Annotated in this window: 50 protein-coding genes and 2 riboswitches (2 of these 52 cut by a window edge); of the genes, 6 read left to right on the forward strand and 44 right to left on the reverse strand. The window is 52.0% G+C overall.

Going from position 1 to position 57671, the window contains the following annotated elements; all coding sequences use genetic code 11:
- The 37 genes from AAIG11_RS10080 to AAIG11_RS10260 all read right to left on the reverse strand — a co-directional run.
- Nucleotides 1–1677, reverse strand: partial view of a motility associated factor glycosyltransferase family protein gene (locus tag AAIG11_RS10080; protein ID WP_343186125.1) — the 5' portion only. 189 nt of this gene lie to the left of the window's left edge; the window shows 1677 of its 1866 coding nt (coding positions 1–1677); its start codon is at nt 1675–1677; the stop codon falls past the left edge of the window.
- The gene (locus AAIG11_RS10085; protein ID WP_343186126.1) at nt 1664–2290 is read right to left on the reverse strand and encodes a hypothetical protein; all 627 of its coding nucleotides are present in this window, start codon (nt 2288–2290) and stop codon (nt 1664–1666) included. Before AAIG11_RS10085 ends, AAIG11_RS10080 begins: the two co-directional genes overlap by 14 nt.
- 2 nt (nt 2291–2292) lie before the next feature.
- On the reverse strand, nt 2293–3732 hold the full coding sequence (locus AAIG11_RS10090; protein ID WP_343186127.1) for a motility associated factor glycosyltransferase family protein: 1440 nt from the start codon (nt 3730–3732) through the stop codon (nt 2293–2295).
- 182 nt (nt 3733–3914) lie between these two features.
- Entirely contained in the window at nt 3915–4769 is an 855-nt protein-coding gene (locus AAIG11_RS10095) for a flagellin N-terminal helical domain-containing protein (RefSeq protein ID WP_343186128.1), read from the reverse strand.
- 250 nt (nt 4770–5019) lie between these two features.
- A complete protein-coding gene (csrA, locus tag AAIG11_RS10100; RefSeq protein ID WP_343186129.1) occupies nt 5020–5247 on the reverse strand; it encodes a carbon storage regulator CsrA in 228 nt (75 codons plus the stop codon).
- Between the two features lie 2 nt (nt 5248–5249).
- Nucleotides 5250–5780, reverse strand: a complete 531-nt coding sequence (gene fliW / locus AAIG11_RS10105; RefSeq protein WP_343186130.1) for a flagellar assembly protein FliW — start codon at nt 5778–5780, stop codon at nt 5250–5252.
- 183 nt (nt 5781–5963) lie between these two features.
- Entirely contained in the window at nt 5964–7691 is a 1728-nt protein-coding gene (gene flgL, locus AAIG11_RS10110) for a flagellar hook-associated protein FlgL (RefSeq protein WP_343186131.1), read from the reverse strand.
- A 12-nt stretch (nt 7692–7703) separates the two neighbouring features.
- Nucleotides 7704–9278, reverse strand: coding sequence for a flagellar hook-associated protein FlgK (gene flgK / locus AAIG11_RS10115; protein ID WP_343186132.1), 1575 nt, complete (start codon nt 9276–9278; stop codon nt 7704–7706).
- A 30-nt stretch (nt 9279–9308) separates the two neighbouring features.
- Nucleotides 9309–9806: a flagellar protein FlgN gene (locus AAIG11_RS10120; protein WP_343186133.1), complete on the reverse strand. Its 498-nt coding sequence runs from the start codon at nt 9804–9806 to the stop codon at nt 9309–9311.
- Nucleotides 9807–9837: 31 nt separating this feature from the next.
- Nucleotides 9838–10128 carry a flagellar biosynthesis anti-sigma factor FlgM gene (locus AAIG11_RS10125; RefSeq protein WP_343186134.1) on the reverse strand — a complete coding sequence of 97 codons (291 nt, stop codon included), beginning with the start codon at nt 10126–10128 and terminating at the stop codon, nt 9838–9840.
- Nucleotides 10129–10248: 120 nt separating this feature from the next.
- Nucleotides 10249–10671, reverse strand: a complete 423-nt coding sequence (locus AAIG11_RS10130; protein ID WP_343186135.1) for a TIGR03826 family flagellar region protein — start codon at nt 10669–10671, stop codon at nt 10249–10251.
- Nucleotides 10672–10725: 54 nt separating this feature from the next.
- A complete protein-coding gene (locus AAIG11_RS10135) occupies nt 10726–11487 on the reverse strand; it encodes a ComF family protein (RefSeq protein ID WP_343186136.1) in 762 nt (253 codons plus the stop codon).
- Between the two features lie 29 nt (nt 11488–11516).
- Nucleotides 11517–13778 (reverse strand): SF1B family DNA helicase RecD2, encoded by a 2262-nt coding sequence (gene recD2, locus AAIG11_RS10140; RefSeq protein ID WP_343186137.1) that lies wholly within the window; start codon nt 13776–13778, stop codon nt 11517–11519.
- 180 nt (nt 13779–13958) lie between these two features.
- A complete protein-coding gene (locus AAIG11_RS10145; RefSeq protein WP_343186138.1) occupies nt 13959–16355 on the reverse strand; it encodes a methyl-accepting chemotaxis protein in 2397 nt (798 codons plus the stop codon).
- A 198-nt stretch (nt 16356–16553) separates the two neighbouring features.
- Complete coding sequence (metK, locus tag AAIG11_RS10150) at nt 16554–17744, reverse strand: methionine adenosyltransferase (protein WP_343186139.1); 1191 nt, start codon at nt 17742–17744, stop codon at nt 16554–16556.
- Between the two features lie 154 nt (nt 17745–17898).
- Nucleotides 17899–18003: riboswitch (SAM riboswitch) on the reverse strand.
- A 110-nt stretch (nt 18004–18113) separates the two neighbouring features.
- A complete protein-coding gene (locus AAIG11_RS10155; RefSeq protein ID WP_343186140.1) occupies nt 18114–19847 on the reverse strand; it encodes an S-layer homology domain-containing protein in 1734 nt (577 codons plus the stop codon).
- A gap of 127 nt (nt 19848–19974) precedes the next feature.
- Entirely contained in the window at nt 19975–20907 is a 933-nt protein-coding gene (locus AAIG11_RS10160) for an AEC family transporter (RefSeq protein WP_343186141.1), read from the reverse strand.
- Nucleotides 20908–21256: 349 nt separating this feature from the next.
- The gene (locus tag AAIG11_RS10165) at nt 21257–22954 is read right to left on the reverse strand and encodes a phospho-sugar mutase (protein WP_343186142.1); all 1698 of its coding nucleotides are present in this window, start codon (nt 22952–22954) and stop codon (nt 21257–21259) included.
- A gap of 99 nt (nt 22955–23053) precedes the next feature.
- Entirely contained in the window at nt 23054–23410 is a 357-nt protein-coding gene (locus tag AAIG11_RS10170) for a rod-binding protein (protein ID WP_343186143.1), read from the reverse strand.
- A gap of 50 nt (nt 23411–23460) precedes the next feature.
- A complete protein-coding gene (gene flgG, locus AAIG11_RS10175) occupies nt 23461–24255 on the reverse strand; it encodes a flagellar basal-body rod protein FlgG (RefSeq protein ID WP_343186144.1) in 795 nt (264 codons plus the stop codon).
- A 62-nt stretch (nt 24256–24317) separates the two neighbouring features.
- Complete coding sequence (locus tag AAIG11_RS10180) at nt 24318–25403, reverse strand: flagellar hook-basal body protein (RefSeq protein WP_343186145.1); 1086 nt, start codon at nt 25401–25403, stop codon at nt 24318–24320.
- A gap of 214 nt (nt 25404–25617) precedes the next feature.
- Nucleotides 25618–26643 carry a rod shape-determining protein gene (mreB, locus tag AAIG11_RS10185; RefSeq protein ID WP_283408891.1) on the reverse strand — a complete coding sequence of 342 codons (1026 nt, stop codon included), beginning with the start codon at nt 26641–26643 and terminating at the stop codon, nt 25618–25620.
- A 162-nt stretch (nt 26644–26805) separates the two neighbouring features.
- Nucleotides 26806–27243: a NusG domain II-containing protein gene (locus AAIG11_RS10190; protein ID WP_343186146.1), complete on the reverse strand. Its 438-nt coding sequence runs from the start codon at nt 27241–27243 to the stop codon at nt 26806–26808.
- A gap of 110 nt (nt 27244–27353) precedes the next feature.
- Nucleotides 27354–30350 (reverse strand): response regulator, encoded by a 2997-nt coding sequence (locus AAIG11_RS10195; protein WP_343186147.1) that lies wholly within the window; start codon nt 30348–30350, stop codon nt 27354–27356.
- A 185-nt stretch (nt 30351–30535) separates the two neighbouring features.
- Nucleotides 30536–30621: riboswitch (cyclic di-GMP riboswitch) on the reverse strand.
- A gap of 248 nt (nt 30622–30869) precedes the next feature.
- On the reverse strand, nt 30870–31280 hold the full coding sequence (gene atpC / locus AAIG11_RS10200) for an ATP synthase F1 subunit epsilon (protein ID WP_343186148.1): 411 nt from the start codon (nt 31278–31280) through the stop codon (nt 30870–30872).
- Between the two features lie 8 nt (nt 31281–31288).
- A complete protein-coding gene (gene atpD, locus AAIG11_RS10205; RefSeq protein WP_343186149.1) occupies nt 31289–32686 on the reverse strand; it encodes a F0F1 ATP synthase subunit beta in 1398 nt (465 codons plus the stop codon).
- 36 nt (nt 32687–32722) lie between these two features.
- Nucleotides 32723–33643, reverse strand: coding sequence for an ATP synthase F1 subunit gamma (atpG, locus tag AAIG11_RS10210; protein ID WP_343186150.1), 921 nt, complete (start codon nt 33641–33643; stop codon nt 32723–32725).
- Nucleotides 33644–33661: 18 nt separating this feature from the next.
- A complete protein-coding gene (gene atpA / locus AAIG11_RS10215) occupies nt 33662–35179 on the reverse strand; it encodes a F0F1 ATP synthase subunit alpha (RefSeq protein ID WP_343186151.1) in 1518 nt (505 codons plus the stop codon).
- A gap of 20 nt (nt 35180–35199) precedes the next feature.
- Entirely contained in the window at nt 35200–35748 is a 549-nt protein-coding gene (gene atpH, locus AAIG11_RS10220; RefSeq protein WP_343186152.1) for an ATP synthase F1 subunit delta, read from the reverse strand.
- The gene (atpF, locus tag AAIG11_RS10225) at nt 35736–36242 is read right to left on the reverse strand and encodes a F0F1 ATP synthase subunit B (RefSeq protein WP_343186153.1); all 507 of its coding nucleotides are present in this window, start codon (nt 36240–36242) and stop codon (nt 35736–35738) included. The genes atpH and atpF overlap by 13 nt, the downstream gene beginning before the upstream one ends.
- A 56-nt stretch (nt 36243–36298) precedes the next feature.
- Nucleotides 36299–36565 (reverse strand): ATP synthase F0 subunit C, encoded by a 267-nt coding sequence (atpE, locus tag AAIG11_RS10230; RefSeq protein ID WP_283408883.1) that lies wholly within the window; start codon nt 36563–36565, stop codon nt 36299–36301.
- A gap of 147 nt (nt 36566–36712) precedes the next feature.
- Entirely contained in the window at nt 36713–37231 is a 519-nt protein-coding gene (gene atpE, locus AAIG11_RS10235) for an ATP synthase F0 subunit C (protein WP_283408882.1), read from the reverse strand.
- Between the two features lie 26 nt (nt 37232–37257).
- Entirely contained in the window at nt 37258–37968 is a 711-nt protein-coding gene (gene atpB, locus AAIG11_RS10240) for a F0F1 ATP synthase subunit A (protein WP_343186155.1), read from the reverse strand.
- Nucleotides 37969–38385, reverse strand: a complete 417-nt coding sequence (locus AAIG11_RS10245; RefSeq protein WP_343186156.1) for an ATP synthase subunit I — start codon at nt 38383–38385, stop codon at nt 37969–37971.
- A gap of 6 nt (nt 38386–38391) precedes the next feature.
- The gene (locus tag AAIG11_RS10250; RefSeq protein WP_343186157.1) at nt 38392–38631 is read right to left on the reverse strand and encodes an AtpZ/AtpI family protein; all 240 of its coding nucleotides are present in this window, start codon (nt 38629–38631) and stop codon (nt 38392–38394) included.
- Between the two features lie 67 nt (nt 38632–38698).
- Nucleotides 38699–39883: a non-hydrolyzing UDP-N-acetylglucosamine 2-epimerase gene (wecB, locus tag AAIG11_RS10255; protein ID WP_343186158.1), complete on the reverse strand. Its 1185-nt coding sequence runs from the start codon at nt 39881–39883 to the stop codon at nt 38699–38701.
- Nucleotides 39884–40204: 321 nt separating this feature from the next.
- The gene (locus AAIG11_RS10260) at nt 40205–40897 is read right to left on the reverse strand and encodes a cyclic nucleotide-binding domain-containing protein (protein ID WP_343186159.1); all 693 of its coding nucleotides are present in this window, start codon (nt 40895–40897) and stop codon (nt 40205–40207) included.
- A gap of 339 nt (nt 40898–41236) precedes the next feature.
- On the opposite strand from AAIG11_RS10260, the gene AAIG11_RS10265 reads away from it, so the two are divergent.
- The 6 genes from AAIG11_RS10265 (at nt 41237) to AAIG11_RS10290 (ending at nt 47515) form a co-directional block, all read left to right on the forward strand.
- A complete protein-coding gene (locus AAIG11_RS10265) occupies nt 41237–42346 on the forward strand; it encodes a BMP family lipoprotein (RefSeq protein WP_343186160.1) in 1110 nt (369 codons plus the stop codon).
- A gap of 70 nt (nt 42347–42416) precedes the next feature.
- Nucleotides 42417–43940, forward strand: coding sequence for an ABC transporter ATP-binding protein (locus AAIG11_RS10270; protein WP_343186161.1), 1524 nt, complete (start codon nt 42417–42419; stop codon nt 43938–43940).
- The gene (locus AAIG11_RS10275; RefSeq protein WP_343186162.1) at nt 43915–45045 is read left to right on the forward strand and encodes an ABC transporter permease; all 1131 of its coding nucleotides are present in this window, start codon (nt 43915–43917) and stop codon (nt 45043–45045) included. Before AAIG11_RS10270 ends, AAIG11_RS10275 begins: the two co-directional genes overlap by 26 nt.
- Nucleotides 45029–45958 carry an ABC transporter permease gene (locus AAIG11_RS10280; RefSeq protein WP_343186163.1) on the forward strand — a complete coding sequence of 310 codons (930 nt, stop codon included), beginning with the start codon at nt 45029–45031 and terminating at the stop codon, nt 45956–45958. Before AAIG11_RS10275 ends, AAIG11_RS10280 begins: the two co-directional genes overlap by 17 nt.
- On the forward strand, nt 45955–46725 hold the full coding sequence (locus AAIG11_RS10285) for a phosphatase (protein ID WP_343186164.1): 771 nt from the start codon (nt 45955–45957) through the stop codon (nt 46723–46725). The genes AAIG11_RS10280 and AAIG11_RS10285 overlap by 4 nt, the downstream gene beginning before the upstream one ends.
- A complete protein-coding gene (locus AAIG11_RS10290) occupies nt 46703–47515 on the forward strand; it encodes a metallophosphoesterase family protein (protein ID WP_343186165.1) in 813 nt (270 codons plus the stop codon). Before AAIG11_RS10285 ends, AAIG11_RS10290 begins: the two co-directional genes overlap by 23 nt.
- On the opposite strand, the gene AAIG11_RS10295 is transcribed toward AAIG11_RS10290, so the two are convergent.
- From AAIG11_RS10295 to AAIG11_RS10325, 7 genes are all read right to left on the reverse strand, one after another.
- Nucleotides 47512–48732, reverse strand: a complete 1221-nt coding sequence (locus AAIG11_RS10295; RefSeq protein ID WP_343186166.1) for an AfsR/SARP family transcriptional regulator — start codon at nt 48730–48732, stop codon at nt 47512–47514. The two genes, AAIG11_RS10290 and AAIG11_RS10295, sit on opposite strands and share 4 nt — an antisense overlap.
- A 3-nt stretch (nt 48733–48735) precedes the next feature.
- Complete coding sequence (locus tag AAIG11_RS10300) at nt 48736–50343, reverse strand: amidohydrolase (protein ID WP_343186167.1); 1608 nt, start codon at nt 50341–50343, stop codon at nt 48736–48738.
- 34 nt (nt 50344–50377) lie between these two features.
- Nucleotides 50378–51562 (reverse strand): M20 family metallopeptidase, encoded by a 1185-nt coding sequence (locus tag AAIG11_RS10305; RefSeq protein WP_343186168.1) that lies wholly within the window; start codon nt 51560–51562, stop codon nt 50378–50380.
- 258 nt (nt 51563–51820) lie between these two features.
- On the reverse strand, nt 51821–53260 hold the full coding sequence (gene nhaC, locus AAIG11_RS10310) for a Na+/H+ antiporter NhaC (protein WP_343186169.1): 1440 nt from the start codon (nt 53258–53260) through the stop codon (nt 51821–51823).
- 330 nt (nt 53261–53590) lie between these two features.
- Nucleotides 53591–54796: an efflux RND transporter periplasmic adaptor subunit gene (locus AAIG11_RS10315; protein WP_343186170.1), complete on the reverse strand. Its 1206-nt coding sequence runs from the start codon at nt 54794–54796 to the stop codon at nt 53591–53593.
- 26 nt (nt 54797–54822) lie between these two features.
- Nucleotides 54823–57144: an ABC transporter permease gene (locus AAIG11_RS10320; protein ID WP_343186171.1), complete on the reverse strand. Its 2322-nt coding sequence runs from the start codon at nt 57142–57144 to the stop codon at nt 54823–54825.
- A gap of 35 nt (nt 57145–57179) precedes the next feature.
- Nucleotides 57180–57671: the 3' portion of an ABC transporter ATP-binding protein gene (locus tag AAIG11_RS10325; RefSeq protein WP_343186215.1), read on the reverse strand. Its footprint extends 168 nt past the window's final position; the window shows 492 of its 660 coding nt (coding positions 169–660); its start codon lies beyond the right edge, outside the window; it ends in the stop codon at nt 57180–57182.

The raw sequence follows: 57671 nt of genomic DNA on the forward strand, positions 1-57671 counted from the left end.
AAGACCGGCAATGTGATCCAGTCGGCGGGCAAAGGCTTCATGGTGAACTCTTATGGCTGGAAACAGACATATCTCATTATATACATTGGTATCCATTTTATTCAACCACTGGTCAATGCGGGGCAGCAATGCCTGCAGCAACGACATATCTGAAGACGAAGTGGTGATGAGTTCATGTATTCTGGACAGTATGCGCTCCATTTCCTCCAGCGCCTCCTGGAATTTTCGTTTTTCTCGCTTCAGCTTCTCCAGCCGTTCCTGAAAGTGATTGGCAAGGTATGGTTCATGATTATCTGGCAATAGTGGTCTGGTGGCTACTTCTGATTTATATAGTGTGGTTTCAAGCAGTTTTTCCATTGGTTGGTACTGGGTTCCTTTTATGGCCGCTCCCCTTCGGGTGGTGTTGATAAGATCCAGTCCCGGCATACCTTGAATGGCTATTTCAAGGTTTGTTTTCATGGTCAACAAGCCTCTGTTGGTGGTGAGCATTTCACCATCAACACTCTCCACCTCCACGTCACCGATGGCTTGAAGCTCTTTTGACCTCGCCTCACCAATGGCTGTATCTGCATAAACTTTATCGTTGAGATAAGCCAGGTTTTGGCCAGTTAGAATAATCGGCGAAAAACCAAGGTGATATAGAAGTTGCAGCGTCACAATGGTCACCGAAGGCGCATCATTTATCACAGGCATCTTGGCGCGTAATGAGGGCTTTTCAGGCTTGAAAAACCAGGGACTGGTGAAATCCTGATTTACCCAAAAATGAGCCTTGGGGCCGGGAAACAGGTCAGGTGTTTCATAGCCAACGGAGGTGCCAAAGAGTAGCGGAATATCGGTGATGCCTTGCTGACGAACTTGGTTAAAGACATTATAGTTGCTTCCCTGTGGATCGTAACTCACAACAGCATCAGGCCGAATACCGTAATGCAGCAATGTGCGATTGGCCGAACCGGCTGCAAAAATGTATGCCTTCTTTTCGGTTTTGATTTGACGAATGACCTCCAAATCATCCATCAGTGATGGTCCAGCTGCTACGATGAGAGCAGGGATGTTTGGAAAGGCTCCCTGTTGTTCCATGATGTTTGGTGTACTCATAATGTGGGGGATATTTCGAATGCTGTTGATCATCCACCGCGTTCGGTAATGTTGTACCACTTGAACATCTTGGCGTTTACGATTCACTGCCTCTCTCAAGCGGTTTTGCAATGCTTGGTAGGGCTGTGGGAACAGCTTGGGAATGCCGGATGAAGCAAGAAACGAGAAATAGCCATGACTATCTCTAAGTACCGTGTTGACAAATTCGTTCATGGTTAACGCTTCTTGACCACCCTGAATCGCCCGTATTTGCGGGCATTTACGGGGAGAAAATACATGATGTGCAGAAAGCGCCTTTAGCATTCTTTCTTCAGGTTCGAAAAGATAAAGCTTTTTAGTGGGGTATCTCTCCAGGATATGCTTTACAAAATAGCCAATTCCAATGCCAAAAATCACCAAGCAAGGCTGCCCTTCGATCGATGCAGCCTCTTTTTCCAAAAGTGCCAGTGCCTCCCGTTCAGGATCGTATCGGCTGTGCAGGTATTGCCTGCGGCCATTCATTTGAATGCTGGCTGTCATCTGACCATTTCGGGCTTGTTCCACTTGAATTGCGTAATCTTCGGGACTATTAGTGAAGCTCATGGTCCGGCACCTCATTGGGTATTTGCGGAATCATTTCAGGAAGTTTTTGCTGCATTTCTTTAAAGACGGGTTCCACCTCATAAGTAAGCAAGTCACCCACCAACACATGATCTTTGTTCTCAAGGGCTTCTGAGAATTCTCTGATGATTTCATCCAATCGATAAATGTCTTTCAAATATGCCTCCCAAGAATCTGAAGCCATAATAGCGTCTTTTTGTTGGCGCTCGTCCATTACCTGTACCGACTGAATGATCCATTGCAAGCTCTCAAAGAGTTCTGAAAGCTGTGTCCAGGCTTCTTTATCCGGTTCCTGATAAAAGGCTTCTCCCAGCTTTTCCAGAAGCGGAGTCGCGTTGTCCAGGAAATCCTGAGTGGATAACAGCACTTCGGAAATCATCGTCGCCAGTGTTTTTACCTTCACTTCCACCAACTGGATGCGCTCCCATCCATTTTCCATTGACTTTTGCCAGTTTTCAGCAGGTACGCCGTCAATTTCAACATGGCGTACAATGATATCATTTTCATTCATGAAGGACTGGATCTGCTGAATCACTTCTTCCAATGTGGTCTTGTTTGAAATCTGGTGTGTTTGATTTCCCATCTGAAGAATCACGGTTATTCACTCCCCTGATTACGGAATTTAACAGTAAACGTCATTGTTTGAAGGTGAAAAGTCTCCTGAGCAACACGATGAGCGATGACTTCGCCCGCCCATACCGGTAGTTGCTGAATCGATTGCATGCGCGTTGCCAGCGAATGAGGTTTAAGGTGTTTTTGTAAAACTTCTTTCATTGTTAGCTGCCAGGTGCCTTTGATGCGCGCCCCACCTTCAGTGGCATTGATGCATTGAAGTTGAGGTTCCCGGTGGATACGGCTTTCTATCCAGTGTCGATAACTATTGAGGTTGTTCGTAGTATATACCAGATCGCCATGATATCCCGTAATTTTAGTCAGCATCTCCTGATGCTTAATGATTCGTGAAGAAGCTGCGCTGGAATGGGTTTGTCCATTTAACAGGGCTAAATCCTGCCCGGTCAAAATGATTGGATTGCATCCCCAGCGAATGGCTACGTCCAGAGCGGCAGTGGCCACTGACCCGCCTGTTTCATTCAGGGGCAGCCCCAGTTGACTGGCAGTATGCTCTGCAGGTGGGTGCCCTTTTTGAAAGACCATTAATCGACTGCCTTGGTGGCGCAAAAAGGCGTTTTGATCACATGTTGAAAGACCAATGAGAGGTATCTCCAACCCCAGACCCTGCAATTGGTTGCGGTAGACAAATGATTGCCCGTCGGTAATCATAGTGAAATCTGGGGTGATGCCCTCTTTCAGCAGCGCTTTTGTTGCTCTACCCACCGACAATACCAGTGCATAGCGCTTTGCTTCGTGAATCGTATGTATCGTGTGATCAAGGGATGGACCCGCTGATACCAGTATGAGGGGAACATTTTTCAAGATCTGATTCAATTCTGCGGCATATCCGTCACAATGCAGGATATTTTCAGCAAAGTTTCGGTGCAGAAAGGACAGGTCCTGGTTGATGTTGGTGAGCTGATGCTGATACTGGTGCAAGATTTCTTTTAGGGAGTTCAGTGATGGATCCAATATTTTTAGCGCCGGTGGATAAATCAGCAGCTTGGCATTCGCTTCGTTGGCGTAAAGGCTGATGGTTGAGGCAATGGCCGGCAGTTGCGTGACAAGATGGATGGAAATAGAGGGATTTGACAGCAATGCTTCCAGAGATTTTTCATGAAGACACCGCATAAGAAGCCTTGGGTCCGACTCAATGACAATGATTTTTGCACCACGCGCCATCATGGACAGGGCATCAATATGATAGCCGAATCCCATTCCAAAAACAATGTAGGTCTCTACTCCAGGAGTTGCGTGATTTGCAGCCCAGGTGATCCCTTCTTTTTCAGGATCATAGCGACTGTGGTAATAGACGGTGTCGGCGCACTTGATGATGGGTATAGGTGCTCCTGTTTTTTTTGACAACGCCACCTGATAATCACTGGGATGAAGACTGTCACCTAAAGAGGCCTGTGTATTTTTCAAGATTCTGGTGATTTGTCCGTATTCATCGGGATTCAGTCTATCTTTCAGTCGGTGAAGATTTTGAGTGTATTGAGAAGACACAGCGCCTCATCCTTAATGATTCAATTAACCGATGATTGATTGATGGTAAGTGGAAAAGCCAGAGGATAACCTCTGGCTTTTGTTTTTGCAGCTTGGTTAGTTTATCCTAACAGTTGCAGTACGTTTTGTGGTGCCATATTTGCCTGTGCCAGCATGGAAGTAGCGGCTTGTGACAAAATGTTCTGTTTAGTGAACTCCATCATTTCTTTCGCCATGTCGACGTCGCGGATACGGGATTCTGAAGCTTGCAGGTTTTCAGATACGTTATCCAAGTTTTTGATGGTGTGCTCAAGACGGTTCTGGATAGCCCCCAGCTTGGAACGCTCTGCAGATACCTGACGGATACCACTCTCAATTTTAGTGATGGCCATGTCAGCTGCTGTTCGGGTGGAAATATTGATACCAGTACCGGAAACCTGACCAGCTACTGCATTTTCACCTTGAACGCCAAGGCTTTCAGCCGTCATTGACTTGATGTTAAGGCTGATGTTTTGGCCGGAGTTGGCGCCGATGTGGAAGGTCAAGGCTGTTGTTGCTAATCCGCCGCTCAACAGTTTTTGGGTGTTGAACTCAGTATTGTTGGCGATACGTGTCAGTTCTGTAGCCAATTGGTCCATTTCGTTTTGAAGAGCGGTTCTGTCAATGGATACGTTGGTATCATTGGCAGACTGAACAGCCAGTTCACGCATTCTTTGCAGAATGGCATGGGATTCGTTCAGGGCACCTTCAGCAGTTTGAATCAAAGAAATGGAGTCTTGCGCATTTCTGGAAGCCATGTTCAAACCACGGATCTGGCCTCTCATTTTTTCGGAGATGGAAAGACCGGCAGCGTCGTCACCAGCGCGGTTGATTCTGAAACCGGATGCCAGCTTTTCAGTAGCCTTTGCTACAGAGTTGTTGTTCAAGCCCAGTTGACGGTGGGAGTTCATAGCCATCATGTTGTTATTAATTCTCATTGTTTATTCCTCCTTGAATTGTGGTTCCCGCTGCTGCATCCTTGCAGGTTGCGGTAGATGGGTTGATAAGGTATAATGCATGTTTTCCGGCCGGGAAAACGGGTGTTGCAGTACTGCTGATTTGCTTTTCATAACATTTATCGTCTGGCGTGATGGATACTTTAGAGGTTGCATGAAAAAAATTTAGAGAAATTTTCATGGAACACAGAAAACCACCCGTTCCTGCTGGATGGCTTTGTCTGGAAAATAGCTATTTGGTTTTCATCATGTTTTTCAGGGCATCGGTATCGGCTGAATAGCCAGCTGCTTTTTGATTCTCTTCCTGGATTTCCAGGTACACTTCTTTGCGATAGATGTCCACATCCCGGGGGGCTTTGATGCCGATTTTCACCTTGCCGTCTTCAATGCCCAGCACTTTGATTTCGATATTGCCGCCCAGAATAATGCTCTCTTCCGGTTTACGGGTGAGTACCAGCATGGTTATCGGCCCCCTTCTGCAGGGGTTTCAGGTACGGCAGCAACCGCCTCTGGCGTCGAAGTGTCGGCGGCCTTTGCTGCTTCCATGAGTTGTTTGCTGGCTGCCAGTTCTTCTTGCACCAGGTGGCGGGTATGGTAGCGGTCGTCCTCCAGCACCACCTGTTTTCCCATAAGGGTGCGGGTGTTGAGAACAATGGGGGCGGTGAGGTTGATGGTCATTTCCTGCACTTTTTCTGGAATGCGGACAATGCAGAAGATCTGCACGTCTTCCTGCCCCTGAATTGCCAGCTTTTTCACCACATGCTCCGGCAGGTCAAAGTCGTAATTAAAACGGATGAGGAATGGGTTGGTCACTACAAAGGTGAGGCCTTCCTCCTCAACGGACTGGAGCCAGTGGAAAGGCACCTCTGGCTCAGGGTTCTGCACGAGGGCAAAACGTGTCTTTTCCTCGAATCCGGGAATGCCGTCGGGAAAAGTGAGGATTTTCGCTTCATCAATGGTGATGGTGCCAAAATGTTTGGTTTCCAGTTGCATGGGGCGGCCTCCTTTTCTGTACAATTGGAGGTCACAGTGGGGACGGAGGTGCAGTGACCCTGGAAAGCGGGTCACAGGTACCTCCGTCCCCCAGTGACCTCGTCCCCACTGTGACCTCTGTGACTCTCTTTAGGATGTGATTTGGGAGCTATGAATCATATACCCTGTCTTGTCGAACTCTAACTACCGAAGAAAATCCAGCAGTGTGGGTTGAATGATTCTGGCACCAACTGCCAACGCCGAACGATAGACGTTTTCTTCGTTCATCAGTTCAATAACCACCTGGCTCATGTCGGCGTCTTCAATTTTTGACATCAGGTCTTTGTAATTCAGGGTGTCATCTTCGATGCGGTTCACAATCAACTCCACCCGGTTGGTTTTGGCACCCACCTCAGACCGGACTGTCAACATGGCATTAATGTGGGCATCAATCTGATTCAGCATGTTGCTGATATCTTCCTGCTTACCCTCTTTCAGGTTGTCTGACAGTTTATCAAACATCTGGAAAAGGCCTGCTTTCTGCCCCGCTTCGATGTAGTACACTTTTGAGGTGCCCTCGACGACCATTTGATTTTCTCGAGACGTTGTCGGTGACACAGTGCCTGCAAAGTAAGCTTTATTATGGGCACTTCCAGACCGTTCAGGAGCAATGGCTTGAAGGGTGTTTCCCACACGGTTGAACCGGAATCCCTCAACACCTGACCCGCGGATGTCCGACAACGCCCTCAGCGCCGTTTCCACCTCCGGCAGGTAATTCGCCGGCGTCTGATCTGTCAACGGCGCCGCCCCTCCCAGGGTGATGGTGATGCGGTTCTTATCCGTCGGCGGGTCTTGGATGGTGTAGCCGGCAGCAGCAGTTTCGTCCCGGAGAAAAACAACTTCAACGCCATTAAACACAATGGTTGGCGGCGTGTTTCCACCAAAAGATGCTTCTGTGATGTCAGCGGTATAATCGGCTTCCCAAACAGCCGGAGTCGCATATTCATCCACAATGGTAGCATTTAATGGTATGGCTTTCAGGTATTCCACATTAGCGTTGACCGTGGGTGGATCTGTTGATGTATCAAGCTCATTGCGCTGAATCAGTTCAAACCGGTATTCACCCAAAACAGGGCCGGTGATTTCGCCAATTTCTTTCACGGCTGCGGTGATCAGCTCATCAGCAGGGAGTGCTCCCCAGTTGGCACCAACTGTCCAGGTGCCGTCTGCCAGCTTCTCCGGGCCGTCCCCATTGCCGTTGACAACAGTGAGGGAAAGGCTGCCGCTGCCATCCCGATAGGGCAACTCCAGTGGCCAGTCAGCTGCCCCATCTGTTGGAGCATACACCACTTTCCGCTCTTCTGCTTCAAAAATTTCAAAGCCCAGACTGTTCACCTGTATTTTTTCCCGGGTGCTCATTTCAAAATCCCATTTGTCGTCCAACACATTGGGATCCTGAGATTTCATTAGATCCATCAGATAATTTCCATATTGATCCAGCAGTGGCTGGTCGGTTTTTTTGCCGGAAAAAACATTTTTTCCTGAATAGCTGTAGTTGGCCAGATCAACCAGCTGATTTCGGATTTCAGATATTTCAGCCTCAATTTTAATGGTTTCTTCCTGGGTGAGGGTTTCGCTGGAAGCCTGTACCGCCAGTTCCCGAACGCGCTGCATCCCTTCCAGCATGTTGATGAGGGCGGTTTCGGTATTGTCCATGAAAGAGTAGGCATCTTCTGCATTGCGTTTATATTGGTCCATGACGCTGATATCGGTGCGCAGGCGCAGGCTTTTGGAAATGCCCAGGGGATCATCGGAAGGTTTATTGATTCGCTTGCCCGTGGAAAACTGAATTTGCTTGTCGTTGAGTCGGAGCATGTTGCGGTTCAGGTTCCGCATCATGGTCTGCACCATCATGTTGTTGGTAATGCGCATGGCTGTCCCTCCTTATCTACCCACTAAACCCAACCGGTTAATGACCACATCCAGCATTTCATCCATGGTGGTGATCATGCGGGCGGAGGCATTGTAGGCGTGTTGAAAGCGGACCATATTGGCCAGCTCTTCGTCTGTTGAAACACCGGAGTACCGGGTACGCTCATTGTCAATCTGCTCAGTAAGCACCTGCTGGTTCGCCGTATTGCGCATGGCTTCCTGAAGGTCAACCCCCAGGTTGGCCACCAGGGATTTCATGAAGTCCTCCGGCTTTCCTTCGGCAAACATGCTGTTTTTATTGCGCAGCGCCAGCATGTCCATAATGACACTGGCGTCACCAGGTAACAGGTCGATGGTGGCAGACGCAGGAATTTTATTGAGATCCTGCATGTCAAGGGAAACACCGATGTTTTTGGCCGTGATCAGGTGATGCTGGATATTACCGTTTCCATCATACATTTCCTCTGAGGCTCTTCCAAAAGCGCTGAACAGCAGGTACCCGGCCCCATAGGTGCCATCGGGATCGCCGATGCCATCCAGCACTTCACCCTTGAGGCCGTAACCGGTTTTGGCCACTTCATTCATTTCTTTGGCAAAGGTGCGGGCAAACTCGTTGAGCTTGCTAATGTAGTAAGGCAGGCCTTTATTGGTGGCAGTCGCTCCATCCCGGAGATCCAGCAGGCCCCGCAGTTCTCCCTGCAGGCTGTTGGGGTTGATATAACTGCCGTCTGCCCACTGCAGCTTGTTGATTTCCAAATCGACCCCCAGCTCTTCAAAGAAGGGGCTCTTTTCTTTGGTGGAGGCATCCAAATGATAGGAGCGGTCGTGATAGACCATGGGCTGCCCGTTGATTTGCAGCACCATCTTCTTGGGAAGATTCAGTTTTCCGGAAGGGTCGTTGGTATCTGACACTTCGACAATATCCACCTTGACATATTCGGAAAGCTGGTCGATGAGCAGGTTGCGCTGATCGCGAAGGTCATTGGCGTTGCTGCCATCAGCTTCAAACATGTAGATCTGCTTATTCAGGCGGGCAATCTGGTCAGACAGGGCGTTGACAGTGGTAACGGTATTCTGAACATCAAAATTCAGATCCACCACCATTTTCTCCATCTGGTCATACAAATGGGAAATGGTGGTGGTGACACCTACTGCCCGATCCAACACCAGGGCCCGGTGGGTGAGTTCGTCAGCATTTTGTTCTTTGCTCAACTCTTGAAGGGCTGAAAAGAACTGATCGACCACGGTGTTGATGCCTGTTTTGGAGGGTTCGTTGAACATGGCTTCCACAAAGGCCAGCCCGTTTTGACGGGTTTGCCAAAAAGCCAGGCTGTTGGCTTCATCCCGGTATCGAAAATCAAGAAACTCATTGCGCAGCTGTTTCACTGCCACCATATCAACACCGGTTCCCAGCATGCCTCTGCCGCCCATGATGGACAACGGGTTGGACTGGGTCTGCTCCAGCCGCTGCCGGGTATAGCCCGGGGTATTCACATTGGAAATATTATGCCCGGTGATGTCCAGTGCCCGCTGAGCAGCAAAAAGGCCTGAACGGGCTGTGTTGAATCCCAGAAAGGTTGATCGCATGGTTGTCACTCCTTCACTCGTCAGATACCGTTAAAACTTGGCATCAAAAAGCTGTTTCTTTTGCTTCTTCTCTTCATCTGCTTTTCGGTCGTAGGGTGATGTGGTGCTTTCGGAGCGGGTAAAGAGTTCCATATTCAACTGGATAAAATCCAGCCCTTGCTGAATCAGTGTTTGATTCAGCTGGTTTTTCTCCCCCACCTGGGTGATGAGCAGCCCCAGTTGCTCCTGAAGGTCTTGCAGCTCGCGGCGGTCGTTTTCTTCCAAAAAAAGAAGAAGGCCGGAAAGGTTTTGGGGTGCCTCTTCGAGCTCCTTCTCTTGGGCAAAATGGGCCAGCAAAGACTGACGGATCTGTTCAAAGCGACTCATTTCGCGGATGAACTGCCGTTCCTGTTCCGTTAGTTTTTCCAGTTCCTGCACGTTATTCTGAATCACCAGGCGGGATTTTGCCTCAGCCAGGTGAAGGAGTGCCTCATACAGTTTTTGTTCCTGTCTGAGAGCCACTTTCAGCTGTTCAATGGATCGGTTCATTCCATCACCTCTGGTCACCAGTCAACCGTCTTTAGAACAGGCTGCTTCGGTTGGAATCCTGAATCATTTTGGCGGCCACTTCTTCCGGGGTCGCCATTTGGCCCTGGGCCATTTTTGTCTTCACTTCAGCAATGCGGTCTTCCCGCACCTCCGGAAGCTTCTGATACGCCTTCATGGCTGTCTGAAATTCCTTCGCTTTTTCAGAAAGCTCGATTTTATCCTGAACGGAAGAAGCTTCGCCAGTCTGGCGGACAGCACCGGGCCGGTTTTTCTGATAGACCTGCATGGCCTGGATAATGTGTGGGTGATGCTGAATCTTCATAAAGAACACCTCTCCTTTCCGTTTCATCTCTATAAAGACTATCGGAAAAAAGAGGTGTGACTTTAGCATCTTTATGAGGTTTTGCCGTAAGATTTCCTGGCCACTTGCCGCAACTGCCCATTATCTTCTGCGGCGGCTCACATCCACATACATGCGTTGGCTCTTTTCTGTCTTCTTTGCTGCCTCAGGTTCCTTCTTTTTGGGTGTGATGGCCGAACGGAGTTCTGTGGCCATTTCGTGGGCACACTGCTCACAATACTTGCCCGACCGAATGGGCACACTGCAGCGCTGGCAGTCCAGTACAAAATTGTTTTCGTCCACAATTTCCAACCGGCCTTCCCGAAGATAAATCAAAATTTGTTTTTCATTGACTCCCGTGGCCTCATGCACTTCCAAAATGGTTGCTCCCGGGTTGTCATACACATATTCCTTCACAACTTTGTAATCGTCATCGGCATCGGTACGGCAACGTCTGCACAATGGATTCCCGTCTTCCATAAATGCACGGCCGCACTTGGTACAATTGATCAAGCTATTACTCATGGCAATTGGCCCCTTTCCTCTTCGAAATCAGTCCTTGTTCCCACACTCCCACAGCTATACCCGGTGGCTGTCCAGATCAGCCAGGGCAAAGGCTGCCACTGTCACCATTGCCGGATTCGCTGCCTGGAGTGCCTGTTCACAGGCGTTAATGGTGGCCCCGGTGGTATAGATGTCATCCACCAGCAGCAGCTGTTTTCCTCTCAGCTTTGGAACGGCTTCAGGGTTCAGGACCATGCTTCCCGCCAACGCCTGCTGTCGTTCAGCCCGGCTCAGACGGTATAGGGGTGCTGTGGGGCGGCATCGCTTCAGTCCCGCTGATTCATATGAAAATTCTAACACGAATGCCAAGTGTCTGGCAAGTAGGTCTGACTGGTTATATCCACGTTTGCGCTGACGCTGTCGATGAAGGGGCACCGGAAGAATGACCCAGTCTTCTCCCGAAACACCTTCCGTTGCATCAGCTTCTTTCAGCCTTTCCCGGATCTGTGCCGCCATGGCTGCTGCCATGAGGGGCACCAGATACTGCGCATCATGATATTTCAGGCAGGTGACCAGTTTGCGGGCACTGGTTTCATAATGGGCAGGAATCCACACCTTTGGCGGAAGCTGATGGGGTTCTGTCCAGGGAAAAGCAGCATAACAGGCATCGCACAAGCCGATGGTTTCCGGTTTCTGATAAACGTCGGGCAAGCCGCATCCCGGGCAGGGATGCAGGGGCGGATAGATAAAGTCCAGTACTGTTGACATCATTTGCCCGGCTCTGGAAAACCAGCGGGGCTTTTGCAGGGCACCAGACGGTTCAGGCAATGGGACCACTACAGACACCTCCTTCACACCTTTGTTGCTTAATCAGGAGTTTCATGGAACAGGGCCACTTGGGCCAGCCGACTGCCCAGACAACTATGGCGGTATTGAATCCGGTTGTTTTCCACCATGCGGTGGAGTACCGCCCGACTGCCAATGAGCACCACCAACACACGGGCTCTGGTGATGGCGGTATACAGCAGGTTACGGGTCATCAACACCCAGGGGGCAGGAAACAGCGGCAAAATCACCACAGGAAACTCCGATCCCTGGCTTTTGTGCACTGTGATGGCCCAGGCGGGTTCCAGTTCATCCAGCAGGGCGAAAGGATATTCTGCCAGCCGCTGGTCATCAAAGAGAATGGTGAACAACTCTCTTTGAGAATCAATCTGATGGATTCTTCCCAGATCGCCGTTGAAGACGCCCCGGTTTCCTTCTTCCTGACCCATGGTTTTGATACGGCCTGTGGCAGTGTCTTCCACCACCCGCCGCCATTCCAGGCTGTAGTTGTTGCGAATTTGCATCACCCGGTCGCCTTCACGAAAGACCTTGTCTCCATGATTTTTCTCTTTTCGGTGGGGTGCCGGGGGATTCATCACCTGCTGCAGATGCTCATTTAGTTGCCGGGTGCCTGTATACCCTTTCTTGGTGGGTGTGAGCACCTGTATGTCCCGCTGGGGATCAAAGCCCCGGTAATTGGGGAGACGCTCCATCAGCAGCTCACTGATGGTGGCCAGCGCTTCCCGTGGGCTGTGGGAGGCCATGAAGAAAAAGTCCTTTTCCCGGGTGTTGAGCAGGGGCATTTCTCCCTGGTTGATGCGGTGGGCATTGACCACAATGTGGCTTTCCTGCGCCTGCCGGAAGATTTCAGTTAAGTGGATGCGGGGAAGCAGTCCGCTGGCAGCCATGTCTTTCAGTACCGACCCAGGCCCCACTGAGGGGAGCTGGTCTGCATCGCCGGTCATCACCAGGGTGGTGGCGGGTCCGATGGCTTTCAACAGGTGCTGCATCATGTAAATATCCACCATGGAAACTTCATCGACGATGACCACATCTGTCTCCAGTGGATTGTCTTCATCCCGGTTGAAGAAATGCTCCTGGGTTTCCTCTGAATAAGAGACTTCCAGGAGGCGGTGCAGGGTTTTGGCTTCCCGGCGGGAGGTATCTGTCATGCGTTTCGCCGCCCGGCCCGTGGGGGCAGCCAGCAAGTAGCCCAGTTCTTCCTCTTCCAGCAACTGGATCAGGGTGTTGATAAGGGTTGTTTTCCCCGTTCCCGGCCCACCGGTGATCACCAGCACCCGGTGGGAAAACACTTTTTCAATACCAGCCAGTTGAGCGGCAGCCAGCCTGATACCCTGGGTCTGCTGCAATCGCTCCAGTCTGTCTGTCAGCCCCCGGGGTGCCGGGGGTGGTGCAGAAACTGCCAGGGTTGCCAGTCTTTTGGCCACTTCTGTTTCTGCCGTATAAGCGTTCATCAGGTAGATCCTCTCGGCGCCGTCCTCCAGCCGGGTCACCTGAAGTACCTGGTCCAACGCCAGGGACTGAATGGCCTCCAGCACCACGCGTTCCCCCGTCTGCAGGAACTCCCGGCTTTGTTCCACCAGCAGTTCACGGGGCAGGCAGGTGTGGCCTTCGCCCTGAGATGCCTGAAGCACTGCCAGCAGACCACTTTCCACCCGACGGGGATCTTCTGTATCAATTCCCAGGGTGCGAGCCACTGCATCCATTTTCACAAATCCTATTTCTGGCAGGACTTCCAGCAACTGATAGGGATTTTCCTGCAGCATGTCTCTGGCCGGTTCTCCAAAAGCTTGGTATATCTTCATGGACAAGCGGGCGTCGATGCCCCTTTGCCCCATCCAGACCAAAAAGCTTCGCAGTGCATTATGCTCTTTAAAGGCGGCAGCAATCTCCGGCCACCGTCGGGCACCAATGCCCTTGACTTCCTGAAGCCGCTGGGGATGGTGCTCCATCACCTCAAAAACTTCCATTCCAAAGGCTTCTGCCAAACGACGGGCCATTTTTTCTCCGATTCCCGGCAACAAGCCAGAGGCCAGGTATTCCATGATTCCTTCCAGGGTTTGGGGCATCAGGGGTTCCCAAGTGTCTGCCTGAAGCTGTTCCCCATATCGGGGGTGCACTGTCATTTTTCCGGTGATGCGCAGGCGGTCACCGTCATTGATCCCCGGCAGCACCCCCACCACTGTCAGCATTTCTTCGTCGCATTCCAGCAGGCATACCCGGTAGCCATTGGCTTCGTTATGAAAGATGGTTTCCACTAGTTTTCCTTCCCGCTGAATCATGGTATGCCCCCCGAGTGATTACTGCTATCATTATAGCACAGGAGGGCAGGGAATAAGTGATCAGGAAGAGTGAATAGGGGAAGGGCAGGGAATAAGTGATAGGGAAAAAACGGGCAGCGCCGATGATGGCGCTGCCCGAAGGTTTTGGCAAAGTGATGAAATCAGGGAATGAACCCTTCTTTATATTTTAAACTGACTCATAATGTCATTCAGTTCCTGGGCAATGCCTGCCAGGTCTTGGGCTGACTGACTGGTTTCGGTGGCACCCTTGGCGGTATCGGCGGCAGCGCCGTCAATTTCAAAGATGTTATTGCCGATTTCCTGTGCTCCCTGGGCAATTTCGCTGGTGGAGCGTCCCAGATCTGTCATCTGTTCAGAGGCGGCTTCACTGCTTCTGGCCACTTCATCAGAGGCTTCTGAAAGCTCTGAGGAAGAGCGGGCAATTTCGTTGACACCCTTGGATGCCTCTGTGGAGCTGCGGAGCACCTGAGCAGCATTACTGCTGATATTTTCGATGCGGGAAGTGATCTGACTCACCCTTTCCGCTGCCACCACAATGGTGTCGGAAATCTCGCCGGTGGTGGCACTTTGCTGGGTCACCGCCGCTGCAATGGCATTGGTAATTTCCTGCACCTGGGTGATGACATCGGTGATCAGCTTCACCGAGCTGACGGCATTGCCCATATCCTGCTGCATGGAGGCGATCTGCTGTCCTATTTCGTCGGTGGCTTCTGCCGTTTGTTTAGCCAATTCTTTCACTTCGTTGGCCACCACAGCAAATCCCTTGCCGGCTTCACCTGCTCCTGCCGCTTCAATGGCAGCGTTGAGGGCCAGCATGTTGGTTTGATCTGCGATATCGTTGATGACTCCTACTATTTTATTAATGGCCTTGGATGACTGGTTTAATTTTTCGATGACTTTGCTGGTGTCGGCAGCCTTACGTCCGGCATCGTCGCTGATATGCATGGATTTTTCGCAGTTATGACTCACTTCAGATAATGACTGATTGATCTCCTTGACAGCAATGGCCACACTGTTGACAGACTCGTTTACATCCTGGGCTGAACTGCTGACTTCATCAATCTCGACGGTGACGCCTTCGATAAGCTGTGTCACATTATTCACTTCTGCAGAAGTTTCTTCAGAAGCCGATGCCAGATTGCGAATGTTTGCCGACATCTCTTCAACAGCCGAGGCAATGGTTTGAATGCTCTGGCTGGTTTCCATCGTGGCTTCAGTGGTGCTCCCGATGCTGGCATTGATCTGTTCGGTGGCGGCACTCACCACGCCGGTTTTAGCACTCATTTCTTCGCTGCCGGCAGCCATGTCGTTGGCGATATCAAGCAGCTGGCTGGCTGACTGGCCGATGGTCGTGGCCTGTCCGGTGATTTTTCCCATGATGGTGCGCAGGGTCGCCAGGGTGCTTTTTAGTCCGGTTGCCATTTGTCCAACTTCATCTTTGCGCTTTTCATATAAATGGAGGGGGTCATCTTCGGCAATGGTGAAATCGTAACTGGCCACCCGTTGAATCGCCTGGGAAATTTCCCTCATGGGGTCTGCCATGATTTTGGCGGCGTAAAGGGCCAGCAACACACTGATGGCAGCCACCACCGCCGCCAGAATACCCAGCAGGGTTACCAGGCGCTGCAGAGGTGCCATTGCTTCCGCCTGATCGAGTTCAATGATCATCCCCACCTCTGTGGAACCAAGCACAGCCACCTTGTAGCTGCCCAGCACGCCCTGACCCAGGTAGTCATTGTACCTGCCCACTCCGCTGTAACCAGTGTCGCCACCGGCCAGCGCCTCCCCCAGCCGCCTGGTGGCGTCTGTTTGAATCGTCCGCACAAAAGCGGCATTCTGGGCAAACTCTCCCCGCATGGTGTTGGTAACCAGCATTCCCGAAGCGTCAACCAGATAGGAATCTCCCGTTTCACCGATCAAATGAATGTTGCTGTGAAGGATGTCTTCGATGGCCGGCAGGGGGATCAGTGCGTTCACAGCGCCAATGATCCTGTTGGTTTGGGGGTCCTGCAGGGGCGTCGACAACACAATGGTGTAGTCATCAATCACATCGGAGTAAAACAGCTGCGACCAGTTCTGCCGCCCCCCCATGGAGGCCTGTATGTAATCCCGGCTGCTGAGATCAACCCCTTCAAGGGATGCTCTGAAAGGTTCAGTGGCATAAAAGGAATTGCCCTGGGCATCGGTGACAAACAAGCCTCCCAGGCGAAACCGCTGTAGATTATCGGTCATCAGACCGTCCAAACCAATAAAGGCTTCCTGCCAGGCTGCTGCCTGCTCCTCAGGCTCCAGATCGGTGGATTGATGGACCTGCAGGGCATTGATCACCAGTGGCAGGTTCGCCAGCACGTCTCCGTAAACTTCCTTTTCTCTGAAATAATCTTCAAACTGGAGCTCGGTTAGTTCTCCAAACTGTTCCATTTGAAGATAGATTTCTTTCTGAAGGGTACTGCTGGATTGCTGATAGGCCACCGCGGCAATGATGAGCATGGGAATCAGCCCGGTGACGACAAAAATAATCAGCATTTTTGAGCGCATGTTAAAGTTGTTCAGCATTGAAATGCCTCCTTGTGAATGTTCGAATGATATCGATGGAATCATACCCCCGGGACCAGAGACTTAAACCAGCCTTATTCGACAAAAAAGAATCACAGTCTGTCGTCAGGCAAACTGTGATTCAGGTTGACGCATAAAAATATAGCGAAACGCCCAACTCTTGTGATGATCAAAACTGACGTTGATGGAGCTGGTGTGTTACTCAGCAGCAGCATCTTTTTTAAGTGCTGCCACTTTGTCTGTTTTTTCCCAGGAAAGCGCCACATCTGTTCGGCCAAAGTGCCCATAGGCAGCAATTTGCCGGTAAATGGGCTTGCGCAGGTCGAGATCGCGGATAATGGCCGCAGGGCGCAGATCAAAGTGCTTGTTGATGAGATTCACCAGCACATCGTCACCCACAGTGCCGGTACCGAAGGTGTCCACCAGAATGGATACTGGACGGGCCACACCAATGGCGTAGGCCAGGCCCACTTCGCACCGCTTTGCCAGACCTGCAGCCACAATGTTTTTGGCCACATAGCGGGCAGCATAAGCGGCAGATCGATCTACCTTTGTTGGATCTTTACCGGAGAAGGCTCCACCACCATGGCGGGAGTAGCCGCCATAGGTGTCCACAATGATTTTGCGACCGGTGACACCTGCATCACCCTGAGGACCACCCACTACGAAACGACCGGTGGGATTCACCAGATACCGGGTGTTCTCATCGATGAAACCGCCGGGAACGATGGGTTTGATCACATGTTCAATCAAGTCTTTTTCAATGGTTTCCCGCTTTACGTTGGGGCTGTGCTGGGTGGAAATGACAATGGTGTCCACCCGTACCGGTTTGTCGTCCTCATAGGCCACCGTCACCTGGGTTTTGCCATCAGGCCGCAGATAGGTAAGCATGCCGTTTTTGCGCACTTCTGACAGGCGCCGAGACAGCTGGTGAGCCAGTGAAATGGGCAGGGGCATCAACTCAGGGGTTTCGTCGCAGGCAAAGCCAAACATGATTCCCTGGTCACCGGCACCGATGGCTTCCAGCGTATCTTCCATTTCTCCTGATTTATGCTCAAGGGCTTCATCAACCCCCATGGCAATATCGGCTGACTGTTCATCAATCGCTGTCAACACAGCGCAGGTGTCGCAGTCAAAACCGTACTTGGCGCGGGTGTAGCCAATTTCCCGGATGGTCTGCCGGGCAATTTTGGGAATATCCACATAACAGCTGGTGGTGATTTCTCCCGCCACCATCACCATTCCCGTCGTCACCATGGTTTCGCAGGCCACTCGGCCGGCAGGGTCTTTTTCAAGGATTGCGTCCAGAATGGCATCGGAAATCTGATCGCAAATTTTATCAGGATGTCCTTCTGTAACCGATTCCGACGTAAATAGTCGCTTGTTCATGATTGTTCCTCCTCGTGTTTTCTTCTTTTCGTTTCTTTCTTCCGAGTGCGTCACTCCAGCCAATGGATCAGCTGGTACTGGCATTGCCACAACTCAATAAATCAAAAAGCCCCTTCAAAAAGAAGAGGCTTTCACGCTCCGGCCTGCGCCGTTCTCCTCATCTTCCAGAACCTTCGTTCTGCAGGAATTAGCACCATACACCAGCGGTTATGGTTGCCGGACTTCATCGGGCCTGTCCCTCAGTCGCTCTTGATAAGGTCTACATCAAGATTTTCGGTATGCAGTTATGGGCTATAGGCCCTTTTTCCAAGTCGTTGAACGAAAAAAGTATAGCATTGCCCCACAGCTTTGTCAACGATTATTTTCCGGTTATTCCCATAATGCTGCCTGATGTAGGCGGTAGAGCACCACTGCCAGTTCCACCCGGGTCATTTCCTGCTGGGGATGAAAGGCGGTGTGATCCAAGCCTTCAAAAATACCACTTTTCAGTAATGTGTTAACAGAGGGCAATGCCCAGGCATGAATGCTGTTGCCGTCTTCAAAGTAGTCGCTGGCACAACGCTGATCCGACAGCACCTGATCTTCCATGGCCTTTACCACCATCACCACTCCCTGTTCCCGGGTAGCAGCTTCGTGGGGACGAATGGTGCCGTCGGGATACCCGGTGATGATACGCAGTGCCGCAGCCCGAGCCATGGCATCCTGAGCCCAGGCGTCCACAGCCGTCCCGTCTTCATAGGCCGCTAACTGCTGATACAGCGCCTCCTGGTTTAACCCGGCATCACCCAGCCGGAAATATCGATGAAGCATCAGAGCGATTTCCTGGCGGCTGATGGTCTGGTGTGGGCGGAATTCTGCACTGCTGGTGCTCACCACACCAAGCGCAGCCAGTGTTTCCACTGCTTCACGGGCAGGGTGGTCTGTCATGTCGATAAAATGAAACCCATTATCTGACACTGGCGCTTTTTCCTGCTCGGTTTCCGTCAAACTCATCAACGCCGCTTCTGCAACCTCGGGGTCATCCTGTTCTTCAGAAGTTCCATTTTCAGAGGCTCCATTTTCAGTGCTTTGAACAGTATCCGCCGCTTCAACGGCTTGAATTTCCAGTACAGCTTCACCAGCTTCACCAGCTGTATGGTCTGTGTCCGCTTCACCAAATGGATCACTTTCATCATGAAGCGGTTCAGGCATTTCCGGCTCCAGTAACAGGCTCCACAGAGCATCATCTGTCGCCTCTTCATGTACAAAAGCCGGTTTCAGGTAAATGGCCGCCACCCAGCCGACTTGACCGGATGCAGGATGATTCACCCGATACCAGTAAAGCCCGTCTGCCAGTTGTGCTTCACCGGCAATCACCAGTTCTGTACCCCTGGTAACTGTAAACCGCACATCGCCGCCGGGTCCATCCAGCACATACAGTTCCTGACGAGCGTCTGCCAGCGCCCGGTCTTCGGGCTGAAAGAACAGAATGCCGCCTTCATGGGTAACCGCCGGTTCCGGCAAATGAAGGTCTGCCGGGGGTAATCCACTGGCTGGAATATGACTCCAATCCACGGTGGAAACTTCCTGCCCGTAACGGGTGCGTATCAGATCATAGAGGCTGTCCTGATAAGTCTTCTCTCCATGAAGATTGGGATTGTTGCGGGATAACCAGCCGTTGTAAGCCCAGAGAGCAAAGTACCAGTGCTCCAGCACGTTTGGGTCCCGGTTGCCCACCACCGGTGTTCGGGGATCCAGCCATTTTGACAATAAAATGTCTGCACCTGCTTCGATGTTGTATTCCACATCATACAGAATCAGTTCGGCATCAAAGCCTGTATGAATTTGATTAATCTGCATGATTCCCCGGTTTCCCCGGGAGACAAAAGGGGCACCCCCACTTGTAAACTGGGTTTTGCGGCTCTCTTTCCAGGCGATGGCCTTCAGGATTACCGGCGGAATGTTTTTGCGCCGGGCCACTTCTTCAATCACTGTTTCAATGTCATCCTGCGTCATGGTCACATCAGATGCCGCTGCCGTCACCAGGGAAGACAGTACCATCACCAATACCAGCAACCCGGCAAAACAGCGCCTCAGTCTGGAGCTCAACAAGCCTTTTTTCATGGAATCCTCCTCCTTGTTTTTCAACATCAGTTTCATCAAAATAAGTGTCGCAACATCTGTTCCTTCCATCAGTGAAACACCGGCTGATTAGCGGATTTCCGCCTGTCAACCCTCTCTCGCCATCGGTCTAAAGAAACAATGCCCAGAGGGGAATGGTGAGAATGGAGCACAGTGTAGTGAGAAACACTGCCTTTGAGGCAAAGTAGTAGTCGGAATCGTAGAGCCGGGCGAAAGCACCAGCATTGGCTGCCACCGGCATGGCAATGATAATGACCGGAATTCCCAGCATAATTCCCGTGAATCCCAGAAATCGAAGGGGTAGATACATCATCAGGGGCATGAGCAGCAATCGCACCACAGTCGCCTGATAAAGCGCCCGGTCACCAAATACCGACCGAAAGGGAATATCTGCCAGCATTCCGCCAATGATCATCATGGAGAGGGGCGTGGTGGTTCCCCCGATCAACTGTAAACTTTCCAGCAGCGGACCGGGAATACTCACCGGCAGCACAAAAAAAGTGAATCCCAGCAGGACAGCAATGACCCCCGGGCTTCGAAAGGCTTTTTTGAAGTTCATTTGACCGCTGCTCTGGCCGGTACTGCGGGACATAATGGCCACACCAAGGGTCACCAACAACAGATTAAAAGGGATGTTGAACAGGGCGGTGTAAAAAATACCCAGATCGCCATACAACACAGAAACAATGGGGAATCCCATAAAGGCCACATTGGAAAAGACAAGTAAAAACTGAAGCACGTCACCTCTGGGGCCTTCCTCCTTGACCAGGCGTACATACAGCCGCGAAAAAAGAATGATGACCCCATAAGTCACAATGGAAATGCCCACAATTATCAGGCTGGTGTGCAGCAGCTCCATGCTGAAGGGAAACTGCATGGAACTGACAATCAGCGACGGTAGTGTTACTTGTAAAATAAGCAGGCTGATCCCTTTGATGGTTTCCTGGTTCAATACCTGGGCTTTTCTGGCGGCATAACCGGCGGCCATCATGAAAAAGAGTACCAGGATTTGGTTGAGCAGACTGAAAAATGCGTCATTCATCGGGTTTGCGCCTCCAGAATTACTGTGGCACCTGTGCCACAGCCAGTGTGTCATCTCAGATGAGTCTGGCGGGTCTGCCGTCGGTCAACTCACTGGTTGATGGTTGCTATCATAACAAAAAATAACAAAAAAGACAACAGGCCTTCCATTAAGAGAAGGCCCTATTGAAACAAAGGGGGATGATGATCGTCGGTCGATCACTAAACTCAGTATAGCACTTCTTTTTAATAAATGGTGGTTTGTTATGGGTCCTTAACACAACTGTAATAATTGTCACATTCGTGACATTCAATCGTCATATTGATGGTTCGTTTGGTGGATCTGAAGCACTTAAACCTGCTGAATCACCTCATTTGACCAGCTGGTTCATGGCGGCCATCCAGGTGTCCAGCTGCTGTCGGGAAGCTTCCAGACTGCCGGTGCAGACACCAGCATAAATCTTCAGTTTGGGCTCGGTGCCCGAAGGTCGAAGCGCCACCCATCCCGCTTCTCCCAGAATCATTTTAATCACGTTGGCCGAGGGGAACCCTGCCATGTTTTCATAGTCTTCCACCGCTGTCACAGAAGTACCTCCAAGGGAACCCGGGGGATTCTGGCGAAACCGGTTCATGATGGCATCGATTTTTTCCATGCCTTCCTTCCCCTTGAGGGTGATGGAAACCAGGTCTTCCATAAAATAGCCGTAGGTATCATAGAGCCGGAGCAGTCCTTCATAAAGACTGAGCCCTTCCACCGCGTACACCGCCGCCATTTCAGCGATGAGCAGGGCAGCCACCACCGCATCCTTATCCCGGGCATAGGTGCCGGAGAGATACCCGTAACTTTCTTCATATCCAAAAAGAAACTGCTTTTCACCGGTGGTTTCATAATGTTTGATGCGGTCACCGATGTATTTGAACCCTGTCAGGGTGTTTTCCATTGAGGCCCCCTGGGCTTTGGCAATAACAGCTCCCATTTCGCTGGTAACGATGGTTTTCACCACCAGGCTGTTTGCCGGCAGCATGTCCTTTTCCCGGCGGGTGCGGATGATATAATCCACCAGCAGGGCGCCTGTCTGGTTGCCGGTGAGTACCACATAGTTCCCCTCCCGGTCTTTCACCAACGCGCCCACCCGGTCACCGTCAGGGTCGGTACCAATGATCAGATCGGCTCCCTCTTTTTCCGCCAGGCGGATGGCCAGCTGGAAGGCGGCTTTTTCTTCAGGGTTGGGCGATTTCACCGTGGAAAAATCCGGATCAGGCACCGCTTGGGAAGGTTCTACCAACACCCGGCGAAACCCGGCCCGTTTCAAGGCTTCCGGCACCAGTTTGGCGCCTGTGCCATGAAGGGGAGTATACACTACCTGAAAAGTATCTGCCACCTGTTGCACTGCGTCCTGACGAAGACTCTGGCTGAGAACCGCTTCCAAATAAGCTTCATCCATCGAGGCATCCAGCTCCTGAAGCCGACCCGATTGCCGTGCTTCAGCTTGTGGGATTACTTTCACAGCCTCGAAGCCATCGATGGCCTGAATGGCCGCTGTAATGGCATCGGCAATGGCCGTGGACACTTGGGCGCCGTCTTCCCAGTATACCTTGAATCCGTTGTACTCCGGCGGATTATGACTGGCCGTAACCACGATACCGGCAATGGCATCACGGTTTCGAACCGCAAAGGATAACTGAGGCGTGGGGCGCAGGTCGTCAAAAATATAGGCGGTGATATGATTGGCCGCCAAAACGCAGGCTGCCTCCAGGCAGAACTCCCGGGACATGTGCCGGCAGTCGTGGGCGATGACCACCCCGCGCCGGGCGGCGGATTCTCCGTGCTGGAGAATGTAATTGGCCAGTCCCTGGGCAGCCTTGCGTACCATGTAGACATTCATCCGGTTGGTGCCGGCACCCAGAATGCCCCGAAGACCACCGGTGCCAAAGGTGAGCTCTTGAAAAAAACGGTCTTCAATTTCTTTTTCATCACCTTCAATGGCTTCCAGTTCCCGTCGGGTGGCTTGGTCAATGGCGGGGCTGGTTAACCATAACTCGTATCGCTTTCGTGTGGATTGATCCATACTGACGCCTCCCATCTTTCATCTCTATGGTCTTATTCTACCACAGGGAGTGCTGTTCCACTCACTTTTGCGGGCAAAATAAAAACTCCTGAAAAATCATCAGGAGTCTTTTTTGACGGGTGCCACGGTCACGGCTGTCAGTTGCTGGTACAGTTGCTGCGCCAGGCCGATGCCCCGGCCCTGAGCCATGGACTTGGCCAGTTCTTCATCATGCATTTCTTCAAAAATGCCCCTGGCGTGGGATTTTTCCACAAGCCCGCCTTCTTCCACCCCATTGCGCATTTGCTTCAGCATGATATTCAGGAAGATGGCCTCAAACTCGCGACAGGCTTCCCGAAGCTTTTCCTGTTCCTCGGGGGTTCCTGCCGTTGCACCAGATGCCCCCTGGTGAATGCGGCTGTTTTCCTGAAGCTGCTGCTGCCGCTGAATTTGCAGCATGGTTTCATCAATGGTCATTCCATCACCTCATTCCCTCAAGAAGAAACGCCCCTCACCGGTCAACCGGATTAACGGCGCAGGTTATTGGCCATTCCCATCATTTCATCAGAGGTCTGAATGGCCTTTGAACTCATTTCGTAAGCGCGCTGGGCGGTGATCATGCGCACCATTTCATCTACCACCTGTACATTGGAGGTTTCCAGGTATCGCTGGCGAATGCGGCTGGTACGCTCTTCCCCTTCCATGGGGATCTCTTCGCCGGAAGCCACTGTCTGGGCAAACAGATTTTGTCCTTTTGCTTCCAACCCCTGAGGATTCAAGAATCGAGCCATCTTCAGCGTGCCAATTTCTTCAATTTCACCATCTTCATTGATGGCGGTGATAAGCCCCATTTCCGAAACCGACAGATCCCGCAGCCCTTCACCAATCACAATGAGATCATCAAATTCTGACATGACAAAATACCCGTCGGAAGTGACCAGCGCAGTTTCTTCTCCGTCAACACTGAGTTTGAAAGCACCGTCACGGGTATAGTAGGGCTGGCCGTCAGGGCCTTCCACCACAAAAAAGCCTTCGCCGTCGATGGCCATATCCAACGGATTATCGGTGGCTTCCAGATTGCCCTGAAGAAAAAGACGGGCAGTGGAAGTGGGCATCACGCCATGGCCCATCTGCAGATGCACCGGACTTCCCTGGCCTTCCGCCAGATGGTTGCGGCGAATGTTGGCATACAACAGGTCTTTGAATTGCATCTGCTGTTTTTTGTAACCGGTGGTATTCACATTGGAAAGGTTGTTGGCAATCAGGTCGATGTTCAGCTGCTGGGCTTTCATACCCGTGGCGGCTGTCCAGAGTGCTCTCATGGGTCATCCTCCATTCTTTTTCCTGAGCTTCATTACAAGCTGCCGGCATTTACATCAGGTCATCACTTTCCGATTTCGTTGATGGCCTTGCCGATGACTTCATCATAGGTGCGCACCACCCGGGAACCGGCTTCATAGGAACGCATCAGGTTGATCATTTCCACCATCTGATCGATGGCATTCACATTGGCTCCCTCCAGAAAACCCTGGAGTACTTGTCCCTCAAAGGGAATAGGTTCCGGTTCAAGTCCCTCTTCAAACCGGTACAGGCTTTCTCCTATCTTGCGAAGATCTTTCAGATTGGCAAAGTCCACCATCTCCAACTGATCCCGCACTTCGCCATTGACCAGTACCCGGCCTTCGGGGGTGACGGCAAAATCTTCTCCGTCCACCAGAATGGAGGTGCCGTTCACACTTCCCAGAAAATAACCGTCCTGGGTGACGATATCCCCGTTTTCATTGAGGGTGAAATGCCCGTCACGTGTGTAGAACATTTCCTCGGGCTGGTCTGGCTTGTAAACCACAAAAAAGCCGCTGCCGGAAATCGCCAGATCAAGAGAATTCCAGGTTTGCTCCAGAGATCCCTGAGAGAAATCGGTGGCAAATTTTTCCAGCCGCTGGCCACTGTTCATGGTGCCGATAATGGGACCTGCCGGTCGGCGCAGCAGGGTTGCCACCGACTCTCCGTCAACCAGCACCTGGCCCCGGTTATCCACTTCCAGCTGACCCTCGGGCACCTGAATCCGGTTGCCCGAAGCGTCCAGTATGTAATTTCCGTAGCGGGCCACAATCTGGCCAGTGGCGTCCCGCTCATAGGTGCGGAGAAACCCTTCTTCATCGGGTGCGAAGGCAATGCTTTTCTGAAAACTGTTACCCAGGCGGGTGGAAACCGCAAAAAAACCACCGGCGGTATCAAGCCGGAATCCTGTTCCGTCCTGTATCACATTAACCTGGGTATTGTTGCTGTAGGGTCGATTGGCTTCGGTGCCGTTCAGTTTTGAGATGAGCACTTCGGGAAAAGCCTCGGTGATCACCAGGTCACGCTTATAAGCCGTGGTGTTGGCGTTGGCCATGTTGTTGGCTGCCGCATCCAGCTGCTTTTGTGAGGTGTTCATGGTTGAAACCGCGTTATAAAGTCCTCGAAACATGGGAATCCCCCTTTTCGGGCAGTGTGTCGCTACCGTTTGCATCTTCCATTTGTTTGACTGAATTTCCATAGAGTGGAATGCCTTTGAGCAGATGTGAAAAATGCCGATCACATTCCTTCAGGGAATTTATCGGCATTCATCAGGCTATCTTTAATCTTTTTCCGAAAAACCCTTCCTGCCACCCGCTTAGGGGCAACGGTAGGGAAAGACTTTTTCAGCGGTCGCCATGGCGCCGGGATCCCCGGGCCTGGGCCAACACATGGATGGAGTTCAACGCTTTTCCCGTTCCCTTGGCCACACAGCTGATGGCATCTTCTGCCACAGTGACAGGAATCCCCATGCGGGCCTGTACGTATTCGTCCAAGCCATAGAGCAGGGCGCCGCCGCCGGTCATGATGATCCCCTGATCAGCAATGTCAGAAGCCATTTCAGGAGGCGTGCGTTCCAGCACGGAGTGGATGGCATCTGAAATGGAAGCAATGTTCTCTTCCAGAGCATCCATCATTTCTTCGCTGGTGATTTCAATGTTCACCGGAAGACCAGAAACCAGGTTTCGGCCCCGCACATGCATGGAAACCCGCTCGGTACGGCTGACAGCTCCGCCGATGTTGATTTTCAGTTCTTCAGCAGTACGTTCACCAATCATAATGTTATGGGTTTTGCGCATGTAACGGATAATCGCCTCGTCGAACTTATCGCCGGCAATTTTAATGGAGTTGCTCACCACGATGCCTCCCAGGGAGATCACCGCCACATCGGTGGTGCCGCCGCCAATGTCCACAATCATGTGACCCACTGGCTGGGTGATGTCCAACCCGGCCCCAATGGCTGCGGCTATGGGCTCTTCAATAAGGTAGGTGGTGCGGGCACCGGCTTCGTTGGTGGCATCAATCACCGCCCGTTTTTCCACTTCTGTCACCCCACTGGGGACACATACAATGATTTTTGGCTTAAAGAAAAGCTTTTTACCAACGGTTTTCTGTATAAAGTATTTCAGCATTTTTTCAGTGATTTCGTAATCGGAAATAACGCCATCTTTTAATGGACGAATGGCCACAATGTTACCTGGTGTGCGCCCCAGCATTCTGCGGGCTTCCCGGCCAACGGCCAGTACCTGATTGGAGTATTTATCGATGGCCACCACAGAGGGTTCCTGAAGCACAATTCCCTTTCCTTTGACAAACACCAGCACACTGGCCGTTCCCAGATCAATGCCAATATCCGGAGATAATCCTAACATGGTATTCCCACCTTCTGTTTTCTGATTTCTGTTCCTTCTGTTTCCTTGGTTGTTCCACGCCACGTGATTGCTGGCGGTTCCGGCACCATCAAAGACGATGCTGATTAGCCATCTTTCAGTATAGCAGAAGAAAGCTCCGGGGACAATTCCCAATTCAGCTTTTTAGTAAACAAGGGTGTCAATTTCAGGTGTATCTTCGGGAATTTCATCGAACTCGATGGTGATATAAAGGCGAATGGGCAGTGAGATGATCATTTGGTACGGCTCCCGGATCCATCCCATGTCTGCATGAATGGACAGGGGTGATATTTCCTGGGGCAGCCGCTGCAGGCGCACCGCGCCATCCAACACTTCCAGGGTGGCGGTAAAGTCACGGCCGCTCACTTCGATGGGAAAGTCGATGATTTCCAGTGCGTCTGTTTCTGGCATGGGGATGCGGTGAATCACCTGCCCATCCATGGTCACCACAATGGTTTTTCCATTGCCCGACGCCTCTCCCAGCATCAGGGGCACGGCAAAAAGAGCCCCGAGACTCACCAGGGCCACCAGCACAATCAGTATGATATCTCCCGGCTTCACGGGATGAAAACGCTTCAGCATCATGTGATTCCTTTCCGGCCCTTTTTCCTTCGGGGAAACGGGCTGCCACTTAGGCTACCTTCTGATTATATCGAACCCCCCCGTGAAAGACAAGCGAAAAGGGTTTAGCATCATTCTTTGGGTTGACTTATCCAATTTTTCTGATTGTACATTCTCAATGTTTCTTTTAGTTCATCAAAATGAAAAGGTTTGGCCAGAAATCCATCCATGCCCGCTTCCAGGCATTTCTCCCGGTCTCCAGGCAATACTTTTGCGGTGACAGCAATGATGGGTGTGGCTCTACCCTGCGCTCTCTCGATCTGCCGGATCCATCTGGTGGCTTCATAGCCATCCATCACAGGCATCTGACAATCCATCATAATCATTTGGTACTCAGTCTCTTTCACCATATCCAAGGCCGCCTGCCCATCTATGGCCGTGTCCACTTTGCATCCCATCTTTTCCAAACTCATTTTTGTCACCAGCCTGCTGGAGAAGTCGTCATCCACTACCAGTATTTTGAACGTTGGGGGAGTGGCCTTTTTAGCTTCACAACAATCCTGTTCCATTGGATACACATCTTCTCTTGATTCTCGGGGCAAACCAAGGCAGCAAATCAAGGTAAACGTACTTCCCTTTCCTGGAGTGCTGACAACCGCCAAGCTTCCCCCCAGCATAGCAGTCTGTTCCTTAGCCACAGCCAAACCCAACCCCAAACCCCCATAGACCCGGGTGTGAGATTCATCTACTTGGCTGAACTGTTGAAAGATGTAGTCCATCTTTTCCGATGGAATACCGATACCTGTGTCTTTGACATCAAATCTGACATTGATGCGTTCATAGGGCATCGCATCTTCTGCCGGTCTGACGGATATCTCAACAAGACCGACATCTGTAAATTTAACCGCATTTCCCACTAAATTTCCCAAAATTTGTTTCAGTTTGAAACGGTCACCCACCAATTGTACCGGCAGCTCCTTGGCTACAGTTGCCTTTAAATGCAGCTTCTTGTGTGCAGCAGCCGCTTGGTGAAGGCCAATGACTTCATCGATGAATACTTCCAAGTGGAAGGTTTCTTCTATGATCTTCTGTGTTTTCTTTTCCAAGCTTGTATAATTCAAGATATCCCCCACCACTCGGGCTAATGACCGGGATCCTTCCATGGCAATATGAACAAACTCTTGCTGTTCTTTATTAAGATCAGTGGATCTCAGCAACTGAATCATTCCCATAAGCCCATTAAGAGGTGTTCTTAATTCATGGCTCATATTGGCCAAAAACTGGGTTTTGGCTTTATTGGCAGCTTCTGCTTCTTCCTTTGCCCGGGTTAACTCCAAGGTCGCTTTTCTTTTTTCTGTCACGTCATCTATGATCACAGCAAACCTGTTGGTTTGGGGAGAGTAAGCTTTCACCTGAAAGTATTTATCCAGTTCAACTGAATATGCTTCAAACTCTCGGGATATGCCAGTAAGCGCAACTTCACCGTATTTTTGAATCCAGTAGGCTTCTGTGTCTGGCAGCACTTCCAGCACGGTGCGCCCAATCAGGTTTTCTTGGCGCAGGCCAGTGATCTGCTGATAACTGTCGTTGACACTTAAGAAACGATAATCCACCGGTGTTCCCTGTTCATCGCATATGATTTCATGGAGGGCCAGTCCCAGCTGCATCTGTGAAATCAGCAGGCTGGATTCCCGTTCTTTTTCCACCAGCTGCTGACCGAGAGCCTTATGGGCTAAAGCTTCTCCAATCATTGCAGCCACTACCTCCAACAGCTCCACCATCTCCCGGGAAAGCGATCCGGAACGGGTGTCTGCCAGGTATAACAGTCCCACGATGTCTTCTTTTTCCCGCAAAGGAATCAGCGCCAGGGATGCATACTGTCGATTAAGGCAACTGTTTCGCAACTTGAAAGCCAGGTGTTCAGAGGACTCTTCGTTGAACACAACACCCAGCTCATTGGTCCAAAGGCTCCCCATGGGTGTCGTGTTGGGATGATCTGCCGGCATATTCCCGGACAACACCTGACCACACATACAGGATAAGAAGGGGTGGCCATGTTCATCCCGGAGCACCGCCCCATCCCCATCATGGATCAAGAGGGTATTAAACACATCTTCTTCCAACTTATGCCTGCCGGTTCGAACCATAAAGGGGTAGTCCTCCCCCTTTTTCAAACGAATACCCACTACTTCAAAGCCAGCATATTTCTGGATGGTTTCCGATACATGATGCAGGGTGGTGTCCAGATCCATTTTTTGATTAAAAACTTGGAGTACTTTCCACCCCAGTTCCCTGTAAAGATGAGCCAGGTACTGGCTGGTGATGTCTGTCATGGTGCCCAGGGTTATGTGAGTGGCGTTTCCCTGGCTGTTTCGAAGGGTTTTCCCCCGGGACAGCATCCACACCCAAGTGCCATCTTTTTTTCGGATGCGAAACCTGTTTTCATAGATACCAGGGGAGCCGTCAGCAATGTATTGATTAAATCCTTCCATTTCTCCTTCCCGGTCTTCCGGGTGAATAATTCCGCTGAAAAAAGAAGGGCTGGTGAAACCTTCTCCGTCAGTGTAATCCGCCGGATCGTATCCCAGATAGGTGAAATAGGTGTCGCTGAGGCGTTCCATTTTCTTTCTGTCATCATATTCCCACACACCTGTGTTGGTGGCATCCAGAATTGATTCGTAACGGGACTCCATATGCTTAACCGCATTCTCACGGTTTAAGAAATCCGTCACATCCCGAAAGTACTCCACCACACCGGTAATATGTCCCCCTTTGTCACGCAGTGGAGAAGCAACGACTTGCAATGTTCTATTGTGGTTGTCCTGATCATGGAACAACTCTGTTTTTTTAACCAGTGTGCCGGTTTTGATGGCTTCCAGTGCATGGCAATGATTGCAGGGCTCCTGCCGGCCATAGTGCACCTGGTAGCAGGGTCGCCCGATTTCCTCCCGATTTTTGCTCCACCGACGGGTAGTCTCATTCTGCAGTTGAATGATCAAGTCCAGATCCATCACCCGAATACCGTCCTGGATGGCATCTATCACGGATTGCAACTGCTGTTGGTCTTTTTGATAAGCCCTTCTTGTGATCTGCTTTAATTTTTGTTTGTTTATCTTAAACTTCTTCATAGCGTGCCTCCTGCTTGCTTATCTCCAGCTTGTATATTTCCGTAGCTACTGCCTTTTACTGCCGAAACCAGAAAGTGAAGTGCCTTACACCAAAGATCCTGGCTATGAAGTCTTCGACATTTTGATCATTTCGTCTGCAAAATATCATCACCATGACGCACAGTAATTAAATAAAAACGACCACTAAAAAAAGTGGCCGGTTACGCTACTCACTCCTCCAGGCTCATAAGCGTCCAAATTTAAGCCGGGATTCTTCGTGTCCAATAATAAAAGTATCTGCTTTTGTTGTAAACCGACTTTTTTGATTGATTAACATTTCTCAAATCATTGATATCTTGCTATTATTATACCACTTCATCATTAAAACAAATACTTTAAAATAGTCGATTTTGCTGCAAAATAATAGTGAACCTATGACGTTGTGTGACTATTGACCCCAAAGAAAAAGACCACCGCCGGAAAGCGATGGTCTTAGCTTGCATAATGGGTCTTATCACCTGATGAGTCTTATCACTGGTTCTACTTTTGATGATGTTCGTACTGTTGGATTCTGTTAAGTGCTTTGGTGAGGGCAGCCTTGGCCCGGTCGATGTCCACCTGGTCCGACTTAGCCTTCAACCGTTCCTCTGCCCGTTCCCGGGCTTTTCGGGCGCGCTGGATATCGATTTCTTCAATCCACTCCACCGCTTCTGTGATCACCAGTGCGTGGTCGCCACGAATTTTCAGCACGCCGTCGGCACAGGAGGCTTCTCTCACTTTGCCTTCCTGAACAATTTTGATGCGTCCCACTGCCACCGGCGCCACCATGGGAATGTGCTCATTCATCAGCCCCACGTCACCGGAAGCGGTGCGCACCACTGCCATGTCTACTTCTTCGTCCAGAAACACTCTGTCTGGCGAGACAATTTCAAGATGCAGTTTCGCTGCCACAGGGTCACCTACTTTCCAGCTTTCGCTTTTTCCCGGGCTTCTTCAATGGTGCCCACAAAGAGGAAGGCAGATTCGGGCAGATCATCATGTTGCCCGTCCAGGATTTCCCTGAAGCCCCGAATGGTGTCTTTCAGCGGCACATACTTTCCTTCCATGCCGGTGAACTGCTCTGCCACGTGGAAGGGTTGTGACAGGAATCGCTGCACCTTTCGGGCGCGGGCCACAATAAGCTTATCTTCCTCAGACAACTCGTCCATACCCAGAATGGCAATGATGTCCTGGAGTTCTTTGTAACGCTGCAGCACCGATTCCACGCCGCGGGCCACATCGTAGTGCTCCTGGCCCACAATCACCGGGTCAAGAATCCGGGAGGTGGAATCAAGAGGATCCACTGCTGGGTAAATGCCCAGCTCGGAGATCTGTCGGGAAAGAACAGTGGTGGCATCCAGATGGGCAAAAGTGGTGGCCGGTGCCGGGTCTGTCAGGTCATCCGCCGGTACGTAGACTGCCTGTACCGAGGTGATGGAGCCCTTCTTGGTGGAAGTGATCCGCTCCTGAAGCACGCCCATTTCTGTGGCCAGGGTGGGTTGGTAGCCCACGGCACTGGGCACACGGCCCAACAGTGCCGATACCTCCGAACCTGCCTGGGTGAAACGGAAGATGTTATCGATGAAAAGGAGGACATCCTGCCCCTCTTCATCCCTGAAATACTCGGCCATGGTGAGACCGGTGAGCCCCACCCGCATGCGGGCCCCCGGCGGTTCGTTCATCTGACCATACACCAGGGTGGTTTTGTCGATAACACCAGATTCAATCATTTCGTAGTAGAGGTCGTTGCCTTCACGGGTTCGCTCCCCCACACCGGCAAACACGGATAGTCCGCCGTGTTCTTTGGCAATGTTGTTGATGAGCTCCATGATAATAACGGTTTTGCCAACGCCGGCGCCACCGAAGAGACCAATTTTACCACCCTTGGAGTAGGGGGCGATGAGATCAACTACTTTGATCCCTGTTTCCAGAATTTCTGTGGCGGTTTCCTGATCTTCAAAGGCAGGTGATGGCCGGTGAATGGGAAAATGATGCTCTGATTCAACCGCTCCCTTTTCATCCACAGGTTCTCCCAGCACGTTCATGATGCGGCCCAAAGTGGCTCTTCCCACTGGCACAGTGATGGGGCCGCCGGTGTCAGTGCCGTCCATTCCCCTCACCAGTCCTTCGGTGGAACTCATGGCCACGCACCGAACCGTGTCGTCGCCCAGATGCTGGGCCACTTCGGCAATGATTTTTTCATCATCTTTATAAATTTCAATGGCGCTGAGCAGTTCCGGCAGCTGTTCGTTTTCAAACTTTATATCCAATACAGGGCCAATGATCTGCACCAGTTTTCCGATGTTTCCTTTCGGCATTGCTTCCCCTCCTTTTGCTTGTCCGTACGGCGACGCCTATTTCAGCGCCTCCGCACCGCCGACAATTTCGGCAATTTCCTGTGTGATCGCAGCCTGACGGGCCCGGTTATACTGGAGCTGCAGCTTGTCGATCATGTCTTCCGCATTGCTGGTGGCACTTTCCATGGCCACCCGGCGGGCTGCCTGTTCACTGACGGCTGATTCCATCAATCCACCGTAAATCATACTGTCCAGATAGCTGGGGACCACCCGTCCCAGCACTTCTGCATCTGAAGGCTCATAGATGGCGAGTTCCCAGTCATCTTTAGCTGCTGCTTCACGGCGCATCTGTTCTTCTTCCATCAGACTTTTATCGGTATGGAAGCAGGTTTCCAGCGCTTCCTCATCCAGGGGCATCAGCTTCAGTACTTTGGGTTTGTAACTGATGGTGCTTTCAAAGTGGGTGTACACCAGGTAGATTTCGTCCACTTCTTCTGCCTGGTATTTTTCCAGACAGAACCGTCGAATTTCTTGGGCGTCAATGAAATCAGGCACTTCTGCCAGACCCAGGTAAGACCGGGGAACTTCCACTTCACGCCTTGAAAAATAATCCCAGGACTTCTGCCCCACCGCCACTACACAAGTGGCTTTTTTTTCCTGCATATGTTCCCAGGCTTGTTTCACAACATTTGTGTTGTAACCGCCGCAAAGACCGCGGTTGCCCGCAATGACAATGTAACCGGTTTTATTGATGGTTTCCCGGGGGGTTACCAGAGGATGTTCTGTCCCCTGAAGCTCTCCCAGAAATCCCAGCACTGCCTGCTTCCATGCCCGGGTAAAAGGCCGGGATTCTTCCAGTCTTCCCCGGGTTTTTCGCAGTTTTGCCGAGGCCACCATTTCCATGGCCTTGGTGATTTGTCTGGTACTCTTGACACTTTTGATGCGGCGTTTGATGTCCCGCATTCCTAATCCGGCCAATGGGTCACCTCCTGTTCCTTATTCCTTTTCTTTCAGGAACTCAACCTTGTATTCCTCAATGGCTTTTTTCAGGGTTTCTTCCGTGGCTTCATCCATGGCACCCTGTTCGCGAATGGTTTTGCCAACTTCCGGGAAATGGCTGCGCATATAGACCATGAGACCGGCTTCGAAATCACGGATGTCTGTGACTTCCACGTCTGCCAGATACTTGTTGGTGACCGCATAAATCATCATGACCTGTTCTTCCACCGGTACCGGCTGGTACTGGGGCTGTTTCAGGATTTCGAGGATGCGTTCCCCCTGGGCCAGTCGTTCCTGGGTTTCTTTATCCAGCTCAGAGCCGAATTGGGCAAAGGCTGCCAGTTCCCGGTACTGGGCCAGTTCGAGGCGCAGTTTTCCTGCCACTTTTTTCATCGCTTTGATTTGGGCGTTTCCACCCACACGGGATACAGAAATTCCCGGGTTCACCGCAGGACGCACCCCAGAGTAGAACAGCTCTGACTCCAGGAAAATCTGACCGTCGGTGATGGAAATCACGTTGGTGGGAATATAGGCCGAAACATCTCCTGCCTGAGTTTCAATGATGGGCAGTGCTGTCAGTGATCCAGCACCCCGCTCATCACTGAGTTTGGCAGCACGTTCCAGCAGGCGGCTATGTAAGTAAAATACATCGCCCGGATACGCTTCACGGCCCGGCGGACGGCGAAGCAGCAGTGACATGGCCCGGTAGGCCACCGCATGTTTTGACAGATCATCGTAGATCAACAGCACGTGCTTGCCCTGCTCCATGAACTCTTCACCCATGGCACAACCGGCATAGGGAGCTATAAACTGGAGCGGTGCCAGCTCACTGGCAGTGGCTGCCACAATAATGGTGTAATCCATGGCACCGTGGCGATTGAGAACATCCTGAATTTGGGCCACTGTGGAGTTCTTTTGGCCAATGGCCACATAGATGCAGATGACATCGGTGTCTTTCTGATTGATGATGGTGTCAATGGCGATGGCAGTTTTCCCCGTTTGCCGGTCACCAATGATCAGCTCCCGCTGGCCGCGGCCAATGGGAATCATGGAGTCGATGGCTTTGATACCAGTTTGCAGCGGTTCATGAACAGATTTTCGGGCAATGATGCCCGGGGCTACCCGTTCCACCACCCGGAAGTTGTCCGTTTGAATGGGACCCTTGCCGTCTATGGGCTGTCCCAGGGCGTTGACCACCCTGCCCAAAAGGGCTTCACCTGCGGGGACCTCAACGATTTTCCCCGTCCGTTTCACCATGTCGCCTTCTTTAATGTGTTCATCGGAACCCATGAGCACGCAGCCCACATTGTCTTCCTCAAGGTTCAGCGTCATTCCGTAAACATCGCCGGGAAAGACCAGCAGTTCACCGGCCATACATTTTTCAAGCCCGTGAATCCGGGCGATCCCGTCGCCCACCTGAATAACGGTGCCCACTTCCTGGTAGTCCAGTTGGTTTTCGTATCGTTTGATCTGTTCCTTGATCACCGAACAGATTTCTTCGGGTCTGAGATTCATTGTGCTTTTCACCCCTCACTTTATACAATCATTTGTGTCAGATCCTCTTTCAAGAGGTTCAGACGGTTACGTACCGTACCGTCGATCACCCGGTCTCCCATCCGCACCATGACACCCCCGATGATGGATGCATCCACCTGGTTGGTAAGGGTCACTTCCCGACCCGTCAGAGTACTGAGGGAAGCAGCCATACTGGCCTGAGCGGTTTCGTTCATGGGAACGGCTGTCACGGCAACGGCTTCCATCCGGTTTTCCAGCGCTTCTGTCAGCTCTTCAAAAACGTGTACCATGCCTTCAAAAGAAGCTTCCCGGCGCTTGTCCACCAGAATCATGAGAAAATGATACAGCTCTTGGCTGATTTTTTCTTTGAACAGTTCTGTGATAAATTGTTTTTTCTCCCGGTTTCCCACCACAGGAGAGGCGAAAAAACGGGCAAAGTCAGGCACCTCATGAATGGCTTGCTGAATACCCTTCAGTTCCTGGAGCACAGCGGCGGCATCGGTGGTTTCCGATTCCTGTACAGCCTGGAAAAGAGCTGTGGCGTAGCGCTTAGCCACTAATGCTGCCATTTTTCACGACCTACCTTTTCAATGAACTTCTGAATCATGGCATCATGCTTTTGCTGATCCAGTTCCTGTTCCATGATCTGAGCAGCCGCCAGTACCGCCAGTTCAGAAATCTGATTTTTGAACTCGTTGATAGCTTTTGTTTTTTCCCGTTCAAGATCCAACCGGGAACGTTCTTCCATTTTTCGAATTTCTTCGCGGGCTTCCTGAATCAGAATTTCGCCCCGTTCCTCACCCTTGCGGGCAGCTTCTTTCAGCATTTCATTCCGTTCTTCCCGAACGCCTGCCAGCTTTTCCTCATACTGGGCCTTCAGTGCCAAGGCTTCTGTTTCTTTTTCCTGTGCGCCGGCCAGCTGGTCTTCGATGCTCTGTGTCCGCTTGGCCATGAATTCAGTCACCGGCTTAAAGAGGAAATGGCGCAAAAGTAAGAAGATGACGATGGTGTTAATGATCTGAAACACAAAGGTCCAACCCGGTTCAACCAATCCTTGCTGCATCGTGTTGCCTCCTTTCCGGAAAATCAGTCAGACTGATTCCGCCGATGTATTTTGCTCTACAGCATGCCCACCAGCGGGTTGGCAAACAGTAGAATCAGCGCAATGATCAGACCGTAAATACCGGTGGTTTCCGCAACAGCCGCTCCCAGCAGCATGGTTCTGACGATGTCACCCTGTGCTTCCGGCTGACGCCCCACACCTTCTGCGCCTTTACCGGCCGCATACCCCTGACCGATCCCGGGGCCGATCCCTGCAATCATGGCCAGTCCTGCGCCAATGGCGGAAGCCGCCAGTACTAATGCTCTACCTGTAATTGGTTCCATATTCATTTTCCTCCTTCTCATTCGTTCAATTTTTCTGAACTTTCAGGGTGGTGCTTATTCGTCATTTCCCTTTTGACAGGGGTCAGAAGGCATCTTGTTGTGGTACTGATTAACAGATTGTTGCTGATTAACAGAGCAGCAGTATCTTTACAACAGCCTGATCAGCGGATTGGCAAAGAGCAGCACCAGTGCGATGATCAGTGCGTAGATGCCAGTGGTTTGGGCTACTGCCTGCCCCAAAAACATGGTGCGGATGATGGGACCCTGAAGTGCCGGGCGCTTGCCCACCGTTTCAGTTCCCTTACCCGCTGCATAACCCTGACCAACACCGGGGCCAATGCCCGCGATCATGGCCAGACCTGCACCGATGGCAGAGGCTGCCACCACGATGGTGCCGGTGGTAAAACCCACCAGTGGATTGGCATACAGCATTATCAGTGCCACCACCAGGGCCAGAATTCCCGAGGTTTCTGCCACGGCAGCCCCCAGAAGCATGATCATGGTCACCTGTTTGCCGCTTTTGGGGTTCATGCTGACGGCTTCAGCTCCTTTACCGGCCGCATAACCCTGGCCGATTCCGGGACCAATTCCGGCAATCATGGCAAAACCCACGCCAATGGCAGAGGCGGCCAGGATGATTGCTCTGGCATTAATCGATTGATCCATTGCAATTCCTCCTTACAAGTTGCGCATCATTCCATGGCCAGTGACACAAAGACCATGGTGAGCATGACAAAAATAAAAGTTTGCAGCACGCCGGCAAAGACGTCAAAATACAGATGGAGCACCACCGGAATGCCGCCCTGCATGATGGGGAAGGCTGACAGACCCAAAGAGCTGCTCAGGCTGGTGAGACCGCCGTAGGCCAGAGCCAGTACGATGAGGCCTCCCACAATGTTGCCGAAGAGACGGAAAGACAGGGAAATGGGAGTGGCCAGCTCGCCCATGATATTCAGGGGCAGCAGAAACACAAAGGGTTCGGTGAATCCTTTCAGATATGTTCCCAGTCCTTTGGTGCGGGCCCCGAAGTAGTGAATCATGCAAAAGGTCATGATGGCAAGGGCCAGGGTGGTGTTCAGATCTGCCGTGGGAGGACGAAGCCCCAGCAGGCCCAGCAGGTTCATAAAGAGCAGGATTAAAAACAGGGTGCCCATATATGGCGCAAAGCCCATTTTATCATCGCCCATGGTTTGCCGGGTCAGGTTGTTCAACACTTCCACAACGATTTCTGTCACATTTTGCCGGCCCTTTGGAATCAGTTGCAGGGTACGTGTTCCCAGAATGGCCAGCACCACCAATACCAGCATGATCAACCAGGTGTTCACCACTGTTTCGGTCACCGGAATGCCGTCCAGTATGGGAATTTCAAACATCACTCTTGGACCGAAGGCAATCGGCTGCATTTACTTTTCCTCCTTTCGTGTGAAAATATTCTTGAAATAGCGTTTATCATTCAGCAGATCTCTCTGCAGGATGACGATTTTAATCATCACCATGGCAATGATGGTACCCAGGGCATGAATATCAGGAGAGCGAATGGAGATGAGAATGACCAGTGTTGTGAGGACATAACGAATCATATATCTTGAAACGGTGTATTTTCGGGCTCGTTCGGGATGCATGGTCACTGCCCGCTGAATGGTCAGATAGAGGAGGCGGAAGTTCAATAATGAGACGGCTGTTCCAAAAAAAACACCGGTGAGAAATGCCAGGGGAGGATGAAACACCCACATTCCCAGCAACGCCACCAGGCTGTTGGCCAGAAAAACCCGTTTGGCAATGGATTTTTGGGTGACGCTGATGTCTTCCATTTCAGCCATGGCCACTCACTCCCTTCTGCGTGACTGCGGGGGATCCACATCTTTCATGGCCAGCTGGTACACATTGCGGGCACCGATGAGCACACCGGCGACGATGAGAATAAACAAAAAGACGGGTTTGGTGCCAAACCGTTCATCCAGCCATCTTCCCCCCACCACCCCCGCCAGAATGGGCACCACCATGGCAATGCCAATGTAGCTGATGAGAGACAGATTTTGAAGGGCACTTCCTTTTCGGTGTTTCATTTTTCGCTGATCGCTCCCATTATATCATAAATTCGGAAAATAAATAACGGTATTTGTTAATGTTTTATCAACAATAATCCCGATTATTTTTTCGTTCTCCCTCCCATTTGTCAGGGGGTGCGCTGAGGTGGCCAGCCCCATAAAGCAATGCTTCTCCAATGCGCCGAGAGGCCTGACCATCCCCGTAGGGATTCACCGCCCGGGCCATTTTTTCCCAGACAACGGGGTCGTCAAGCAAGTGGACGGCCGCCCGGAAAATGGCTTCTGTTTCCACACTCGTCACCTGAACTGTTCCGGCAGCCACTGCCTCTGGTCGTTCTGTTTCGGTGCGCATCACCAGAATGGGTTTGCCCAAAGCAGGTGCCTCTTCCTGAATGCCGCCGGAGTCGGTGAGAATGAGAGTGGCCGCATTCAGCAAGTTGGCAAAGGGGGCATAGTCAAGAGGTTGAATAAGATGTACATTGGGTTCACGCCCCAAAGTGGTTTCTGCCAGCTTGCCAATGGCTGGATTCAGATGCACCGGGTAGATCACCCGGTAATGGGGATAGCGTCTGGCCAGGCGGCAGACTGCTTCAAAAATCTGTTCCATGGGTGCCCCCCAGTTTTCACGGCGGTGGCAGGTCATGACCACCAGCGGGTGGGCTTCCCGTTCACTCACCAGCCGGTTCAGCTTTTCATCCCGAAAGTCGTAATCAGGTTGAATGACAGACAGCAGGGCATCAATCACCGTGTTGCCGGTGATGAAAATCTGGTCTGGTGCCACGTTTTCTTTTAAAAGATGTTCCCGGTTTTGTTGAGTGGGGGCAAAATGAAGGGTGGCCAACGTTCCCGTCAACCGTCGGTTCATTTCTTCCGGATAGGGGGAATAGATGTTGCCGGTGCGCAGGCCGGCTTCCACATGACCCACGGGGATCTTCTCGTAAAAAGCTGCCAGGGAAGCCACAAAGGTGGTGGTGGTATCACCATGTACCAGCAGGTAATCCGGACGGTAATCCTTCAGAATTTCCTGGAGGCCTGCCAGGGTGCGTACGGTGATGTCGGTGATGGTCTGGCCGTGTTTCATGATATTCAGATCTTTCCAGGGTGTAATGTCAAAAAGAGCCAGCACACTATCCAGCATTTCCCGATGCTGGGCAGTGACACAGACTCTCGAACTGAAGCGGGGATCTTTTTCCATCATTTTAACCAGGGGAGCCATTTTGATGGCCTCTGGCCGGGTACCAAATACACTGAGCACTTTCAGGGGCTGCATTGAAATGCACCGCCTTTCGAAATAATGGCATAATTCCAACGAAGGTCATGTTGCATCTCTCCGGTGACAGATAACGTTCTTCTTAATGTATCTCTTTTTGATCTAAAAATCAAGGCAGAATATGTGCTTTTAATCGTCATTTCGATGCATGTTATTTCTTGTTCATATGCATGGTTAGACCCACAGCCTTGCTGATGCATCAGACCGCCCTTCTTTTTTCAGACAGGCATCTTCATCAAGGCAGCTTAGGATCCAAGACAGCAAGTTGATTGTAAGGCAGCTAAATGAACTCGTGATGAACTCGCCGCCACCATTACTTCTTCATTGTTTGACGGGGGGTTCGGCGCGTCCTTCACCGCTGGCAATCTTTCCCAGCATTGCTTCATCTTTCACCCGGTACTGCCGTCCCTGTTTTTCAATGGCACCTTCGGCACACAGGGCACTGAGACTCCGCAGTAAGTGGCGGTAGCTGGTACACAACAGTTCCGCCCACTCTGTCAAAACCGGACGAACCACCTGATTGGCGGCCCGCTGTAAAATCAGCGCTGCCAGTCGATTCTCCAGGGGTTCAAAAATAGTATGGCTGAACACCTGATTATGATCTGTCATCTTTTCAGAGAGACGATGACACACATACCTGAGAAACACCACATCATTCAGCAGCTGCTGACGGTGTTTTTCCAGTGAGAGCGCCAGGCAGTATCCCGGCTTTGTTGCCTGCACATTGGCAGTGGCTTCCCGCTCCCATAACACCGCCATCTCCCCGATCACCTGAAATGCTTCCAGATGAGAAAGCTGCAGTACTTTGCCTGTCGTCGAGTACGTGGCGATCTTCACTGCCCCCGCCACCAGAAAAAACAGGTGCTTTGAGGGCATGCCCTCCTCCAGTAAAATATCTCCTTTTTGAAAAGCGAAAAGCTCCATTTCAGGACACTCTCCCGATGAGAAAAGTGCCTGTACCTGGTATTGCTGCTGAAAATCCGCCAGCAAGTCTTCATTTTCGATTCGCATCATCCTGCATCACCCGCCCCATCGTCGCTTGACTCCATTATAACCGCAGGGAAACCCGGGATGCAAACCTTCTTCTCTTCCCTGGCTGCCCGACAAGGTAAAATCTTTGTAAAGTCCCGGATTAATATGACCCATGTCATATTCTTAAAACAAAGTCGGTGCTACAATACAGGTAACAGGAAGCGGGCTTTCGGGCCTCGCCCACCCGGCAAGCAGTCTCACATGTGCTGATTCGACAAAGAAACAGCTGCCCGCCAGGGTGATTCTGCCAGTTTAACCCCCATGTGAAGCAGCTCCCTGTTGGAAATCCGAAACTGATTGGTCAAAAAAAAGGAGGTCACTATGAAAAAATCACGGTTTGTTGCCCTTTCTCTTCTGTTGGTCTTCAGCATTGTCACCCTTGTCTCCGGGTGTGCCTCACCCGCATCACAGTCGACGCCAGAAGCACCCGCCGCCGAAACCGCCGCCGCACCACCGGCAACACCTGCTGCATCAGAAGCAGACTTCAGCCATTTGAAGGTGGCCCTGATTTCCGATCCCATCGGTACCGAACAGTTTATTCTTCAGGCTTATCACAAGGTGGAAGAAATGGCCGGGATCCATGGGTTTCAGTGGACCTCCATGGAATGCGGCGACACGGCCCAGTGGGAAGAAAATGGACGGGCCGCTGCCAACGAAGGCTACGACCTGGTGATCGGTGTCGGCTGGCAGGCTGCCGAGCCCTTCAGCGCACTGGCTGATGAGTTTGACCATGTGCACTATGCTGTGATCGATGCCATTGCCGGAAATGACAAAGTCACCAGCATCGGTTTCAATGAAACCGAAGGTTGCTATGTGCTGGGAGTAATGATCGGCACCGCCTTCCCCGATGAAGCTCTCTATGGGTATGTGGGCTCTTTTCAAACCCAGGCCACCTACAAATACCGCTATGGCTTTTCTGAGGGTGTAAAATCGGTGAACCCCGACGCTGAATTCATGTACAACTATACCAATTCTTACAGCGACACCAGCCTGCCCTATGAATATACCACTCAGCAACAGGCAGCCGGTGCCACCTTTATTTTCGGCGGTGTTGCCGCCAGTGCTAATGCCGGCATTTACCAGGCCGCTCTTGACCTGGCTGAGCGGGGCACGCCCATCTATACCACCGGTCTGAGCGTGGATCAAACAACGCCTGACAACCCCTATATCATCGGCGGTGCTTTGAAAAACACGGGTTCCTGCACCGAAATCATCATCAGCCAGTACCTGGATGGCACCCTGGCCGGCGGCGCTCAGATTCTTGGCCTGAAAGAGGATGCCTTTGGCGTGGTGCACGTGACCACCGATACCGCCAACTACATGAATGAAGAAATGATGCCTCCCGAAGCCATCGACGCCGCAAAAGCGGTGGCAGCCAAAATCATTGCCGGCGAACTGGAAATCATCGCGCCGGAAGAATCTGCCAACTAATCCCTCCTCTCAGCGGGAACCGCTTCGGCGGCTCCCGCATTATCCCCTACTTTTCTGAAGGTGGTGCCCCATGCTGTTACATATGCATCAGATATCGAAATCTTATGGCCCGGTGACCGCCAATGATCAGGTGAGCATTGAACTGCACCAGGGTGACATTCTGGCCATTGTGGGCGAAAACGGTGCCGGAAAATCAACGTTGATGAAAATACTCTATGGGCTGGAACAACCGGATAACGGCACGATTTATCTCAATGACCGGCAGGTGGTGTTTCATCGCCCGTCAGATGCCATGGCCCAGGGCATTGGCATGGTGCAACAGCATTTCATGCTCTTTGGTTCCATGACTGTTGCCGAGAATGTGGTCTATCGAAAGGAAACCCGCAAGGGACTGCTCATGGATCACCGCCGGAACCAGGCGCTGGTCAAAGAGCTCTCCCAACGCTATCACCTCCCCGTTGATCCCCAGGCAGTGGTTGATGACTGCCCGGTGGGCCTTCAGCAACGGATCGAAATCTTAAAAATCCTCTATCAGGATGCCCACATCATTATTTTCGATGAACCCTCTGCCGTATTGACGCCCCTGGAAGTGGAAGACCTGCTGAAAACCATGGAACAGCTGAGCCGCCTTGGCAAGAGCATCATCCTCATCACCCACAAGCTTCGCGAAGTGATGGCTGTGGCGCACCGGGTGGTGGTCATGCGGGATGGGCGGGTAATCTCCGTTTCAGACACATCGGAAACCTCCCTTGAAAAAATGTCTTATGAAATGGTGGGCCGGCAGATTCCAACCCGCCACATGACGCCCCCCACTGTGGGCACTCCCTTACTGGAGGTGACAGGATTATCCCTGAAAGGCGAACCGGGCACCATCACCCTTCACGACATCCACCTGCAGCTTCGCCAGGGAGAAATCGTGGGCATCGCCGGCGTTTCCGGCAACGGCCAGTCTGAACTGATTCGATGCCTCACGGGACTGCAGGCTTATGACACCGGTCAGGTGATGCTGAACGGCACCGATGTGACCCAGGCTTCTGCCGGAATGATCCGGGAAGCCGGCCTCGCTCACATTCCAGAAGACCGTTACGCCTGGGGGAGCGCCCCCGCCGCCACCCTGGCAGAGAATGCCCTGGTGGGTGCCGAAGGCCGTCACCCCTTCAGTCGCAGCGGTATTTTAAACCTGCGCCAGGTGAACGCCCATGCGGCACATCTTATACAAGATTACGATGTGAAGGCCGCTTCTCTTTTCCAGCAGATGGCCTCCCTTTCCGGCGGCAATGCCCAAAAGCTCATTGTGGCCCGTGAAATTGCCCGAAAGACGCCGGTGCTCATTGCCTGCGAACCCACCCGGGGCATTGACATCGGTGCCATGGAGTACATTCATGGGCAATTGATTGAGAAGCGGGATCAGGGAGACGGCGTGCTCCTGGTATCCTCCGAACTGTCGGAAATTATGGACCTGTGCGATCGGATCTATGTCATGTTTGAAGGTCGTCTGAACGGCGAATTTATCAGGGGCGAAGTCGATGAAAAAACTCTGGGACTCTATATGTTGGGAGGAAACCGCCATGCACCACAAACAGCTCTTGGGTAACGAATCCCTGCGCCACTGGCTGCGCCGCTTCGCCGGTGCCTTAAAACAGCCTACCCTGGCCATTTTCGCAGGTCTGGTCGTTGGCGGCATCGTCATTGCCCTCTCCGGTTTTCATCCTTTGACAGCCATCGGCAACATGCTCAAGGGCGGTTTTGGATCAGCTTATTACCTCACCACCACCCTCACCCGGTCCACTCCCATTATTTTTGCCGGGTTGGCAGCGGCGCTGGCCTGGGGGTCGGGCTACCCCAGCCTGGGGGCTTCCGGCCAAATGATTCTGGGCGCCCTGATTTGCTCCCAGGCCGCGGTGCGTTTCACAGGGCCTCCCCTATGGGTCATCACCCTGTCCCTCCTCTGCGGCATGCTTGGCGGCATGCTGTATTCCCTGCTGGCCGCCTGGATCAGTGACCGCTTCAAGCTTTACCTGCTGATTGTCACCCTCATGCTGAATTACATCGCCGACTACATTGCCTCTTACACCACCACCTACCTGGTGAAAGATCCCTTTGGTGCCGATGCTTCTGCCATTCAGACCCAGCGGATTGAATCCGGCATTCTTCCCCGTATATTTACCGGCTATACGGTTCACTGGGGCTTTGTGATTGCCCTGGTCACCGTCATTATCATTCTTTTCATTATGAAAAAAACCACTTTTGGCTACCGGGCCCGTATGGGGGGATTAAATCCCCGCTTTGCTGAGTATGGGGGTATCAACAGCCAGCGCATGATGTACGGTGTGCTGCTGCTCAGCGGGGCTCTGGCGGGGCTGGGAGGTGCCTGCGAGGTGCTGGGAGCCCGCTTTCGGTACGTGGACGGCATGATCACTTCTCCCGGATACGCCTGGAGCGGCATCATCGCCTCCCTCATGGCCAGCAATCATCCCGTGGGTATCTTTTTCAGCAGTATTTTTCTCGCCGGTCTCACCACCGGCGGCGGTGCCATTGAGCGAAGCATGGGCGTGCCCAGTGAGGTGACCACCATTATTCAAAGTGTGATTACCCTGCTCATCACTGCCCATTTTGTGATGGCGGCTCGAAAGCGGCATGCAGCTCCAGCGCCATACACTCCCTCGGAAGGCGGCGATCTCCATGAATCTCAGCCCTGAATACCTGGCTGTTCTGGCCAATTCAACCATCCGCATGACCACGCCCATTCTGCTGGTCACCCTGGCCGCCGCCCTCTGTACCCGGGTGAAACTCTTCAACATCGCGCTGGAAGGTGCCATGATCGCGGGAGCTTTTTTCAGCATCGTGGCCAATTATTACACCGGCAGTATTTGGCTTTCAGTAATGGCAGGGGCTGTGAGCGGCATGGCGGTTTGCGGTCTGGTGGGTTTCTGTGTGGTGCACCTGAAAGCGTCTGCCGTGGTGGCAGGCCTGGCGGCCAACACACTGATGACCGCCACCACCACCTACCTCCTGTCCATTATTTTCAACACCAAAGGCGTCTTTACCCACCCCAGTCTGGTGAGTCTTCCCAAAATCACCCTTCCCGGAGTGGCCGGCATCCCCTTCATCGGAACGCTTTTTTCAGGCTTAACACCCCTGGATTATCTGGCATTTATACTGGCAGGCCTTTTATATGTGTTTCTATACAAAACCGTCCCCGGCTTTCGTCTCCGGGCAGTGGGCATTAACCCGGAGGCCGCCCGAAGCCTGGGAACCCCTGTGGAACGCTGGCAGCTTCTCACCATCACCTTTTCCGGTCTTTTGTGCGGTCTTGGCGGGTGTCTCCTTTCCATGGGAACCGTGACCCTCTTTATTCAGAACATCACCTCCGGCAGAGGCTATATTGCCCTGGCAGCCAACACCCTGGGCCAGTCTCACCCCCTGGGTGTGCTCCTTTCCTGCGGCTTCTTCGGTTTCAGCCAGGCCGTGGGGAATGCCCTGCAAAACACCGCTCTAAAAACCCAAATGACCTTTTCAATTCCCTATGCCGCCACCATCGTTGCCCTCATCGCCTTTCACCTCTACACCCAGCACAAAAAGAAAAAAGCAAAGGAGGCCTCCCTTCAGTGAAGATTGCTGTGGATACCCACACCCATACCATTGCCAGCTCCCATGCCTACTCCACCGTTGACGAGCTGGCAGCAGCCGCTGCACAGCGCGGGTTATCCATGCTGTGCATCACCGACCATGCCCCCGGCCTTATGGACTCCCCCCATTTGCTGCATTTCATGAATTATCATGTGCTTGACCGGGAAATAGCAGGGGTTTCCATGCTTTACGGCGTGGAGCTGAACATCATGGACCGTCACGGAAAACTGGACATGCCCGAAGAAGTGTTGCAACAACAGGACCTCTGCATCGCCAGCTATCACGAGATCTGCACTGCCCCCGGTACCCGCAAAGACAATACCCGGGCTTATGTGGCTGCCATGAACTGCCCCTATGTGAACATTATCGGCCACCCCGACGATGGCCGGGTCCCCGTTGATTTTGAGACCCTGGTGAAGGAAGCCAGGGAAACCGGAGTACTGCTGGAAGTGAATAATGCTTCCCTTAAATCAGCCCACTACCGGCTGAATACCCGGGAAAACCTCACCACCATGCTGACCCTGTGCCAGCAATACCAGGTATCTGTTGTGCTGGGGTCTGATGCCCATTACCGATCGGCAGTGGGAGATTTTCAGTGTGTCCTTTCATTGCTGAACACATTGGATTTTCCCGAGGAACTGGTGGCCAACACCTCTGTTGAAAAATTCAGGCGCGCCCTTCGTCGATTTTCCTCTGACAGCGCCGGTCATATAAGGAAGGAATCCCATGCGACTTCTACACCTCTCTGATATTCATTTTCGACGGCATTACCCCCGGCATCGCAGCACCTATCTGGATGCCCTGGCAAAAATGACATCCCCCCTGGATCATCTGGAACACTGCTTTCGTCAGGTTAACCGCAACCTGCTGGATGGTGTGGTGATTTCCGGTGATCTCACCGAAACAGGTGATGTTTCCGATTATCGGCAGCTGAAAGCGACCCTGACGTTGCTTTTACAGGGTCTTCCCCTCATTGTTACCCTGGGCAATCATGACCATAAGCCGGCTTTTCGCCAGGGGTGGGGATTGCATGATGCCGCCAGGTCTGGAGCCGATGCCCCCTATCATGATGTGCTGGACCTGAAGGATTTTCGCATTCTGTCACTGGATAACGCAGCACCCGGTGCTCCCCACGGGCACATTTCGGAAGCTCAGGTTTATTGGCTGGAGCAGCAGCTGCGGCATGCAGGTCACCGGCGCCTGCTGCTGGTGTGCCACCATCACCTGCTCCCGGAGCAGGCCTCAATTCCACCGGCTTCCTTTGACAAAGCTTTTGAAGCACTCGTTGAAAACAGCCGCATCGAAGGTATCCTGTGCGGACACACCCACCATCAGTTTCAGGGTACCTTTGCCGGCAAGCCTTATACCACCGCCCCCAGCCTGTCCTTTTGTGGCAAAAATAAAGCTGACGGCCAGGTTCTTTTTGAAGAGAACCCTGGCTATCAGCTCATTGATCTTAATGATAACGACTTCTTGGTGACACCCGTTTACCTGTACTCCCATCCCCGTCATTTGGGTGATGTGACTTTTCCCCTCTAATTTTTGGAATCACCTGCTGTCAAGCGTCGTCGATACCATTTCACAAACTCAGCCGACAGTCTGTCTGACATTTCCAGGCCCTCCAGATTTTGGGGGGCCTCTTTCAGGCAAGCCTGCTCAAGCACCTGGGCCACCGCTTTGTAGATGCGCAGCCGCTGAATTTCCGGCGACAGGGCAACGCCTGTCACCCGCCGGTTGATGAGCAGCTTGGAAATTTCATCCAAGCAGGCGGGGGGTAATCCGTCAATCATCTGGGGATGTTGCCGGTCGATGGCTTCCATCAGAACGGATAAGCCGTCATAGGGCAGTTCTTCACAGTCTTTTGATCTGATTCTTTCTGCTGCCTCTGCTCTGATTCTTTCTTCAGTTGGCGCCTTTTCTGATTCTCCTGTCTTTTTATCTGCGTCTGCCTTTTCTTTTTCGGTAGCCTTTGTTGCTTTTTCGGCTTCCCGTGCCTTTGTTGCACCGCTCTCCACCCTGAAGGCGCCGGTGGATTCTTCTTGCAGAATCTGCTGGAAGAAGGCTTTCATTTCTGGCATGGGGCTGATGTTCAGTTCACGCCGAAGAATGTCCCGGCATTTATGATACTGCTGGATGGCCTGCACCCGCTGCTGATTTTTGAAATAGAGTTCCATAAGCTTCAGGTGCAAATCCTCCTGCAGCGGGTTCATGGCCAGCAGGCTCTCCACACCGCCGATGGCACTGGCGTAATCGCCTTTTTCCTGATGTATCTCTGCCTGTTGGCTCACTCTGCCAAAAAAGATCCGCTGCATCCGTTCCCTTTCACAGATAATCCAGTTGTCCAGTTCCGGATTCCCTTTAATGGGGATGTCTTGAAGAAATTCCCCCCGATAGTGAACCGCCCCTTCCCTTTGATCTCCGGGGCCGTTTTCCAGCATGATCACATCGCTGTACCAACAATGGTTTTCCAGCAGCATGCAGTGCTCTTTATCTTCCTGATGCAAAAAATCGGTGACAATTCCCCTGGCTCTGAATTCCCGGTTAATACTCCAGAGGGCATATCGGAGATTGTATTTTGCCGATTTTCGGTCACTGTCGCACCAGAACAAGGATGCCAGGCGTTCCCGGGCAACCTGTTCATTGCGGTTTACCACCAGATAGGCCAGGATTCCAATGGCTTTACTGCTGAGGGTTCCTGTGATCTCTGTTTCATTGGCAACCACTCTGGGTACTCCCATAAAATGCAGTTCCAGCAAGGCTTATCCCCCCAGCTTCACTTTCAGGTTCCCTTGTGGTGACTTCAATGGCTCTGAGTTCAATTGAATGCCCCGATCAAACAAGATCTTTCCTTTTTTGATGGTGGCTGTCACCTGAATGTCTTTGATCTTCTCTGGATGAACCCTGAGTGGGTTTTCTTCAAGAATGCACAGATCTGCCAGGTGCCCAACTTCCAGCGTCCCTTTTTCCCCTTGCTGCCCGATGGCTTTTGCTCCGTTGAGGGTAAACATGGCCAGAGCTTCCAGAGGCGCAAGCCGCTCTGATTCTGTGGGATGATTCACCGCTGCATGGATGCCCAGCAGGGGGTCGATGGGGGTCACATCACTGTCAGATCCGCCCGCTATGATGCAGCCTTGCTTCCATAAGGTTTTCAGCGGATTGGTGCGGCACCGCCGCTGTTCACCCAACCGTTCTTCATACATGCCTCCAGAACCACCCCAGAAGTATTCATAGGCCGGTTGCATGGATAGAATCACCTTCAGCAGTACCGCCTGCTCGATGAGATCCTGATTGGGCAGCTCAAAGTGTTCGATGCGGAGAATGCTGGTGCTGTGGGGATGCAGCCGCCTTCCTTCCCGATACGCTTCCAGCACCAGTCGAATGGCCCTGGTGCCAATGGCGTGAAGGGTTACCGTCAAGTTGTGTTTCATGCTTTCGCTCACAAAATCCCGAATTTCTTCAAAATGAAAAAAAAGGGTTCCCATGGATTCTCCCCGGTCGCTGTACGGATAATCAAGGGCAGCGGTATGGGCGCCAAAAGAACCGTCCACAAAAATACATCCGCCGATTTTATCCAGTCCCAGGGCAACCACTTTGGCCACATCGGTGGTCTGATAAAAAAAGGCCACGTCTATGGGCATTTTTTCCAGACTGCGAAGCACATAGAGAGCGTCCTGATCGTGAAAGAGAAACCCGCCCTCCATGGCATTGATGGTGGTGACGCCTTTTTCGATGGCCCGATTCAACACCTGGCCCACGCCTTTTTCCCGGGTTTGATCGGTGGTAAGTCCCAGCAGTTTTTTGCGGGCAAAGAAATTCGCCCGCCCAGTGAGAACGCCAGTGGGAATGCCGGCTTCATTTCGCTGAATGCCTTCCAGGTTGAAGGGCAGGTCGAGCCATCGCAGCCCCAGGGTATTCACCACGCTCACGTGATATTCCACACTGGAGATCCACAGCATTCTGTCAGTGATCACCGTGTCCAGCTCAAAACGGGTGGGCATCCGCTTTTCCTTCAGCTTAACTTCTTCAAGTCCCACGCAGTGAATTAATTTCCCCCAGGCATGCCGTCCCTGATTTTTCCGAATGCAAGCTATCACCTCATCCGTGGAGCAGCATGCCCCTAAGTTAATGCCCACTTCATTCAGGGCCGTTTCCATCAGATGCACATGGCTGTCCACCAGCCCCGGGATCATGGTTCGTCCCGCCAGATCCACCGAAGCGGCGTCCGCCTGGTAACGCTCCCATTCGCTGCCTCTTCCCACTGCCGCGATTCTTCCATCAGCCACCAGCAGCCAATCTGCCTGAGGCATGGTTTCTGTCAGGGTGAGTATCTCCCCATTGAAGAACAGTAACCGGTCGTTTTTCATCATCACCCCTCCAACCCGACACCCGCCATCTCTGCCTTTATGTCAGAATGTCCTTTAAATAAAGATATATGATTTCAGCCGTTTTGACAACCGAACTGATTTCCACATATTCGTCCGGGCCATGAAAATGCTCTCCTGCAGGCCCGATGACATAGGTGGGAATCTGCCCCCGGTGACCCAGGGTATTGAAATCACCAATGCTGGGGAAGTAGGTGATGGCAGGCGTTTGACCTGTCACCTCATGAATGGTTCCCTTCAGTACTTTTGTATAGGGATTGCTTTCTGAGACAGTATAAGGATGAAACCCCCCTGCATCAGGATGTGGGGCATCTCTGAACTTCATGGTATAGGTGGACTGGATATTGGCCCGCTTCACAGCTTCATCCACTTCCCGGCGCAGCCAAGTGAGGTCTTCCCCCCTTACGGTGTGACGAAAAACAGTGAATGAAGCTTCATCAGCCACACTGCAAGCCGCCCCGCCCCCGGTGATTTCAATGGGAACCAGGGTCCCTGTTCCCAGTTTCGGATCCTCTTTAAAAGCCGCCTGCTTCAGTTCCATCAACACCTTGGCGGCATCAGTGATGGCGTCTATCCCTTTTCCCGGGTCAGCTGCATGGGCACTTTGACCTCGAAAGGTGACAGTGTAGTTCCAACCGCCTCTGGCCCCCAGACACAGGGTGGGGAAGGGGCTGTCGGTGAAACTGCCGCTGGGTTCTGTCACCAGGGCCACATCCACGTGTTGAATGTGCCCATCCAGCAGCAGGGCATCCGTTCCCAATCCAAAAGGTCCTTCTTCATCAGAAACCAGGGTATAGATAATTTCACCATTGAAATCCTTAACGGTTTTTGAGAAGGCTTCCACCGCCAACAGTATGGCCGCACAGCCCCCTTTCATATCCAGGGCTCCCACCCCATACAACCTGTCATCCTCCACTGTTGCCCCCAGCGGGTCCCGAGTCCATCCTTTGCAAATTTCCACGGTATCCAGATGGCCGTTCAGCAGCACCTTGGGCCCTTCGTCTTTCCCCTTTAACTGTCCGATCACATTGGTTCCCTTGAAGTTGGTCACCTTTTTCTCGTGATACCGATGGTACTGGGCATCAAGGCCCCGTTCCCGCAACCACTCATACGCATACTTCATCACTTCATCTTCCCTGAAATAGGGGCTGTAGATTTTTACCAGGTCCGATACCAGTGTGACCACGTTTTCCCGACTGATCATCGCGCTTCCCCTTTCTATTTTGAGTTGGTTTTCGACACTTGTCCCGCTTTTTCCAGAAAGTATCGCGGATGATGATGCGCCCATTGTCACCCGACTTTCATTGTTTAGTTTATAACAGTCATTCCAGCTTTTCCAGTCATTTTTGCCCTCAGTCCGGCAGGCACCGCTTCTAAAGGACTCTTTTTCTCACAAAAAACCGCATGACACCAATACTCCTGTTGTTGTCATGCGGGTTTTCTGGTCATTTATCTCTGATGCTTATTCTTCGCTCATCGTCGGCTCTTTCACCGGATTATAGGTTTTAACTGATTTGATATCGCCTTCCTTAAACATGGCGAAACCGATAAAGCTGTAAATCACCGCTATGACAGGCGTGATGAAGGAAAGGAACACGTAGGGGAAGTATTCCATGGTGGGAACACCCAGCGCCCCGGTGAAGAACACGCCACACAACCCCCAGGGAACCAGGGGAGAGACGACCGTTCCTGAATCCTCAGAAGTTCTTGAGTTCACCTGAGGCAGCAGCCGCTGTTTTTTATAGGCAGGCACAAACATGCGGCTGGGAATGAGAATGGCCATGTACTGACTGGCGGAGAAAATATTGACGGCAATGGCTGACACCACATGAGTGGTAATCAACCCTCTAGTGGTGCTCACCAGCCCGCTGATTTTCTCCAGCAGTACTTCCAGCACCTTTGTTTTTTCCAGAATACCGCCCATGCTCAGAGCGATAAAGCCCAATGAAATGGTCCACATCATGCTCTGAAGACCACCGCGGCTCAGAAGCTCGTCCACTTCCACGATCCCGGTGGCTGAAGTGAATCCGTAGTTCATAAAGTTGGCCACATCACCCACACTGTAACCCTGGAAGACGATGGCAAAAAGACCGCCAAGAATGGAGGCAATCATCATGACTGCCAGTCCTGACATCCGTTTCACAGCCAAAATCACCACTACAATAGGCGGAATCAGCGTGAGGGGACTGATGAAAAAGTTTTCGCTTAACCCGTTGAGAATCACATCAATTTGAGCTGTGTCAATTTCACCGCCGGCAAAGCGCATGCCTAAAATGGCGTAGAGCACCAGTGAGATCAACGCTGCCGGTCCAGTGGTGTAGAACATGCTGCGAATGTGGTCAAAAAGATCGGCTTCAGCCACCCCAGCAGCCAGATTGGTGGAGTCAGACAACGGTGACATTTTGTCTCCGAAAATAGACCCGGAAATCACGGCACCCGCTGTCATGGCTCCAGGAATTCCCAGCCCCAGCCCAATGCCCATAAAAGCTACCCCAAAAGTGGCACCGGTTGTCCAGGAACTGCCTGTGGCAACAGAGGCCACCATGCAGACAATGGCCACTGTCAGCAAGAAGACTGACGGTGAAATAAAGCTGAGGCCGTAATAAATCAGGGTGGGGATGGTGCCTGCAGGAATCCATGACCCCACCAGAACGCCCACCATCATTAGAATCAGCATGGGCAGCATGGCAATTTTACAGCCATACAGGATGCCTTCCTGCACTTCATCGTAGGTAAAGCCGGAAAGGATGGCCACAATGGAAGCCACCACCGCCACCACGATCAGTGTGATATGGGTGATCCAGTCTTCTCCAATAATAAAGATCTGAGCGTACATGGCAAAACAAAGAAAGAAAATGACGAATGCTGCTGCTGCAAAACTTGGCCGTTTGTTATCACTCATTCTTTTACCCCCTTTTTCACTGACTGTCAACGAACTTTTCTTATGGGTCTGTTTCTTGCACTTTTCGAATGGAATTGACCAGCCCCTTTCATGATTCGACAAAATCCATTTAATTTTCTGTTTGTTTAACATTTATCATGCACCTGTTGGGGCTTCCGTTTGATGCATCGTTTGTTTCACTGTTTTTTTTGAGAATCTTAAAATCACCTCCAATCCAATTGTGATCACTGGAGAACATGTCAACGGTGAGATGGCGCATGTTTCTGAACGCAAAAAGAACCCCAGTAATAGAGGTTCTGCAAAAAGGGTTATTTGAAAAAGTAGTCTTATTTATTGATTTTCAGGCTCAGTCAGCACCAGTTCCCCTTCACTGAGACCAGCGATGATTTCGGTGCGGTTTCGTGTACTGAGGCCTGTGGTGACCTGACGGAGAACCGCTTCTTCATTATCCCAGATAAAGACGTGCTCTTCACCTTCCAGCCAGAAAACTGCTCGTTCTGGTACGGTCAGGGCATTTTCACGGGTTTCCCGAATGATTTCCACGTCCACTTCGTAGCCAGGGCGCCACTGGGGATCCACCTGGTCCACTGCCACTTCAATGCGCACCCGCCGTTGCTCAATGCCCAGCTCCGATACTTTGGCAAATGCGGTGGGATGCACCTTGCGAATATGCCCTTTCACCGGGTCTGTTCCCAGATCCCGGTGGATCACCCGCACAGCCATGCCAGGTGCCACGCCGCTCATTTCACGGGCCAGCAGGTCTGCTGTGATGTACAGCTGTTTCAGATCTCCAAGTTCCAGAAGGAGTTCACCCGGCTGCACGTAAGCGCCAGCTTCCACATGCCTTGCCAGAATGGTGCCGCCGACGGGGGCTTCCACAAAATAGGAGTCCTGCTGGGTGCGCAGGTGTTCCCGTTCCCGCTCCAACTGCCTGATACCTGCTTCATAACTGCCCCGGGCTGCGGGGCTGAGCGCGTCTTCAGAAGCTTCGAGACTCAGCGCTGCCTGTTCCACCGCCGATGCCAAATTGGTTTCTTCCAGCTGTGCTGCGATGAGTTCCTGTTGGCTGACAGCACCGGCATCATAAAGGGCCTGCACCCGATCCAGCTGTTTTCGGGATTCTTCCCACTGCTTTTCTGCCAGCTCCAGAGCTGCCTGAGCCTGCTGCGATCCACGATGGGCACTATCCATGGCAACCTGATAGGTACTCCGGGCGGCAGCCAGCTCATCCTCCAACCGGTTCAGGGCAGTGCGCCAGTCGCTGCTGTCGATTTCCACCAGCAGATCCCCCGCGTTTACTTCGTCACCGGGTTCCACTTCCAGGTTTCCGATTCGACCAGGCAGGTGAGCCACCACTTGCCGGTGATTGTCGGTGACAATCTCACCGATTTCTTCCACCATGTCTTCCAGATCCTCCCGTACCACGGGTGCTGTGGGGGGTGCTTCCGCCGGACGATTCATCCAGTAATATCCCCCTGCCGCTGCCACTGCCAGCAGCAGCAGGCCCACCACCAGCTTTTTCGCATGCTTTTTCATGTGATTTCCTCCTCTGACGTTCTTCATCAGGTCATCCGGTTCTTCAGGGCTTCAATAAAGCTGAGATTCCTAATTTTCACAAAGGTGGCCATTTGTGCCACTGCCACAAAGATGATGACTGCCACCACTGTCTGTAGCACCACCCGGTCAGAAACGGTTCCCGGCATGGCGTACACTTCGGTGCTCATGGATTCCATCATACTGGCCATCATCCAGCGTCCCAGTGGAATTCCCATCAGAATTCCGAGAACGCTCACCAGGGTATTTTCCCGGGTGATCATCCGAAAGATTTCTTTTCGGTGAAAGCCCAGCACCCGCAGGGATGAAAACTCCATGATGCGTTCGTTGATACTGATAAGCGTAATGTTGTAGACAATGGCAAAACCGATGATGCCTCCCAGCATGACCATGATCCCGATGGTGACCACAATCATCTCAGAGAACTCTTCAAACATTTCCTGCATTTGTCCCAGGGACTGAACCTGCTGCACATGATGGGCATCTTCCAAAATGGCCCCCAGGTCAGCATCGGTTTTCACCGACAGGCCGGTGATGTGGCCTGGATCCACCACCCACCGTTCCATGGTTTCCAAAGTCATGTACCCGTTCAGACCCAGGTATTGATTCACCGAGCCGCCGTATTCCATCCAAAAGTCATCACGGTCAGGCAGGTAATTTTTCACCAGCACCTGGTCGCCCGGTTCCAGTTCCAGCGACTTGGCAAAACCACTGGTAAGATACAGGCGGTCATGGTGCATCATCAGCGGTACCCCCGGTTCGCTTTCCAGGTGGTACATGTCACTGTCTGCGGGAATGCCCACCACGCTCACTGCTTTGCGGTGCCAGTCTTTTCGGATTTCAAGGGGCATTTCAATCCGGGGCTCAATGGCCTCCACATTTGCCAGCTGCCGGATTTCATGCAGGGTGTTCATCCCTGACATCCCTTTAAAATCGATATTATAGTCCATGGTATACATCTGACCGTACTGAATCTCGAAAATCTGTTGCCAGACGCCTCCCATGTTCATGGCCACCAGCGTGACTCCGTAGGTGAGGGCGATGCCCAAGGCCAGGGTGCCATACCGCCGCTTGTTGCGAAACAGGTTCCTGATCACCATTTTCCAGCTGAAGGCAATGCGCTTCCACAGGAAGGTGATGCGTTCAATCAACAACCGGTGGCCGTCCGCCGGTGGTTCAGGACGCATGGAATCTGCGGGATGAATCCCAATCACCCGTCGGGCACCCGCCAGGCCCGCCAGCACGCAGAAAACAACGGTGATGACCATGGCGGTCACATAAGATTCTGGAATAATGCGGGTTTCCAGCAAGGGCACGTTCATGTACTGGATGTAGAGCTGGACATAAATATCAGAGACCCAGGTGCCGGTGATGATGCCCAACAGCCCGCCTCCCATGCCTATGAGCAGGGAAAACTGAATGTAATGCGCCAAAATTTGTGCATTGGAATATCCCAGGGCTTTCATCACACCGATGGCCACCCGGTCGTTTTTCACCGTTCGTGACAGGACAATGTAAATGATCAGTGCCGCCACTGACATGAAGAGGGTGGGCAGTACCCGGGACATGGCTTTCACCTGGTTCAGTTCTTCTTCCATCATTCGGTAGCTCATGAGGTCATCCCGCTGCATCACCCGGCGAACGCCGTAACGGTCCAGGGCATCATCCAGGGCATCGGCCACCGCATCTGGATTGGCACCGGGTGTCAGGGTGATGAGAAGCTCGTTGTAGCTGTCCCGGTAGCCCAGCAGCGGCCCCAGCAGTTTTTCCGAGACGAAGAGGACACCAAAACCTTCCGGGTCAGGTAACAGGCTCTGTTCATTCTCCATAAGGTAGACAAATTCGGGATGTCCTGCAAATCCAATCACTTCCAGGGGGACTTCCCGGCCGTTCATGTAAGGTGTCATGATATCTCCCAGCTGAATGCCTCTGGCATTCGAAAACTGTTCCAGCACAGTAACTGCATGGGTTTCGTTCCGCACCATCCGCCCTTCAATGGGATAGAGGGCACTGATGGGGTTATCTGTATCGGGAACTGAGATCACCCGCACCCTTACCCGCTCGTCGGGGTCGTCGGTGACAAAGGGAACATCCACACTGACACGGCCCTCCACATGGGCGATCCCTTCCATGCGCAATACGTCATACAGCGCATTGGCGGGAATGCGGGTGAGCTGCACCTGCATGTCGGCCAACCGGGTAATGTCATAGAAATCACGGATGGAGTTTTCCAGATTAATGGCGGTCATATGACTGGAGATCAGCGCCATGAGCGCCAGGGTCATCACCACGATGATGGAAATCACCTGACCCCTGATGCTGATCATCATGCGAAAGAGCCGCCTGGTGAGGGGAGACAGTCGCATTACCACTCAATCCTTTCTGGCGGTACCGGGTTCTCGTTGACGGTGATATCGGTGATTTCGCCGCTGCGCATGCGAATCACCCGGTCACCCATGGCGCCCACAGGGGTATTGTGGGTAATGATGACAACGGTTTTGTTGTAGGTCAGATTCACTTCTTTCAGCAACTCCAAAATGCGGATACCCGTTTCAAAGTCGAGGGCTCCTGTTGGTTCATCACATAACAGCAGCAGGGGGTTCTTTGCCACCGCACGGGCAATGGCCACCCGTTGTTGTTCACCGCCGCTGAGCTGGGAAGGGAAATGGTCGGCCCGTTCCGAGAGCCCCACCTTGCCCATCACTTCATCCAAGTTCAGAGAGGTGTCGCAAATTTCTGTGGCCAGTTCCACATTCTCACGGGCTGTCAGATTGGCCATCAAATTATAAAACTGAAAGACAAACCCCACTCCGTTTCGCCGGTACTGGGTCAACTGTCGATCGGAAAAACTGGTCAA

It is taken from the genome of Anoxynatronum sibiricum, assembly GCF_039414295.1.
Taxonomy (GTDB): domain Bacteria; phylum Bacillota; class Clostridia; order Peptostreptococcales; family Tindalliaceae; genus Anoxynatronum; species Anoxynatronum sibiricum.

Coding starts and splice junctions, on each gene's coding strand:
- wecB (WP_343186158.1), bottom strand. CDS start 39,883: ATGCAGCCCCTGAAAGTGCTCAGTGTATTTGGTACCCGGCCAGAGGCC.
- atpH (WP_343186152.1), bottom strand. CDS start 35,748: ATGGCAGCATTAGTGGCTAAGCGCTACGCCACAGCTCTTTTCCAGGCT.
- AAIG11_RS10290 (WP_343186165.1), top strand. CDS start 46,703: ATGCGACTTCTACACCTCTCTGATATTCATTTTCGACGGCATTACCCC.
- atpB (WP_343186155.1), bottom strand. CDS start 37,968: ATGCAGCCGATTGCCTTCGGTCCAAGAGTGATGTTTGAAATTCCCATA.
- AAIG11_RS10190 (WP_343186146.1), bottom strand. CDS start 27,243: ATGCTGAAGCGTTTTCATCCCGTGAAGCCGGGAGATATCATACTGATT.
- metK (WP_343186139.1), bottom strand. CDS start 17,744: ATGAACAAGCGACTATTTACGTCGGAATCGGTTACAGAAGGACATCCT.
- AAIG11_RS10270 (WP_343186161.1), top strand. CDS start 42,417: ATGCTGTTACATATGCATCAGATATCGAAATCTTATGGCCCGGTGACC.
- recD2 (WP_343186137.1), bottom strand. CDS start 13,778: ATGATTCAGCGGGAAGGAAAACTAGTGGAAACCATCTTTCATAACGAA.
- AAIG11_RS10120 (WP_343186133.1), bottom strand. CDS start 9,806: ATGAACCGATCCATTGAACAGCTGAAAGTGGCTCTCAGACAGGAACAA.
- AAIG11_RS10245 (WP_343186156.1), bottom strand. CDS start 38,385: ATGGCTGAAATGGAAGACATCAGCGTCACCCAAAAATCCATTGCCAAA.
- AAIG11_RS10320 (WP_343186171.1), bottom strand. CDS start 57,144: ATGATGATCAGCATCAGGGGTCAGGTGATTTCCATCATCGTGGTGATG.
- atpA (WP_343186151.1), bottom strand. CDS start 35,179: ATGAATCTCAGACCCGAAGAAATCTGTTCGGTGATCAAGGAACAGATC.
- flgL (WP_343186131.1), bottom strand. CDS start 7,691: ATGCGCATTACCAACAACATGATGGTGCAGACCATGATGCGGAACCTG.
- fliW (WP_343186130.1), bottom strand. CDS start 5,780: ATGCAACTGGAAACCAAACATTTTGGCACCATCACCATTGATGAAGCG.
- flgG (WP_343186144.1), bottom strand. CDS start 24,255: ATGAGAGCACTCTGGACAGCCGCCACGGGTATGAAAGCCCAGCAGCTG.
- AAIG11_RS10170 (WP_343186143.1), bottom strand. CDS start 23,410: ATGACCATTGATGAAACCATGCTGCAAATTCAGCGGCAGCAGCAGCTT.
- flgK (WP_343186132.1), bottom strand. CDS start 9,278: ATGCGATCAACCTTTCTGGGATTCAACACAGCCCGTTCAGGCCTTTTT.
- AAIG11_RS10260 (WP_343186159.1), bottom strand. CDS start 40,897: ATGATGCGAATCGAAAATGAAGACTTGCTGGCGGATTTTCAGCAGCAA.
- AAIG11_RS10155 (WP_343186140.1), bottom strand. CDS start 19,847: ATGAAAAAAGGCTTGTTGAGCTCCAGACTGAGGCGCTGTTTTGCCGGG.
- AAIG11_RS10265 (WP_343186160.1), top strand. CDS start 41,237: ATGAAAAAATCACGGTTTGTTGCCCTTTCTCTTCTGTTGGTCTTCAGC.
- AAIG11_RS10250 (WP_343186157.1), bottom strand. CDS start 38,631: ATGAAACACCGAAAAGGAAGTGCCCTTCAAAATCTGTCTCTCATCAGC.
- AAIG11_RS10130 (WP_343186135.1), bottom strand. CDS start 10,671: ATGAGTAATAGCTTGATCAATTGTACCAAGTGCGGCCGTGCATTTATG.
- AAIG11_RS10180 (WP_343186145.1), bottom strand. CDS start 25,403: ATGTTTCGAGGACTTTATAACGCGGTTTCAACCATGAACACCTCACAA.
- AAIG11_RS10145 (WP_343186138.1), bottom strand. CDS start 16,355: ATGCTGAACAACTTTAACATGCGCTCAAAAATGCTGATTATTTTTGTC.
- AAIG11_RS10160 (WP_343186141.1), bottom strand. CDS start 20,907: ATGAATGACGCATTTTTCAGTCTGCTCAACCAAATCCTGGTACTCTTT.
- AAIG11_RS10275 (WP_343186162.1), top strand. CDS start 43,915: ATGCACCACAAACAGCTCTTGGGTAACGAATCCCTGCGCCACTGGCTG.
- atpD (WP_343186149.1), bottom strand. CDS start 32,686: ATGCCGAAAGGAAACATCGGAAAACTGGTGCAGATCATTGGCCCTGTA.
- atpE (WP_283408883.1), bottom strand. CDS start 36,565: ATGGAACCAATTACAGGTAGAGCATTAGTACTGGCGGCTTCCGCCATT.
- csrA (WP_343186129.1), bottom strand. CDS start 5,247: ATGCTGGTACTCACCCGTAAACCGGAAGAGAGCATTATTCTGGGCGGC.
- mreB (WP_283408891.1), bottom strand. CDS start 26,643: ATGTTAGGATTATCTCCGGATATTGGCATTGATCTGGGAACGGCCAGT.
- AAIG11_RS10095 (WP_343186128.1), bottom strand. CDS start 4,769: ATGAGAATTAATAACAACATGATGGCTATGAACTCCCACCGTCAACTG.
- AAIG11_RS10280 (WP_343186163.1), top strand. CDS start 45,029: ATGAATCTCAGCCCTGAATACCTGGCTGTTCTGGCCAATTCAACCATC.
- AAIG11_RS10300 (WP_343186167.1), bottom strand. CDS start 50,343: ATGATGAAAAACGACCGGTTACTGTTCTTCAATGGGGAGATACTCACC.
- nhaC (WP_343186169.1), bottom strand. CDS start 53,260: ATGAGTGATAACAAACGGCCAAGTTTTGCAGCAGCAGCATTCGTCATT.
- AAIG11_RS10195 (WP_343186147.1), bottom strand. CDS start 30,350: ATGAAGAAGTTTAAGATAAACAAACAAAAATTAAAGCAGATCACAAGA.
- AAIG11_RS10165 (WP_343186142.1), bottom strand. CDS start 22,954: ATGGATCAATCCACACGAAAGCGATACGAGTTATGGTTAACCAGCCCC.
- AAIG11_RS10125 (WP_343186134.1), bottom strand. CDS start 10,128: ATGAAGATTCAGCATCACCCACACATTATCCAGGCCATGCAGGTCTAT.
- atpF (WP_343186153.1), bottom strand. CDS start 36,242: ATGCAGCAAGGATTGGTTGAACCGGGTTGGACCTTTGTGTTTCAGATC.
- AAIG11_RS10315 (WP_343186170.1), bottom strand. CDS start 54,796: ATGAAAAAGCATGCGAAAAAGCTGGTGGTGGGCCTGCTGCTGCTGGCA.
- AAIG11_RS10305 (WP_343186168.1), bottom strand. CDS start 51,562: ATGATCAGTCGGGAAAACGTGGTCACACTGGTATCGGACCTGGTAAAA.
- atpE (WP_283408882.1), bottom strand. CDS start 37,231: ATGGATCAATCGATTAATGCCAGAGCAATCATCCTGGCCGCCTCTGCC.